Genomic DNA, 57,671 nt, shown 5'->3' with positions numbered 1-57,671 from the left:
TCAATACCGCTTCCGTTATCTGTTACGCTCACATGGATACTCCCCTGGCGGTAATAGCTGGCTACTACTACACGGCCGGTATCCGGTGGGCAAAACTTGAGTGCATTGCTGAGGAGGTTCAGCACGACCTGGGTTATACGGTCCTTGTCGGCCTCAACCAGGGGGAGGTTGGCCTGCAGTTGGGTTTGTACGGTGGCTCCTGCCTCTCTGGCTACCTGATTAAGGGAGCTTATGGCTTCATGGATGAGGCTGTTGAGGTCCAGAGGTTCGAGGCTTAGCTTTTGCCTGCCGGAGTCAAACCTTTCGAGGTCGAGCACCTGGTTTATGAGCCGCTCCATTCGCTGGGTTTCCTTGATTATGGTGCTGATAAACTCATCTTTCTCCCGGTCTCCGAGGTCGGGGGTATCGTGTAGTATTTCTGAAAAAGCTCTGATGGAGGTGATGGGGGTGCGCATCTCGTGGGTGACGGTGCTGATGAACTCGTCTTTGAGGTGATCGAGCTCTTTGAGGCGGTGGTTAGCTGCCTGGAGCTTTTCGGTGGCTATTTTAAGTTCTTTTGATTTGTGAATGAGCTCTTTATTAACGGCCATCAGTTGCTGGCTTTCTTTGAGGATGTTATAGACCTCATCCATGGTGATCTCTTCTTCTTTGACGACACTGGCGACCATGATACGGCTGGCAGCGGCGCCTATGGCTCCTGCGAGCAGTTTTTCGGCATAGTTTACAAGGCGATGATCGGCCATAGTGCCGGCTTCCATGTTGATGGTATGGCGTTTACTGAATGTGGCCAGGGCTTTATCTGTCTGTCCTTTTCCGAGGAAGCTATGGAGGAGGCTACGGAGGTCATGGGTGTATGCGGTGCCTTTCCATACGACGCTGCTCTCGGTGTTGGCGCTGTATTTGAAGATATCAACAAACAGCTCTGCCTGGTTGCGCTCTTTACTGCTCTGGGTGCTGTATACGGAAAGGTATATGTAGGCGCCGATGTTGAGGAGCATGCTCCAGAAGAGGCAGTGGCTGATGGGGTCGAGGTATTGGAGGCCAAAAAGGGCGTAGGGTTTGAGGCTGTGGATACCGAACAGGCCGTCGCTCATGATGCTTTGGGGGAGTAAACGGGCGCGCACTATGGTGGGTATAATGAGGGTATAGAACCAAATGCCGAAGCCAAGGAGGATACCGGTAAGGGCGCCGAGCTTGGTACCTGCTTTCCAATAGATGCCGCCGATGATGGCGGGCATGAACTGCATGACGGCGGCAAAGGAGATGAGGCCGATGGAGACAAGGGGGAAATAGTCTGCCACGCCTCTGTAGTAGGCATAGGCGCATAGGAGTACGATGATGATATTTACCCGCCGGCTCCAGACGGTAATGAAGCTGAGGTGCTCTCTAAAGTAGTTTTTGAGGTAGGGCATGCCTACGAGGATGGGCATGATGAGGTTATTGGTGAGCATGATGCTGAGGGCAATGGTGGAGACGATGATCATGCTGGTGGCAGCGGCAAAGCCGCCAAGGAAGGTCATGAGGGCGAGGCTGCCCTGGTTCATTTCCATGGGTATGGCGAGGACGTACATATCGGCGTCTACATTGCGGCCTTGGAACAGGAGGCTGCCTCCAAAGGCTATGGGAAGCACGAAGAGGTTGATAATAAGCAGGTAGAGGGGAAAGAGCCACATGGCTTTCTGAAGGTGGCGCTCATTCTGGTTTTCCAAGACGGAGACCTGGAACTGCCTGGGGAGGAATAGGATGGCGACCATGCTGAGGAGGGTCATGTAGAGCCAGCTGGTATTGTTCTGGTCGAGGGTGAAAAGCCGGGAGAGGCGTGGCTGACTGGCGGCTTGTGTGAATATATCCTGCACGCCATCGAATGCGACATAGGAGACAAAGACACCGATAATGAGAAAGGCGATGAGCTTAAAAACGGATTCGAATGCTATGGCGGCTACCATGCCTTCGCGCTTGTAGGTGGCATCTACGTGCCGGGTGCCGAAGAATATGATGAAGAGGGCGAGTATGAGGGCTATGAAAAAGGCGGTATCTGCATAAAAGGGTATCTGGCTGGCGCCGGCAGACTGGAGGCTACCCCGGGTAAGCATTGTGTAACTGCTGGAAATGGCCTTAAGCTGCAGGGAAATATAGGGTATGATGCCGAGTACGCACACTGCGGTAACGATACCTCCGAGGGTGACATTTTTTCCATACCTGGAGGAGATGAGGTCTGCAATGGTGGTAATGCGGTTAACGCGGCAGATGCGTATGATCTTACGCATGACGAGCCACCAGAGGGGTGCCATTAGTGTGGGGCCGAGGTAGATGGTGATAAACTCTAAGCCACTGCTGGCGGCACGGCCTACGGAGCCGTAGAAGGTCCACGCTGTACAATATACGGCGAGTGAGAGGGAGTATATGTAGGGATTATTGACGAGGCTGTGCCCGCTTTTGGCACGGCGCTCTGCCAGCCAGGCTATTGCAAAGAGGAGGGCCAGGTAGAAAAAGGCAAAGAAGATAATGAGGCTTTTCCCCATAGCTTACTTTTTAGCTTTGTTCAGGCTGTGTATAATTCTCGCCATCAAAAACACAAATCCCAGCCAGGCTACCAGCAGGTAGAGGTAGAGGACGGGTATGCCAAGCACGAGCCTGGGGCTGTTAAATATAGCGATGACGGGAAAATTGAACAGCACCAGAAAGAGCAGGAATACAGCAGGCAATTTATAGCGGTACGCGGGTCTTTGCACTGGGTCAGGGTTATTGGTTGTGAGTTTAAATAAGTTACTGAATTAGGTGGTATTTCACTAATGTAAATTATGCACTCTTTTGCCCGGGGGTGTGCTTTTGGAGGGTAAGGAACCCGGTACGGAAGAGCATAATGACGAAGCCGATGGACAGGAGGCCGATGGCAAGGCTGCCGAGGGGGCTGACTCCGAGGAAGGGCTCGATGTATAATCTGCCTACAAAGGTGATGAGGCCGTAAAGGATAAGAAAAAGGATGGTGGCGGTTCTGTTTACTTTCATTTTTTATGGGTTTATGGGAAAGTGAAAGCGGGGGGATCTACCCCCGCTTTGGACTGAATAAAGAAACCTACTTGCTAGTGTGCAACTGCTTCTCCGGCCCCGCGAGGGTAACGGATATTTTCTACCATATCCTGTACATGCTGAGGCGGTTCGGGCTTCATGCGTGAGACGATGATGGCGACCACGAAGTTTATAAGCATACCGAGTGTACCAATGCCTTCTGGGGAAATACCGAAGAGCCAGTTATCGGGGGTATTGAGCTCGGGGGCCATAAATTTAAAGTATACGATGTATATGGCGGTAAAGGTGATGCCTGATATCATGCCGGCTATGGCGCCTTGTTTGTTCATTCGCTTACTGAATATTCCCATGATGATGATGGGGAAGAATGATGAAGCGGCGAGGCCAAAGGCAAATGCGACTACCTGCGCGACAAAACCGGGCGGGTTGATGCCAAAGTAACCGGCAATAAGTACGGCTACGGCGGCGGATAACCTGGCGGCGGTAAGCTCCCCTTTTTCGGTAATTTCGGGGTTGATTGCCTTCTTGATCATGTCGTGGGCAATGGAGGTGGATATAACGAGGAGGAGGCCGGCGGCAGTGGATAGTGCGGCGGCAAGGCCTCCTGCAGCGACGAGGGCGATGACCCAGTTGGGCAGCTCGGCAATCTCAGGATTGGCAAGCACCATGATGTCGCGGTCTACAAACAGTTCATTGGCATTGCTCTGATCGGCATTGGTGACTACGCGCTGTCCGCTTTGGCCGGTCTGGCCTGAAGCAAACTCGGGCTTGCCACCGGTGACGGCGTTCCCTGCTCTGTACTGCACGCGTCCGTCGCCGTTCTTATCGACCCAGGCGAGAAGGCTGGTATTTTCCCAGTTTCTGAACCACTGTGGTAGCTCGGAGTAGGCTGTGCCGTTAACGGTATTGATGAGGTTAGTACGGGCAAAGGCGGCTACAGCGGGAGCAGTGGTGTATAATATGGCTATAAAAACGAGGGCATAACCGGCAGAGATACGGGCGTCTTTAACCTTAGGCACGGTGAAGAAGCGAACGATAACGTGGGGGAGCCCGGCGGTGCCGACCATGAGGGCGGCGGTGATGAAGAATACGTCTATGGTGCTTTTGGTGCCACTGGTGTAGGCGGCAAAGCCAAGTTCTTCATGCAGTGAGTCGAGCCTGTCCAGCAGGTAGGTACCATCTTCAAGGGTACCGCCAAAACCAAGCTGGGGCAGTACATTATCGGTCATGAGTATGGAGATGAATATGGCGGGGACCATGAAGGCGAAAATGAGTACGCAGTACTGGGCTACCTGGGTGTAGGTGATGCCTTTCATACCACCGAGCACGGCATAGAAGAATACGATGATCATGCCGATGATAACGCCGGTGTTGACGTCTGTCTCGAGGAAGCGGCTGAATACTACGCCTACGCCGCGCATCTGCCCGGCTACATAGGTAAAGGATACGAATATGGCGCAAACGACGGCTACTTGCCGGGCGGTCTGGCTGTAGTATCTTTCTCCTACAAAATCGGGCACGGTAAACTTACCAAACTTGCGGAGGTAGGGGGCTAGCAGTAGGGCAAGGAGCACGTATCCTCCTGTCCAGCCCATGAGGTATACGGCGCCGTCATATCCCATGAAGGAGATAAGGCCTGCCATGGAGATGAAGGAGGCGGCTGACATCCAGTCTGCGGCGGTGGCCATGCCATTGGCGAGGGGGGGCACGCCTCCGCCTGCAATGTAAAACTCTTTGGTGGAACCGGCACGTGACCAGATGGCTATGCCGATGTACAGGGCGAATGATAGCCCTACCAGAATATATGTCCAGGTTTGAACGTCCATAGTTTTCTTTAATTGGTGGGTTTATGATTTACTTTTCGTCCACATCGAACTCTTTATCAAGGGAGTTCATGAGTTTGACATATACAAAGATGAGCACGACGAATACGTATATGGAGCCTTGCTGTGCAAACCAGAAACCTAGTTTGAAGCCACCGAGGCGGATCTGATTGAGGGCGTCGGCAAAGAGGATGCCTGCGCCGTATGAAACGATAAACCAGATGGAGAGAAGAATGAGCAGGTATTGCAGATTCTTGCTCCAGTAGGCTTTCATCTTGTCTTTATTCATTGCTTTAGATTTTTTGGGTACATGATGGATCAAAGGAATATGTGTGTCTGGAGGATGACCTGGGCGAGGCTACTGTCTTTTTGGCCATTGACGAAATAGGGCCTGTTGGCGTACTCTATGGTGACCTTGGCGTTATGCCCGCTGATAAAGTAGTTGAGTCCTGCGCTGTACTGGAAGGAGGATTCTTCAAGGGCCTCAAAGTCCTTATAGGTAAGGGTGGCGTAGGGCATGAACTGACCGCCTATATCATTTTTAGGGAAAGCATAACCGGCCTGAGTATACCAGATACTGCCGGTGCCTATGGTGGGTTGGGCGTTGTTTCCGTTTATGGCAAGTATGCCGACATTACGCAGGTAGTTATCGCCAAAGTCATAGTTATAATACACGCTATATATTGATATGCCACCGCCTGAGGCTGTGGGCTCTTCATAAAATACATCTACGCCGAACAGGCTATGGTCCTGCTGCTCTATGGTGAGGCCTTCCTGTATGGCGGAGGCTTCGGGATGGTGGTAGAAGCCGGCCCCGATATTGAATATGGACTTGGTGCCGAGGTATGACCCGACCATATAGGGTAGCTTGTTGGACTCCTGGTCTCGAAACTGGTACATGAAGTAGCCTGCCGTGGCCCAGTTGTCGGTGGGTATGTTGACGGCAAAGTTTTGGTTAAGGGAGGTTAGGCTACCTGCCGCAAACGGTTTATTGAGTGCTATCCGGTAGTCAAACTGCCCGAGCTTTCCTTTGGCATAAAAGCCGAACTGGCGAGCAAACTGATCGGTAAGCTCAATAGTGGGCCAGTTGAATATGGGGGCATCGAGGGTCATGAAGTTTAGGGTGGATGCATTGGTAAGGCGGGATACGCCGTGCCAATAGTGGAGGCCGGTGCCGACATATAGCTTATCGGGTATGACCATATACTCGTTCCACACATCATGGAAAAAGAGCTGAGGCTTTTTATTGGTGCCATCGACACCTCCTGCCACAAAGGATTGGTTGTTAACACCAAAGTGGGTGAGGATAAGGAAGCGCGGGGAGATTTGTGCATAGGCGAGTATACGCGCCCGGCGGAGGGCCAGGTCTGTAGTCCAGTCGTCCTGTTCGTCGTCGGGATCGGTAATTGTTCCGGGGTTGTTCTCAGTAGCAGTGGCCCAGAACTGATTCCATATAATGAAGCGGACATACTTGGAGCCGCTCTCATTAAGGTTTACTGTCAGGGGTGCGTAGGACTCATCCACTTCCAGGGCGGGCTCATCCTGTGCCAAGCTAACCTGTGTACAGGTAAGCAGGCACGCCAGGGCAATAGGCGGGTACCATTTTTTCATCGGCTTTTGGGTTATGTTGTTGACAATGGCAAAAGGAGGCAGCTTTCGTTTTGCGTAAATGAAGATTGGAAAAGGAGGAGCCATTAGGCGAATAGGCAGTATATATTTGCTAATTACAGATAGCTGGTAAAAGCTCTCTATACGGCATGGCTATTAGGCCAATCCGTGTACTGCAGGATATCATGATTGGAGCCGGGGGCCTCTATGTATAAATCCAGAAGATAGGTTGAACTGCGTGCCTACGGCACTCAAAATTACTTTGGCTTTATTAAGCTACAAAGGCGACGTCCGGAGGGGACTAATGTTGTGTGGGATGAGGGTATGAATATACTTGACGGGATATATCGCCTCATAGGGTCGGAATGGCTGAAGAGGCCTAAAAACAAGGGTATGTGCTCTACATAGTGGCTACCTGGTTTAGAGGTTCCCTCCTCTTCTTTGCCTGACGGAACAAGGCGCGATGAATGGCGCCTCTAGAGCATAGCCGTCAAGTAAAGGGGTTAAAAATAGCACATTATTAATTGCTCATCAGTCAGCTACCTGAGGGGAACGGCTCAAAAAAGCTACAGCATTCTTAAACCAGGGCCGGTACTGGCATTAGGATTGGCCGTAACCGGCTGCTTTAAATAGCATTCTGCCTCCCGGATGCGGGCCCAGCGAAAGTCGGACCTCCCGGATGCGGGCCCAGCGAAAGTCGGACCTCCCTGATTAGAAATACGCATTCGCGTTTTCTAATCGGTCCCCTTGCCTAATAGGAGGGGGATTATTCGTGCCTAACGCTGCAGGGTGCCATATTTTTAAAAGCAAATTATTCATAATTAGGAAAATAGAGCCTTAGCTTGGCAGCTTGGCCCAGAGGGTGGGGAATGGGTTTGCTATGGGCTTAGTCTTTGAAGCGTTCCCACTTTATGAGCATGTACTTATCGCCAAGTTCGGTAATGATCATGCCAGCTCCCTTGAGCTTACTACTGGCGGACATAAAGTCAACCAGTTCACTGTGGTTAAGGATCTTGTAGGTGGGCCGGTACTCGTAGTTTTCAGGGGCTTTGATCTTATATTTACGTACCCAGTTCATGACGCTAACGTGGCTGACACCTAGCAGCCGCTCAATCTCTCTGAAGCTAACTCCCTCAATGTAAAGCTGTAGGGCCTTGGTGACGTAGTACTGGTCTATGCCTTTGCCCAGTTTATTTACGGTGTAGTAATAGCTGCACTTTTTGCACTTATACCGCTGTCTGTCTCGCACAATGCCGCTTTTTACAGATTGCTGGCTCTCGCATTTGGGACAAATTGGGTACTTCACGGGTTATACGGGACGGTATGTATACTAATTTAGCTAATGTATATCTATTTAGCAATAAAGATCAGTAGATTATTCTGATTATACGAGTGAGGGCCAATTATTGAGTAATGGAGTGATTGAATAATAGAATTATTGAATAACAGAGTCACAGAGTAAGGGGGGAGTTATGAGTGGTGAGTTTGGGAGTGGTAGATGGATGGGGATGGGGAATGGCAGAGTAGGTAATGGGTGAATTTTGAATGAGTGAATAATTGAATAATAGAGTCACAGAGTAATTGAGTAGTGAGTGGTTAGTTATGAGTCTTAAGTTTTTAGTTGGGGGAAGGATTGAGTAATAGAATTATTGAGTAACAGAGTAAGAGGGGAGTTATGAGTGATGAGTTCGGAGTGGTAAATGGGTGGTGATATTACATGGGGACGCATAGAGGATATTTTTTGGGGGAAGAAAGGGCATAAAACAGGGTGTAATAGAATAGTGCAAATATGAGGGGCATAGGTTATCGACAGTTTGACTATACTTTGACTATGGGATGACTATAGGTTTACTATGGGATGGCTAAAAAGGGATTTAAAAGAATATTTCAATTTCTGCATAAAAAACAGAAGAGGGGATAAAGGGTAAATAGTCTGATATATTACGTGATTTACAGGTAAAAGCTTCTGAGCCATACTTTTGGGTATTGAAAAAATGTAATACTCAACAGTATATTATATGCCTATCATAGAAAATAACCCGTGGATAAAGGGAGCCCGGGGCATGGCGATGAAATCTATCGTATACCGCCAGCGCGGGGGTAAAACAATTGTGTCGGGAAGGCCGGCAAAGTCATCGAAACCACCCACAGAAAAACAGCTACGGCACCGGGAACGGTTCGCGAAGGCGAGTGACTACGCTAAAATGGCAATGGTACACCCTATACTGAGTGCGGTATATGCTGCAGAAGCGGATGCCATGAACTCGGCGTATACTATGGCTCTGAAGGATTATATGAAGGGCCCGGAGATCAGTGGGCTTTGGCTAAAGGACTTCCATGGAAGGGCTGGTGATAAGGTGGGGGTGTATGCGGAAGATAATATAGGCATCACTTCGCTGAAGGTAAGTATGGTGAATGAGGCGGGTGAGCTGCTGGAAACGGGTGAGGCGAAGGAGGTAGTGAAAAATGGCTACTATGAGTATACACTGAGGGCGGACTTGCCAACGGAAACACGCATAAGGATTGAGGTGGAGGCGGGTGACCTGGCGGGGAATGTGGAGAGAAGGTTAATGAGTGAATTTTGAATGAATGATTGAGTAATTGAGTAATAGAATAATTGAATAATAGAGTCACAGAGTAATTGAGTGATGGACTTGCAACAAAAAAGTGGACAATCTATTAAGCACATATAGGTAAGTTTGTATTTCCGTATTCTTCAGGTGTTTTATACTCTAGTGCGGCATGTAGCCTCTTTCGGTTATACCACACCTCAATAAACTCAAAAACAGCTCTTTTAGCCTGCATGATATTGTTAAAATGGGTGTGATATACCATTTCCGATTTCAGAGTTCTAAAGAAGCTTTCAGCTACCGCATTGTCCCAGCAGTTGGCCTTTCTGCTCATACTCTGGATAACACTTCTTTTTCTGAGTTCGTAAGTAAATGCCTCGGAGGCGTACTGTATCCCCCGGTCTGAATGAAAGATCAGTTCTTTTTCTATCGGCCTGTTCTTAATTGCCATTTGCCAGGCTTTCATCACCGTCTCAGATACACTTAATGTCGTACTCAAAGACCATCCAATGACTTTACGGTCATATAAATCAATGATAGTCGTCAAATAAAGCCATTTGGTGCCCGCCCAGATATAGGTTATATCTGACACCCACTTCTCTGCCGGCCTTGCAGCGGTAAAATCCCGATTTAAATGATTGTCCGGAATACTGTAGTGATGATCTGAATCTGTTGTATAACCTCTGTATTTTTTGCTCCTGATACATTTCAACCTTTCAGCTCGCATCAGCCTGGCGACAAAAGGACGGGAGGCTTTTCTGCCGTTTCTCTGTAATTCTGCACAGATCTTCGGACTTCCATACCTTCCTTTTACCTCGGTATAAATCTGACGTATTTCCTGTTGTAATCCCTTCCTGGCTTTAGCCCGATTCGACGGTTTACGATTGCACCAGGCATAATAACCGCTGCGGCTGACCTGGAATACGTTACACATTTTCTCAACAGCATATTCAGCCTTAAATGCCTTTATGAATCGGTAAACCTGCTGTCTCCCTTGGAGAAAATGCTTATGGCCTTTTTTAAGATATCACGTTCCAACTGAGCGTCCCGTAGCTCTTTCTTTAACCGAACTATCTCCTTCTCATCTTCACTTAAAGTAGGGTTGCCCTGGCCGGAAAAACTAGATTCTCCATGTTGTTTGAACTCACGGCACCAGCGCCTGACCAGTTCGGAACGAATCCCTAATTCTTCGGCTACTTCTTTGGCTGTTTTGTCTGCATCGCACAACTCTACAGCCATTTGCTTAAACTCCTTATCAAAGTGTCTGCGTAATCTCTTCATTATTCTGTAAAGGTAAGCCTTATGTGCTTAACTCACTGTCCAATCTAAGGTAGCAGATCCAGTGGTGAGTGTGGTGAGTTTTGAGTTGGGGATAGTGTAATACTCCCCAAAATTGGGACCATCAGTTAAGATGATAATTTTTAGTTACCTTTAACTGATAGTAATGAAAAGAAGTAGGAGAAAATTTTCACCTGCCTTTAAGGCAAAAGTGGCTATAGAAGCCCTTAAAGAGCAACAGACGTTGTCTGAGTTAGCTCAGCGTTTTGAAGTTCATCCCAATCAGATCTCGTTGTGGAAACGTGAGTTTCAGCAAAATGCTGATAAAGCTTTTGGGGAGAAAAGCTCAAAAGAGGAGCCACAGATTAATGTGGACCAGCTCTATCAGCAGATCGGACAATTACAGGTTGAGAATGACTTTCTAAAAAAAAGGCGGGGGGCCGCCCCCTTGAAGAAAACCGGCCTTTAAAACAGCGATTGGCTCTGGTTGATCCAAGTCATCAGCTTAGTATACGCAAACAGAGTGAGGTTTTAAATATCCCTCGCAGCAGCTTTTACTATAAGCCTGTGGGCGAGTCTATAGAGAACCTGGACTTGATGGAAACCATGGATCGATTGTTTACCGAAGATCCTACCTTGGGTGTTATCGGTATGCAGGATGAGCTACGTGAGCAGGGTTTATTTTATAATGTCAAGCGTATCCGTCGGCTGTTGCGCAAAATGGGCGTAGAACCGATCTATCCGAAGCGTAATTTAAGTAAGCTGGGGCAGGCAAAGTATGTCTATCCATATTTGCTGAGAAATCTGACTGTGAACAGAAGGAACCAGGTTTGGGCTATTGACATAACCTATATTCCCATGGCAAAGGGGTTTATGTACCTGACGGGGATAATCGATGTATATAGCCGCTATATAGTAGGTTGGCAATTATCCAACAGCTTGGACAAAGAAACCCAGACGACCCTTTTGACAGCCTGTATAGAAAAATATGGTAAGCCAGAAATCATTAACTCAGACCAAGGTAGCCAATACACCTGTTCACACTGGGTAGAAACCTTGAAAGAGGGGCGTATAAGAGTAAGTATGGATGGAAAGGGCAGAGCCACGGACAATACCTTTATTGAGCGGTTTTTCAGGACATTAAAGCACAAACATGTATACTTATACCCAGCAGACGATGGGCTAACCCTATACAAGGGGATTAATAAGTTTATCGAAAAGTACAATAACAAAAGAAGGCATCAAGGTATTGGCAGAATAAAACCTGTCGAGTTGTTCAAACTAGCTGCCTAATTCAACTAAGACTAACCAACTGATGGTCTAATAAATGGGGAGTGTTACCTAGAGGCGCGGTAGATGGGAGCTTGCTGACGATTAATTTTGGTACCGGCTTATAATAAAGAAAGAGGCATTTCCCACCTTATGGAAAACGCCTCTAATTTAAAATTCAAACTGGGTTTATTGCTTTATAAACCTAACCTGGAATAATTCATTCTTTACTTTACCCGTAAGAATATATATGCCTGCAGGCAGATGACTCACATCAATGCTTTTATTCACACTAATTACAGCATAATTTTTTCCTGAAGTATCGAATACACGTAATTCACTTATTTGGTTTTTAGCATCTATAAATAACCTTTGTGAAGTAGGGTTAGGGAAAACCATTACAAGCTGGGCAACCGGGTTATTACCTATTCCTGTTACTTCAGGTTCCTTTCCGTAAATATATACCTGACGCCCAAACTCAGGTGACTCTGCAACAAAAAATAATCTGCCATCAGTAGCTACTAAGCCTTCCGGCCAGGAGCTGTCTTCACCCGGATAAATATCAGCTACCTCTATGGTGTTTTCAGAAGTCCCGTCGGTTACCCATAGCTCCTGGCCGTTAATACCTCTTGCCACAAAGTATATTTTATCTCCGTCTACTACAAACTGATGGGGCAATGACCCTTCTCCCATTGGCATAATATCTTTTACCATATAGGTGTTTTCAGGTGTACCATCTGTACACCATAGCTCAGAGCCATTTTCTTTGTTAGTGGCAGGAAAATAAAGCTTACCATTTAATAAAGCATAATCGGTTTCAGACTCATTTAGTATAAAAGAATGATGTTCTCCTTCGTTAATATCCGCTACCAATTTAGTGCCAACTGGTGTGCCATCAGAAACATAGAGCTCTCTACCCAACTCTTTAGTATAAGCCGAAAAATACAGCTTATCTCCTGCAGGCATAAAATTGGAAGGACTGGAAGAGTATCCATTTACAATATCTGACAACTGAGCAGTGCCCTCTACCGTCCCATCAGTCACCCATAACTCCATATCCTTATCAACATCGGAAGCAGCACTAAAGAACAGTGAATCACCAACTATTGCATACTCCCCTATATCCTTGTAGCCCTTAAGAAAAGTAGTACCTTCACTGGTACCATCGCTAGTCCCTATATAATATTCAAACTTAGTAAATGACTTAAAATATAAGCGATTATCTCCTGCTATAAGCTCACGCGCATAAACATTTATACCATATTCATCTGTACCAAACTCCTTAATAGTATCAAATTTGGCACCATCATACTTTATTAAGCTATAGAGGTGGTTTTTATCCAACACCAGATATAGTTCCTCATTCATGGCCTGATACCCCTTAAATTCAAAATGCCCTGTCCCCTCATAAAAATCCTGCACAACAGTTGTTCCTGCAGGTGTGCCATCGGTTCTCCATAATTCAGGCTTGTAGCCTTCAGAAGTTGCGGTAAAATAAGCCACACCACCTATTACGGCATATTGATTACTTGAATTGCCGAACGGATCTGATGAGGAGGCTCCAGGGTTGATATCTTTAACTAAAGAAATTTGATCCTCACCTGCCATGTATAACTCACGCCCTTCACCAGATGAATGCAAGCTATAAATGGCATTATCTCCCAGGTTATTCCCCTTCGCATATATTAACCCTTTTGTATCTTCGATATTCTTAAAAAGCTCGATTTCCAGGAAACTGGAATCAGTCCTGTGTACTGTGAAAATTTGATCCTCACCCTTAGCAGATGAATAAATACGCCCCTTGTAATAAGCATGTGAAAGCATGTTAGCAAAATGAGGGACTAATGTGTATTGTTCATTAGCCATATCGCAATACCACAAATTTGCTTCCGAAGACGGCCATACTCTGTGTACGAGAAACTTTTGACCTTCCAGGTATTCTATATCATAAATATGCTCGATGGTATATTTATTTGGCATTACGACAGGATCATTTAGCTCTTTATATTGCTTAATAGAAAGATCTGCCAAGTCGATACTTTTTAATACCGTTGATCCTGTACTATTATTAGCCGTAAAAAACAATTTACTACCATCGGTAGCCAAATTAGATGGCACATACGGTTGAGAGTGAGTCGTCTGATAAATCTGCAATGTGCCATCCGCACTACCATCCGATTCCCATATCTCCAGCGTCCTGGTGTCAGCCTCAAATAATGACACATATATTTTATTATTTACCACTATAGAACTGGCATAATCCACATTCCTGCCTTCGGCTATAAGTCCTTTGACTGGCACAAGGTTACCTGTAGCCTGATCTACTTTAGCCAGCCCTATAGAAGTTCCGGCAGTAAAAAGCGAAGGTGAATTAGTAATAAAAAATAGTTCGTTTTTTAAAGAGGAATACGGAGAAAGCTTATGTCCTCTTAAAAAGCCGGTTCCTAATAGCGAATTTGCTATTTCCTTAGTGCCCGTTGTCGTTCCATCGCTCACCCAAAGCGAGGCTAGGTCTGACAAGGAAGGATTTATTGCAAAATAGAATTTGTCATCTGTGGCAAACTGTTCGTAATCGAACTCATAATTATATTGGGAATAAAAATCTTCTTCACTTGCGTAAGGTATGGATCCTTTGACGAGTACCCCTTCATCTGAGCCTGACGTTTTAAAAACATTAACATGGTCTTTCCGATAGTCTACAAAATATATATACCCTCCGGCTGAGGATAACCCATGAGCATTTAACCCGGGGATTGAAGTTACTCTATAAGTTTCTTCAGGATTACCAGTAGTAACCCAAACTTGCTGACCATATTGGTCATCATCAGCTAAAAAATATAGCTTTCCATCCAGCTCCACTGAATTCTCAAACTGCCGGAGCGCATCAATATTTAAAATCCGACTATTCCCGGGCCTTATATCCTTTAACAGGCTAGTGTTCTCCTTGGTCCCATCACTAACATATAGCTCCATTCCCTCATACCTCGTATAGGCACTAAAAAACAATAAGTCGTTAAAAACCTTAAAGTTTCTTGCATGTAATGGAGGTGGAATATTTGGTTCTCCATACATCTCAGTAATTCTCTCCTGGGAAAATACTGATTGAATGGTAAGAAGAATAAAGAGGATAGGTAGGAAAACCCTACCTGATGATATTTTGGCCATCATTTAACGTTAACAGGTTAGAAGCATTAATATGGTGAACCCAACTTGAAATTTAGCACTAAAAGAAACGTAAACCTTACCATGTCTCTAATGGAAAAACTAAAATGCATCATATTATCAGAAATCACTTCGGCCATACATACACCCCAGACACTTTCGTTATCTTTCACGACCGCCCTAGGAAGGATTTATGCTTACCTGCGTAACCAACTAAGAACCCGCCGCTAAGGGCATTTTTTTGATGGCCTGAAGATCACGTATATGCCCACGGAAGTCGCGCAAACTGATAGCTGTTTATAGCCCCTCCATAAAACCCTGCTGAAGCCAGAGAACTGTTAGGAAGAAGAGGCTAAGCTTGGCCAGAGCCGTAAGGAAGGGAGGTTGCTGGTCCCCTGTAGAAAGCATTGCAGGATTCCTGAGGTGGCAAATAAAAGATAGAATGATTCGATTGACATTAATTATTCTCATAATCACGTTGGGTTGTAGTGAGAAAATCAGCCAATTATCATTTGAAAGAGAAAACCGCTTGACATTTGTCACAGAGGGCTATGCTAAATATACAATGGGGGTAATTTACCAGAAGAGTGAATTAAGTATAAGTAAAAACAAGACATTTGCATTGGATGAATATCAATGTTATACCCAAAAAGAGTGTCAGGATGAAAATAATAACTCCAAGCCATTGACTTCTAAAGGAATTTGGAAAATCCATCAGGACACACTCATTCTTGTATTCAGTAAGTCAGGGACTATCCAGCTCAGGGACATGAAGTTTTTAATAGGCAGGCGAAGTATTAGTTATGTGCCTCATACTATTGAAGCTCTAACCCCCTACAAGCTAGCGAAGTGGGAAAAAAGGTAGTCATAAAGAATACCACCCAGAGGTTCCTGTTTCGAATCTGACCGGGAATCTTTTACAGTACAGCTTAATCGATTTACCAAGGAATGTATGCCAATCGCAAAAAGCCTTCAATAACAGAAAATTCATCAGAAATTAAGATTCAAAATGGACATTTAACCAACCTATTTAATGGCATCAAGAACACTCTTAATCTGTGTGGTTTTATTTACTTTCTATAGTTGTTTGTTCTTTGAAGAAGAGCCAGACCTCCAAAAAATTGAAGACAATTACTGGATAATGAAAAATCCGGAAACTCCTGAATTAGGATACTCCGTTGTTAAAAAGAAAAATAAAGGATCAAATTATAGTACTTATATAGCCTCTAACTGCAGCGAGGTTATTTTAATTGATAACACGATCCTTATACGATACTGGAAAAATGAGGATGCTACCATTGAAGGTTACCTAAAAACAGACACCAGAACGGGACATATCAAGAAAATTTCGGCGTCGAATTTCATCGATAAAACAACTGAATGTTCGTATTGCAGAAGGCTGATTCCCTAGCAAAACAGAGAAAAAATGATTTCACCTATCAAGTCAGCGGTAATCCTGTTGCTATCGTCAGTTTTCTTTGATTGTGAAAGGCAACCGTGTGAAAAAGGCATCATTCTATTGGAGGGGCTATATTCTACATTTGTCCTGAGAAAACATGAAGGCTCTACGTTGGCTTAGACCTCAATGGTAATTTGTCGATTTCGACAGATGAAAATAAGGAATTGTGGAGCAAAAGGTAAAACTGAACTATAATATGGTCTAATTATTTGATTACAACCCAAAAAATGATGCGATTGCTTTCCAGATACAATTTACATTCGTGGGTTACGATAGTCCTTATTTTTCTCCTCTGCGCCTGTCAGGAAAAGAAGGAAGAATACTACCCGAACGGCAGTATTAAATACCAATACGAGGTGAGGGAGGGGTTAAAGCATGGTATATTTACAGCATATTACGAATCCGGAGAAGTTAAAGCTATTCGGAAATACAGCAATGATATAATTGTAGGGGACTTAATTGGATTCTACAAAAATGGTGACACCAGTCAGATACATCATTATTATAAAGGGGTTTTGGTAGACACCTCCCGATTTTTTGAAACCACCAATACATTACAGGAAATACAGGTGTACGATTCTACCGGCATTCTGATAGACTATGTGAAGTATAATCATGGCATTAAGGACAGATCCGGAAGAAGTAAATCCATACTGTTTCTCACCAAAAACGAAAAAATCAATAAGGCCAATGACAGTCTGATCAATATTCGACTAGGTAATAGAGATTACGATCAGATAAGCTACCACCTGGGGTACTATAAAGATAGTACTTTTCAAATAACAGATAATTTACCAAAAAGCAATCCGTACACTGCTTATGTAGATATCAAGGACTCAGTTCCAGGCGAGTACACCATCACAGGAATCGCTATGGAGCAGGACAGTGGAGTCTATATTGACTTTACGCCATTTTCCAGAGATATTACTATAGAGTGATTAGGCTCAGTACAAATATTAAGATGATCGAAAACCGGTTAAATGCTCTAATTTGGACGGGAGAGGAATTTCCCGCTTATGTATGCATTGCCGGAAAGCTAAGTAGGATTCCCTTTCCAGCCGCGAATTGGCTCTTGAGGAAAAATGCAACTTCATCTCTTCAAATAGGGCTTTCCTGGGTACGTGGGCGTACCATCGCGGCCATCTTTCCCTACGAAGCGGGGTGCTCCACTCAACTTCAGCGGGGGAAAGGAGTTTTGGGGGCGGGGTGCAAATAGGCTATCAGTTTATTAGGATTAGCCGCGTGGGGGGTATAGCCGGAAAGCTAAGAGTAGGATTCCCTTTCCAGCCGCGAATTGGCTCTTGAGGAAAAATGCAACTACATGTCTTCGATAGGGCTTTCTTGGGTACGTGGGCGTACCATCGCGGCCATCTTTCCCTACGAAGTGGGGGCGCTCCATTCAAGTTCAGCGGGGGAAAGGAGTTTTGGGGGCGGGGTGCAAATACGCTTGAAGGAGCTCTTACCAAGCCCCCTACCCTCATTCCGGCTTTCTACAAACAAAGATCATCCTGTCTGACTCGCGTGCTTCGTAGTGGTTGAGATCGTAGTCGCCGAAGCAGTCTTCTAAGAGGAGTCCGGCATGCTTGAAGTACTCGAGGAACTCCATGCGGCGAATGGCCTTCACGCGCTCCTGAAAGTGGTAGGTGGTGCCACCGTCCTCAAAGCGGATGTCCTTTACAATGTAGTTTTCCTCATCCAGTTGCTTGGTGATGTGGAACTCAATGCCATTGAGCACTTTTACGTCCTCGGGTTTGAGATTGTGCACAACGACATAGGGATTAAGAAAGTCTATCAGAAGTCTGCCTCCGGGGCGGAGGGCTGCCGTAGCGGCATCTATGGCCTGCTGGTTTTCCTTTTCAGTCTGGAAGTAGCCAAAGCTGGTGAAGAGGTTGAGTACATAATCGAAGGCTTCCTGCCGGAAAACTTGGCGCATATCGTGCACGTGAAAGTGCAGGCGTTCATTAGCCTGCTTATTGGCGGCCTCTATATTCTGGGGTGAGAGGTCTACGCCGGTTACCTTGAGGCCTTTTTTATTGAGGTAAATACTGTGGCGCCCTTTACCGCAGGCAAGGTCCATAACCTCATCCTGTGCCGTAAAGCCGAAATAGTCATAAAGATGGTCTATGAAGGCCTCGGCTTCCTCATGGTCACGGTGCTGGTAAAGTATGTGGTAATAGGGTGAGTCGAACCACTCTCCAAACCATTCTCTGGGCTCACCGGCTTTGCTTGCTTCCTGTTTGTTATTCGCCATCTTCTAATGTCTCTATGGATTCGCGGATACCGGGGGTGGCATAGGTTTGCAGGGCACCGGTGCTGTCGCTGTAAATAAAATAGGCCTCGAGGTTCTGCTCACTTTCCGCAAGGTCTCTTGCCTCTTTCAGGCCCATGACCATAAAGGCGGTGGCATAGGCGTCGGCGGTCATGCATGAGGGGGAAAATACGGAAGCACTGAGCAGGCTGTGGGTAACGGGCAAGCCGGTAACGGGGCTAATGGTGTGGCTGTAGCGCTTTCCGTCTTTCTCGTAATACTGGCGGTAGTTGCCACTGGTGGCCATGGCCTGGTCACGCAGCCTGACGATACCGGTAAGGCCGCGGGTTTCTTCCTCTCCGGTAGGATTATCGATACCGATGACCCATGGCTCTCCGCGATCGTTAACGCCGCGGCAGGCCAGCTCCCCTCCTATTTCCACGAAAATATTGTTCAGCCCCTTACCGGTAAGGTAGCTGGCTACGAGGTCTACGCCGTAGCCTTTGGCAATGGCACTGAAATCGAGCCTCATGCCTTTTTTGAGCTTGCAGACGGACACGCTATCGAAAAATATGCTGTCATAGCCTACGAGTCCAAGCAGGGAATCGACATTCACCTTTTCAGGCTCACGTTTTTTACCCGGCCCGAAGCCCCAGGCATCTACGAGGGGGCCTACTGTGGGGTCGAAAGCCCCTCGGGTACGTTGGAATACTGTTTTGCTTTCTGCCAGTACGGGGTAAAAGTATTGTGACTCGTACTTATGCAGGTTGTCTTCGTTGAACTCGGTGATCTCGCTGTTATCGATATAGGTGGAAAGGCTCTGGTTGAGTCCGCTGAGTATGGAGTCGGCACCGGCCTGTAGGTGTTGCGGGGATATATCTACCTCGTCTTCAGGAATGTATTTGATATTATAAGGTACGACGCCAAAGGTGGTGCCGGAAAGGGTCACCGCGCTTTCAAGGTCTTTGGCAGGATCGTTTTGTTTCCTGAAGAACCACACGGCGGCAATGGCAGCAGCGAGTATCAGGGAGTATATGATGTTTTTCTTACGAAGAGAGGCCATAGGCTATTGAAATATGCTGTCGCAATTTACAGTGACAAAATGGACTATTCAGAAGATTTGTTAGTTTTTAGGTATCATAATGTGGCATGAATGCAAATTCATGCCGGTAAATGGCCGGGGCTGTAAAAAAGTATGCATCTTTGTGCGGTGTAAAATACAGCGCTAATGTGCAGCACGGCACACACTAACCGTAAGAAGCGAGGCTTGCATGCGTGAAGATTATCTGAGAAGCGACGACGAACATTTTTCTCCGGCAGAAAGGGAATTTGAAAAGGCTCTGCGCCCCCTTACCTTCAGTGACTTTGCGGGTCAGGAAAAGGTGGTGGAAAACATCAAGGTGTTTGTGAAGGCGGCTAAATTGCGCGGGGAACCGCTTGACCACGTATTGCTGCACGGCCCTCCGGGCCTGGGTAAAACGACGCTTTCGCATATTATAGCGAATGAGCTGGGCTCGCAGATCCGCATCACAAGCGGGCCTGTACTGGATAAACCGAGCGACCTGGCGGGGCTGCTAACAAACCTGGAGGAGGGTGATGTGCTCTTTATTGATGAGATACACCGCCTGAACCCGGTGGTGGAGGAGTACCTGTACTCAGCAATGGAGGATTACCGCATCGACATTATGCTGGACAGCGGGCCCAGTGCGCGCTCGGTGCAGATAGGCCTGAATCCATTTACGCTAGTGGGCGCGACCACCCGGGCGGGACTGCTTACCTCTCCCTTACGGGCTCGCTTTGGAATAAATGCGCGCCTGGAATACTATGATGCCAAGCTGCTGGCTACGATACTGCACAGAAACGCAGCGATACTAAATACTCCCATAGATGATGAAGCGGCAATAGAGATCGCGCGCCGCAGCCGCGGTACGCCGCGTATCGCTAATAACCTGCTGCGCCGTACACGTGACTTTGCGCAGATTAAAGGCAAGGGTACGATTACTAAGGCGATCTCTGAGATGGCCCTGGAAGCGCTGGACGTGGATAAGCATGGCCTGGATGAAATGGACAACCGCATTTTGCAGACGATCATAAGCAAGTTTAACGGCGGACCAGTGGGGCTAAGCACTATAGCGACGGCCTGCGGGGAGGAGGCGGAAACAATTGAGGAGGTGTACGAACCATTTTTGATAAAAGAGGGCTATATAAAACGTACGGCAAGGGGCCGTGAGGCTACGCAGCTTGCGTATAAGCACGTGGGGGTGGTACCTCCGGGCAGGCTTGGAAGCTTGTTTGATGAATAGCCATTCTTTATGAAGGTATCGGCAGCGGAACGACATACACGCCTGTTTAAAGAGAAAGCCCGTGCGCATGGGTTTGACTTCTGTGGTATAGCGCGGGCGGGCTACCTGGAGGAGGAGGCCGCGCGACTGGAAGCATGGCTGAAGAAGGACATGCATGGCAAAATGGGCTACCTGGCGAACCATTTTGATAAGCGCCTGGATCCGACAAAGCTGGTGGAAGGCGCACGCTCGGTCGTGACCTTTGTGTATAATTATTTTCCTGAAAAAGACCTTACGGAAGAGACGGGCTACAAGGTGGCGAAGTATGCCTATGGAAAGGACTATCACCATGTGATCAAGGGAAAGCTGCGCCAACTGGCAGATGAGCTGCGGCAGGAGATCGGGGAGTTTGACGGACGGGTGTTTGTAGACAGTGCGCCGGTGATGGAACGCGCATGGGCCGAGAAGAGTGGTATGGGCTGGATAGGCAAGAACAGCCTGCTGCTAAACCGGCAGATGGGCAGTTTCTTTTTCCTGGCGGAGTTTATCACCGATCTGGAGTTTGTGTATGATAACCCTGTGGGGGACTACTGCGGTACGTGTACGCGCTGTATGGATGCCTGCCCGACGGACGCGATACCGGAGCCTTATGTAGTGGATGGCAGCCGGTGTATAAGTTACTTTACGATAGAGCTGAAAGCACAGGAGGATATACCGGGGGGTATGAAGGGGCGGTTTGAAGACTGGATATTCGGCTGCGACATATGCCAGGATGTATGCCCGTGGAACCGCTTCTCGAAACCACACGGTGAGCCCTCCTTTGCTCCTCATGAGGGGCTGGAGGACATGAATAAGCCGGCATGGGAGGAGATAACGCGGGAGGTGTTTAATGAACTATTCCGTGGGTCTGCGGTGAAGCGGGCAAAGCTGGAAGGGCTGCAACGGAACATCCGGTTTGTGAAGGGGGAGGAAAAAGAAAACCCGGCCAACTAAATGACCGGGCTTATTATCAGTTAACGCCGACAAAGCAGCGTTGAAGAGTTTTGGCATAAACGTGCCCGAATTTATTATAGCACCAGTCTTTCAGGTCTTTAATTTCGGTGGGCACCAGGGAGGCTATCGCCTTTCGTAGTTCTTTTTCAAAAAGCTTACTATCAAAACTTACCTTCGATAGTATGGTCTTCACATACTCCAGCATAGTGTCTTGGTTAAAAAAACTAATTTAATAGTATCACTACAAAAATTAATAGTAGTGCAGGATTCTATACGTTTAAGATAAAAAATTGTTTCCTAAAAAAAAATTTTCATATCATCTTACACGTTGAACGTGCAGAGGATAACGCAAGGGTAAAATACCATGAGCAGAACGCATTTACAGACCGTATTATTTCTCTTTCCACTGATTTTATTTTTGGCAGGATATGCTCAGGCTCAGGAGGTTTCTATAAAGCTAGGACCGGACAAGGTGGCATTGAACGAGGCCTTTACTATTACTGCCGAAGTGAGCAATGGCCGCATCCGTGACGTGCAGGGCTTTCCTGATATTCCGGGCTTTGCGAAGGCGGGGCAATCTTCCTCCACGTCTACCAATATCATTAACGGGCGTGTATCTTCCACCTCTTCCATCACGCAGCAATATGTACCTCAAAAGCAGGGTAGCTTCACGCTAAGCCCCTTTACGATGACGGTGAATGGGGAGGAAGTAAGGTCACAGGGCAAAAATATTACGGTAGGTCCTGAAAAAGAGCGGCAGGCTTATGATCCTTTTCGCGACCCCTTTGAGGACTTTTTCGGGAACCGCCGCAGCAATGAGCCACAGGAATTTATCGACCTGAAGGAGGACGCCTTCCTGGCGGTGACGACTGACAAGAACGAGGTGTATGTGGGGGAAGGGGTAAATGTGTCGCTGGCATTCTATATATCCGAGGACAACCGGGCACCGCTGAACTTTACGGAGCTGAGCGAACAGATCACTAAAATCCAGAAAAAGCTGAGCCCCTCGAACGCCTGGGAGGAGAATTTTAAGATAGAAGAGCTTACCCCTGAGCTGGTTATTATCGACAATAAAAAATACTCAAAGTACAAATTGTACCAGGCGAGCTTCTTTCCTTTTAATGAAGAAGACCTGGTTTTCCCCTCCGTGCCGCTGAAGATGATCAAGTATAAGGTGGCTAAACAGCGCAGCTTTTTTGGCCGCAACCGGAAGGAGGAGTATAAGACTTTCCACACAAAACGTAAGATAGTGGAGGTAAAGCCCCTTCCCCCTCACCCGCTAAAGGAAACGGTGGCTGTAGGGGAGTATAAGCTTAAAGAGGCGCTGAGTAACGGCAGGGTGGAAACGGGCGAGAGCTTTAGCTATGAATTCCGTATAGTGGGCAAGGGCAATATCCAGTCACTAAATGAACCGGAGGTGCCGGCTGGCCGCAACATAGAATTTTACCCTCCTGATGTAGCCCAGACGGTGCGCCGTAATAATGCTATGGTATATGGCAGTAAGGGCTTTAACTACTACGGTATCCCTGAGGAGCCAGGCTCTTATAACCTGGGGGATTACTTTAACTGGGTATACTTTGACCCGAGCCGGGGGCAGTATGATACGCTAACGAGTAGCAAGGTGATAGAGGTGACGGGCGAAAGCCTGAGCGACCGCTACATCAGCAGCAGTGACATGGGTAGTTTCTATAACCGCATATCATTGGAGAATAACACCTTGCAGGCCAAAGGGGGAGGCGGTCTCTTTAGGCTTTTGGCCAACGTCTTAATTTTGGCTAGTTTAGTGCTTTCAGCCGTATTTATATTTAAAAAATAGACATGGGAAGCAGCTACGGGCAGATATTCCGGATTACGACATTCGGCGAATCCCACGGTAAAGCTATAGGTGTTATCATAGACGGATGCCCCGCAGGCCTCGAAATTGATGAGGCCTTTATCCAAAGTGAGCTGGTAAGGCGCAAGCCGGGCCAGTCGCGCATAACGACACACCGCCGCGAGGACGATGAGTTTAAGATACTAAGCGGGGTGTTTGAAGGCCGGGCCACCGGTACTCCCATTGCGATGGTGATACACAATGCCGACCAGCGCAGCAAGGACTACTCTCATATAGCGGATAAATACCGCCCCAGCCATGCGGACTTTACGTACCAGGAAAAGTATGGCCTGCGTGACTACCGCGGAGGCGGCAGAAGCTCGGCCCGCGAAACTGCGGCCCGTGTGGCGGCAGGGGCAGTAGCGAAGCTCTTTCTAAAGCAAAAGGGGATAGATGTGCAGGCCTGGGTGAGCCAGGTTGGGCCCCTGAAGCTGGAAAAGGACTACCAAGCGCTGGATCTGAGCCAGACGGAAAGTAACATGGTGCGCTGCCCGGATGCTGACATGGCAGAGAAAATGATCGGGCTTATCGATGAGACGAGGAAAAACCGTGACACGATTGGCGGAGTGGTTTCTGCCGTGATCACGGGGGTGCCGGTGGGCCTAGGTGAGCCTGTTTTTGATAAGCTTCACGCGGAACTGGGCAAAGCGATGCTGGGCATTAATGCGGTGAAGGGCTTTGAATATGGCAGTGGCTTCGACGGCGTGGAGATGTACGGCTCGCAGCACAATGACATTATCCGCAAGGAGGGTGAGCAGGTGAAGACTGACACTAACCATAGCGGGGGCATACAGGGGGGCATTAGCAACGGTGAAGACATTTACTTCCGTGTGGCCTTTAAACCTGTGGCGACTATTATGCAGGACCAGGACAGCATAAATGAAGGGGGTGAAGCTGTGAAAGTGAGCGGTAAGGGCCGCCATGACCCGTGTGTAGTGCCCCGCGCGGTGCCTATTGTGGATGCGATGGCTGCGCTGGTCATTGCTGACTTCTACCTGAGAAATAAATCCGTAAAGCTATAACCGCCTTTCATGAAGCGTATACCTCTCCATATTCAAATAATTGCCGGCCTGGTACTGGGTTTGCTGGTAGGGCTTGCCTTTGTTAAGTTTCAGTGGCCTGCTGATTTTGTCAATGACTGGATAGCTCCTATCGGGGAGATATTCATCCGCGGCCTGAAGATGATCGCGGTGCCTCTGGTGCTTGCTTCGCTCATAGTCGGTGTGGCTAACCTGGGTGATGTGTCTAAACTGAGCCGCATCGGGGGCAAAACAATATTCACGTACATTACGACCACGGTACTGGCTGTTACGATCGGCCTGGTACTGGTGAACCTGTTTGAGCCAGGCAAAGCCCTGCCGGAAGAGACGCGGGACGAGCTGATGGAACTATACGGTGATACGGCCGGGGAAAAAACGGAGCAGGTAGCAGAGGTACAGGAGCGCAGCCCGCTGGCTCCTATAGTGGACATGGTGCCGGATAACGTATTTCTGGCCACCACGGACAACGGGCTGATGCTGCAGGTAGTGTTCTTTGCCCTGATAGTGGGTATTGCGCTGCTTAAGATCCCGAAGGACAAGGGTGAGCCTGTAGTGAAGTTCTTTGATGGCTTCAATGACATTATCATAAAGATCGTAGGCTTCATTATGTTGCTGGCTCCTTATGGGGTATTTGCCCTTATGGTGGACCTTATCGTGCAGATAGCCGGTGACGACCCTGACAAGGCGGTGAGTATCCTGCTGGCGCTGGGTCAGTATTCACTGGTAGTGGTGGGCGGCCTGGCAATAATGGCGTTTGGGGTGTACCCCGCCATTCTGAAGCTATTTACCAAATACGGCTACAGGCACTTTTTCAATGCGATACGCCCTGCTCAGCTACTGGCTTTCAGTACGAGCAGCAGCTCGGCCACACTGCCTGTGACCATGAAGCAGGTGGAAGAGGAACTGGGTGTAAGCGAAGAGGTGAGCAGCTTTGTGTTGCCACTGGGTGCCACGATCAATATGGACGGTACCAGCCTGTACCAGGGGGTGGCTGCGGTATTTATAGCCCAGGCGCTTGGCCTTGGGCTGGATCTGGGCGATCAGCTCATGATCGTACTTACGGCGGTGCTTGCCTCGATCGGCTCGGCTGGTGTACCGGGTGCGGGCATCATTATGCTCATCATCGTACTGGAGTCTATTGGTGTGCCGGCGGCGGGGATCACGCTGATCCTGGCACCGGACCGTATACTGGACATGTGCCGTACGCTGGTGAATGTAACAGGTGACTGTACGGTTACTGCAGTGGTGGCCAGTACGGAAGGGGAACTTCCTGACAAGATGATCCGTAAAAGTGTAGCAGAAAAGGTACCGGGGGTTTAACTTTGCCCTTTGGAACTTAAAATTCTCCTACCCGTTTTTTAAAAAAGGTAAAAGACAGACAGGCAATGAACACAGAAACCAATACCGTAGGCAATCGTCAGGTACATATATATATGGAAGCCAGCCCGAACCCTAACTCACTGAAGTTTGTGGCTAACTCTATGCTGGTGCCCGAAGCTGCCAGCTTTGACTACCCTTCCCTCAAAGAAGCGGGCAACTCTCCCCTTGCCCAGGCCTTATTTGAGAGCTTTACCTTTGTAGAGCGTGTCTTTATCATGAGCAATTTTGTGACTGTCACAAAAAATGATGAAAAAGACTGGCAGGAAATACAAACTGAGGTAAGAACGTTCGTTAAGGAATACCTGGAGCAGGGAAAACCTGCCGTGGACCTTACGCAGGCAGCAGCCGAGGAAAAGGAGAAAGAGGCCTCTTCGGGTGAAGAAACAGAAACTGAGGCGAAGATCAAGCAGGTACTGGATGAGTACATCCGCCCTGCTGTGGAGCAGGACGGTGGCGCCATTGCCTTTCACTCGTTTGAGAACGGTGTGGTAAAGGTGCTTCTGCAGGGTAGCTGCAGCGGATGCCCTTCTTCCACTATTACACTTAAAGCAGGCATCGAGAACCTGCTGAAGCGGGCGGTACCGGAAGTGGAGACAGTAGAGGCGGAAGGCGTCTAATGACGAGCCCCATGATATTCAGCCCCGCAATCACTCTTTGTGGGGCTTTTTATTTGTAAACCTTTTGGCTAAAATGTAGGCCAATAGAAAGATTAGCCATAACGACAATGAAGCGAATAGTTCAATACGCATTTATTTCAACCCTGTTATCATTCGTGTTTATCAGTTGCGGCCAGGAAGGTGGCTCAGGAGATGGGCTGCGCAGCAGTTCTAACCTGCCAAAGGCTCAGGGACAGGACAGGGAAATATATGTGGTGATAGACAGTGCTCTGTATGCCGGTGAGGTAGGTGAGATCGTACGCGATATCTATGCGGCTCCGGTACCCGGCCTGCTAAAGGACGAGCCTTGGTTTACGCTGAGGCAAATAAACCCTCTGGGGATTACAGAAACGCTGAAACGCCAGCAGAACCTCATCTTTGTAACGGCCCTGGATCAAACCAGCAGGCAGAATATGGAGATGCAGAATTTCTTTAGCCCCCAAAGCCTGGAGGCGGTTCGTGAAAACCCGGACCGGTTTATGATGCGGTCCGAAGATGAGTTTGCCCGTGGCCAAGAGATTATTTACCTCTTTGGTGCAACCAAGAGCCAGCTTATAGCCAACCTGGAGAAAAACCAGAAGGACCTGCGCCAGTATATGGTAAATAAGACACTGAAGAGTATCCAGGCTGATATCCGCAATAATCGTGATAATGGCATCACGAAAGAACTTCGCGAGGACAGGGGCTACACGCTGCAGGTACCGAAAGGCTACTACATAGCGCGGGAGTTTGAGAACCTGGTATGGCTTCGACAGCCTGATCAAAAGATAGATAAAAGCGTGTTTGTATACAGTATTCCCTATACGGATGAGCAGAGCTTTGACAGGGAGCGCATTATGTCTCTGCGAGACAGCGTAACTAAGGAATACCTGTACGATATAGACAAGCGGGACCTGTACTTTGAAGTAGAACCCCTGGTGCCTTTGTATACTGATGAGTTCTCTTTTAACGGACGATACGCAGTGGAAAGTCGCGGCATGTGGAAGATGAGTGACCAGTCGGTGGGTGGGCCTTTCGTAAGTTACATGTTTGTGGATGAGAATACGAATACGCTATATTACATAGACGGATTCCTGATTGCCCCGGGGCAGGATAAGGTGGAAGACCTCTTCGAACTGGAAGCCATCATGTCTACTTTTGAGGTAGTGGAAAGCAATGAGCCCGCCTCACCGGCGGCCTGAAACTCTGCTACTCACACGGATAAGGTGAGAAAATTGCTTAAAATTGTAGCCGGAGCATTGCTTCGGCTTTTATTTTATACCTAGTAGTACAGATTATGGCCCTTAAGATAAGGAGAGAAGACGCGCTTAACTATCACCAACAGGATAAGCCCGGTAAAATAGAGGTAGTGCCCACGAAGGCGCTAGGTAGCCAGCTTGACCTTGCCCTTGCTTACTCACCCGGTGTGGCTGAGCCTTGTAAAGACATAGCAGAAAATAAAGACGATGTGTATAAATACACCGCCAAGGGAAACCTGGTAGGTGTAATCTCTAATGGTACCGCTGTCCTTGGCCTGGGAAACATAGGCCCGGATGCTTCCAAACCTGTGATGGAAGGAAAGGGCGTGCTGTTCAAGAAATTTGCCGGTATCGATGTGTTCGATATTGAAATAGACTGCGAGGACCAGGAGGAGCTGGTGCGCATTGTACGCTCGCTGGAGCCTACCTTCGGTGGGATTAATCTGGAGGACATCAAAGCCCCGGAAAGCTTCTATGTGGAAGAGGAACTTAAGAAGCAGATGGGCATCCCTGTGATGCACGATGACCAGCACGGCACGGCCATCATCTCATCGGCGGCCCTGCTGAACGCGCTGGAGCTGAACGGGAAAAAAATAGAAGATGTGACCTGCGTGGTAAGCGGCGCGGGTGCCTCAGCCATAGCCTGTACGAAGCTTTACCTGAGTCTGGGTATGCGCAGAGAAAATATCGTGATGTGCGACAGTAAGGGGGTTATACGTAAAGACCGCGAAAAACTGGACGCTGTAAAGGCACAGTTTGCTACTGACAGGGACCTGAATACGCTGCAGGAAGCGCTGGAAGGGGCGGATATCTTCCTGGGGCTCTCGACAGGCAACATCCTGGGCAGTGAAGATATGAAGCGCATGGCTGATGAGCCTATCGTATTCGCCCTGGCTAATCCTGATCCGGAGATCCCTTACGATGAGGCTATGGCGAGCCGTGATGATATCATTATGGCTACAGGCCGCTCTGACCACCCCAACCAGGTAAATAACGTGCTGGGCTTCCCTTATATATTTCGCGGAGCGCTGGACGTACGTGCGAGCGCGATCAATGAAGATATGAAGCTGGCGGCCGTGTATGCCCTGGCCACACTGGCCAAGGAGCCGGTGCCGGAACTGGTAAATAAGGCTTATGATGCCAATACGCTCTCTTTCGGGCGTGATTACCTGATCCCGAAACCTCTGGACCCCCGCCTGATCACGAGCATCTCTCCTGCTGTGGCTAAAGCTGCCATTGAATCAGGCGTGGCGCGTATCGAGATCAGCGACTGGGAAGGATATGAGCTGGAGCTTCAGCGCCGTATCGGTATAGACCAGAAGCTTATGTCGCGGGTGATCAGCCGGGCCAAAAAGAATCCGCGCCGGGTGGTATTTGCGGAGGCAGATAATCAAAAGATACTGAAGGCTGCCCTTATTGTACTTGAAGAAAAAATAGGCCAGCCAATTTTACTGGGTAATAAAGAGCGCATCACCACTATAATCGAGGAAAATCAACTCGATAACCTGAAGGACTGCCCTATCATAGACCCCAGACAGGAAGAGGAGAAAACCGCTGAATACGGCCAGGTGCTTTATGAAAAAAGAAAGCGCAAAGGGGTGACTCCTTATGAAGCTACCAAACTAATGCGAGACCGTAACTACTTTGGCGCTATGATGGTGGAAATGGGCGAGGCGGATGCGCTTATCAGCGGTCTGACCAAAGACTACCCTAAGACGATTACCCCTGCCCTGCAGGTAATTGGGGTACGCCCGGGTGCGGACCGTGTGGCTGGTATGTATATCCTATCTAACAACCGGGGCACGTGGTTCTTTAGCGATACGACTCTGAATGTAACACCTACTGCGGACCAGCTTGTGGACATCATAGGCAGCACGGCAGAGGGTGTCCGGTTCTTCGGCCTGGAGCCACGTGTAGCAGTACTCTCTTATTCTAACTTTGGAAGCAGTAAGGGGGAGGTGCCGGCAAAGACGGCTGAAGCTGTCAGAAAAGCACACGAAAAGTGGCCTGATCTGGTGGTGGAAGGGGACATTCAGGCAAACATTGCCCTGAATCCGCAGCTCCAGCAGGAGAACTACCCCTTTAGCGCCCTGGCTAAGGAGGGTGCTAACACGCTCATATTCCCTGACCTGGCTTCCGGTAATATTGCCTACAAGCTACTGATGGAAATGGGTGGTGCGGAAGGCATAGGCCCTGTATTGCTGGGCATGAACAAGCCTGTCCATATCCTGCAGTTAGGCAGCTCTATCAGAGAGATCGTCAACATGGTGGCGATAGCCGTGGTAGATGCTCAAACACAAGATACCAGATACAAATGATCGCATATGTAGAAGGAAAACTCGTACACAAAGAATTCGCCCATGTCGTAATAGACACGGGCGGACTCGGGTACGAGGTAAAAATCAGCCTTAATACTTATAATTCCCTGCCTCCGGGTGAAAGCTGCAAGCTTTTTACCCACCTCCATATCAAAGAAGACGCTCACACGCTCTTCGGCTTTACCGCTCCGGATGAAAAAAAGCTATTCCTGGACCTGCTTGGCATCTCAGGCGTAGGCCCAAATACTGCCCTCACAGTACTTAGCGCCATGTCACCGGATGAGGTACGCAAGGCTATTGTGAACGAAGAGGTAAAAACGATACAGCGGGTAAAGGGTATCGGTGCAAAAACGGCTCAGCGTATTATCCTGGAACTGAAGGACAAGCTTAGAAAGGACGGGGTCGAAGCCACGGGGGGAGATAATATTGGACGTGTTTCAAACAATTTAGTAAGGGAAGAAGCGTTGACCGCTTTAATCACTCTAGGGTTTGCTAAACCCGCAGCAGAAAAAACTATCGACGGGATATTAAAAAAGGCTTCAGGTACGCCCACCGTCGAAGAACTTATTAAATTAGCTCTGAAATCTGCGTAAACCGATCCTAAACTTTGAACCTGCTACCTACTAAAATGTTTTCCAAATCTCTCGTTGCCGGGGTGGCATTGGCCATGTGTGGGCTAAATCCTGTGGAGAATCTGGCGTCGGACCGGTTTGAGCCCGGCACGACTGTGGATAGTTTTATTGCCCGCCAAACCAGTACCAGGCAGGATACTTCCCGTGCTTCACAGCAAGACAGCAGCAGATTTGACAGGCCTTATGAGCCGAGCAGGCGCCCCATCTACCAGGAAACGGACCGGTTTGGCGATCCGCTATCTGAAGGGCCGAGCAACTCCCCCCTCCTACTAGGCACGCCTACCCAAATGGATGTAGAGGTAGAATTTGATACCGCAGTGCGCTACAATGTTTACGAGCGCATAGGTGACCTGAACTACCGCCCGCCTTCTGAGATGACCTTTGAGGAATTCAATGCCTACATGGAACGGCAGGCGATCCAAAACTACTGGCGCACAAAATCTATAGGGCTGGACGGGGAAAGTGCGGTAAGTGGCAGGCAGCTTATACCGCCTATCTACATCAGCCCGGTATTCGACCGGATATTTGGCGGAAGCTACGTAGACCTGCAGCCTAACGGCTTTGTGACACTGGACTTCGGTGGTCAGTGGCAGCGAATAGATAACCCGGCCATCCCTATCAGGCAGCAGCGTAACGGGGGGTTTATCTTCGACCAGAACATCAACATGAATGTGGTGGGTAAAGTAGGCGAGAAACTTCAGCTTCTGGCCAACTTTGATAACAACAACACCTTCGACTTTGAAAACGACTTTAAAGTTGAATACACTGGTTTTGAGGAAGAGATCATACAGAAAATAGAGATAGGTAACGTGAGTATGCCGGTGAGCAATAGCCTTATCACTGGTTCACAGAGTCTATTTGGGGTAAAAACTCAGCTACAATTCGGCAGGCTCTTTATCACGGGTATCGCCTCGCGCCAGCAGGGTCAAAGCGACGCGGTAGAAATAGAAAACGGTGTGCAGGCAAGGCCTTTTGAACTAAGGGCTTCCGAATATGATGAGAACAGGCACTTTTTCCTGGGCCACTTTTTCCGTGAGAATTATGAGCAGTGGCTGCAGGGGGTGACCCAGCCTTTATCCAATGTACTGATACAGCGGGTAGAGGTATACGTAATCAACCGAAGCAATAATACGGAAGGTGTACGTGATGTGGTCGCTTATATGGACCTGGCTGAGCCTGAAAGGGTATACCAGGAAGAACTGGAGATAAACCCGCCTCCTTTTGAGGCAAATGGCAACGGAGCCAACCGACTATGGGGCATTTTGCGGGGTGACCCCTCGCTACGGCAGATTGAGAACTTCGAACAGAATATCAACGCTGCCATACCGCCGGGGGCAGAGTTTGTGAACAGCAGGGACTATGTGATCACGGCCAACGCCCGAAAGCTTACCGACAGAGAATTTTACTTTAATCCGCAACTAGGCTACATATCTCTTTCACGCCGCCTGCAAAATGATGAGATGCTGGCTGTAGCCTACGAATATGTTTACAACGGACAGGCTTTTAAAGTAGGGGAGCTGTCAGAAGACATTAACCAACTGGAGGTAAATGACCTGATCCACCTAAAACTCCTCAGGCCCAATAAGATCAATACGGATGTACCTACCTGGGACCTGATGATGAAAAACATCTATAACCTGAATGCCGCACAGGTATCACAGGACGGCTTCCAGCTAAGGATCATCTACCGCGACGACCGTACCGGCCTGGACAACCCGAGCCTTCATGAGGGAGCAAACCTAAAGGATGTACCTTTGGTACAAGCGCTGAAGCTGGACCGCCTTAACCCAACCAACGAATTTCAGCCTGACGGCAACTTTGACTTCATCCCCAACATTACGATACAGCCAGAGACGGGTACGATCATTTTCCCGGTGCTGGAGCCCTTTGGACAGGACCTGGAGGAACTCTTCCTGCCATCTGAGCAAAACCTGGTAGACAAATACGTATACGATACGCTATATAACACGACGCAAGCTGATGCCCGTTTGCTTACTACTAAAGATAAGTATTTCCTGAAAGGCTCTTTTCAAGCCGGTACCTCGGGTGAGATCGTACTACCGGGTATCAACATTGCTGAGGGTAGTGTGAAGGTATTTGCGGGTAACACACCGCTGACGGAAAATGTAGACTTTGAAGTAGATTATAGCCTTGGGCGGGTACGTATCCTGAATGAAGGGGTACTGGCCTCTGGCAAGCAGATTCGCGTTACTTACGAAAAAGCAGACCTCTTTAACTTCCAGGCGCGGTGGCTATTGGGTACACGGGCGGATTACCGGATCAATGAGAAGTTTAATATAGGTGCCACGTTGCTCCACCTGAATGAACGGCCACTGATAAGCCGTGTCAATATTGGGGATGAACCTACGCAAAACACGAAATGGGGACTGGATGTGAACTACCAGGAGGAATCGCGCTTCCTTACCAAAATGGTGGACGCCCTGCCTCTGATCGAGACCAAGGCACCCAGTACGGTTACTTTCAGCGGGGAGTTTGCCCAATTGATCCCGGGTACCTCAAACGAAGTACAGGGTACAGGTACCTCGTATATTGATGACTTCGAGTCTTCTGCCACTCCATTTAACCTGGGTAGCAGTCCTCAAAGCTGGGTGCTGTCTGCCACGCCCAGCACTGCACGCTTCACGCCGCTTAAGAGTAGTATTGAGCCTTTTCAGTTTCAGCAGCCAGGTGAACTTGGTGAAAACGACCGACGTGCTCTGATGTCATGGTATATCGTGGATAACGTATTCTACCGCACCAGTGGAAGTGTGAAGCCTGACAATATCACGGATGAGGACATGGACAATAACTATGTCCGCCAGGTATTACCACAGGAAATTTTCCCTAACCGGGATTTGCAGCAGATCCAGACTAACGAAACCATATTTGACATTGCCTATTTCCCTAATGAGAGGGGGCCTTATAACTATAATCCGGACCTGGATCAGAACGGCCTCTTAAATAACCCGGAAGATAACTACGGGGCAATTACGCGGGCAATAACCAGCGATGTGGACTTTGATAAAACGAATATTGAATACATCGAATTCTGGTTGATGGATCCTTTCCTGGAGGGTCCGGACGGTGTGGTAAGAGACGGAGTCTTTAATACGAATAATAGTACAGGGGGAACGCTGGTATTCAACCTGGGTAATGTATCAGAGGACATACTTGACGATGACCGCCACGCCTTTGAGAATGGCCTGCCAGCCGACGGAAGCGATGAGAATGTGATCACGACTCCGTGGGGCCGGGTCACTACCGAGCAGTTCCTTACTAACGCCTTTGCCAATGAGCCATCGGCCCGCCCCTTTCAGGATGTGGGTCTTGACGGACTGTCAAATGAACAGGAGGCGAACTTTCCTAACTTCCAGGATTTTATTCAGCAAACGGCCAACCTGAATACTGAAGCCCGGGCTGCACTGCTGGCGGACCCTTCCGGCGATGACTTCCGTTACTACCTGGGAGATGATTTTGACCAAGCAGATGCCAAAATAGTGGAACGCTATAAGTACTTCCGCGGCGTGGAAAATAACAGCCCGGTCCTGATTGACAATAACCTGCCCTATACCCCCTCTAACAGTAATGTTCCGGATAATGAGGATGTGAATAATGATAACACTCTGAATGACCTGGAAGAATATTACGAATACCGTGTGCCTCTTGAGAAAGGAGGCCTTGAAGTAGGCGAAAATTATGTAACTGATGCAGTGATTGGCGAAAACGGGGCTACCTGGTACCAATTCCGGATTCCAGTGCGACAGCCTGACGCAAAAGTGGGAGACATTAGCGGGTACAAGTCCATCCGCTACGTACGTATGTACCTTACTCAGTTCGAGCAGCCTGTGGTGCTTCGTATGGCTCAGTACCGCCTGGTGGGCAGCCAGTGGCGTACTTATGTGGATAATCTTGAGGAAGATGGTGCTTCGATCCCACGTGAAGAAGAAGATACTCGTTTTACGGTATCAGTGGTAAGCCGCGAAGAGAACGGTAATGATGGTGGCGGCAACGACATTCCTTATGTAACACCTCCCGGCTTTGTGATTGACCGGGACAATACCTCCACAGTTAACCGCCGCCTTAACGAGCAGGCCCTGCAGTATTGTGTAGAAGACTTGCAGGACCGTGATGCCCGGGCGGTGTACAAAAATGTGGTGCTGGACCTGATAAATTACGGCAAACTGAAAATGGTGCTCCATGCCCAGGAACTGAACGGTAATGTGCCTGACAGTGCTCTTACTGCCTTTATCAGGCTGGGTACGGACTTTACAGAAAACTATTATGAGGTAGAGGTGCCTCTGGTAATAACCGAACCGGGGACCACAGACCCGGATCTTATATGGCCTGCGGCTAACGAAATAGACATTGAATTTGACCAGCTTTATGCGGTGAAGTCAGCCCGTAACCGGGAAAATGTGCCTATTTCAGCTGAATATACGGCACGGGTAGGCAAATACAATGTAAGCGTCCGCGGACGGCCCGACCTAAGCAGCGTACAAACCCTGATGCTTGGGGTACGAAACCCTGCCTCCATCGATAAACGCGCGTACAGCGCTTGTATCTGGGCGAATGAGCTACGCGTAACGGACTTTGACACTAATAAGGGCTGGGCGGCCAATGCCCGCCTGAACCTGCAGCTAGCAGACTTTGCTAATGTGACGGCGAGCTCCCGGTATACTTCGATAGGGTTTGGTAATGTAAACAGCCGTATCAGTGACCGTACCCGTGAGGAAATATTCCAGTATGATATCTCGGCTAACGTGAACCTGGATAAGTTCGTTTCCGAAAGGACTGGCATAAAAGTGCCCATGTTTGTTAGCTATGAAGAGACTACGATCACGCCACAGTTCGATCCGCTTGATCCGGACATCCCGCTGGAGGCCTCACTACAGAGCTTCGACACCCAGGAGCAGCGGGAGAATTACCGGGACATAGTGATAGATAAAACGGTAAGACGAAGCCTGAACTTCAGCAACGTAAGAAAGATCAAGACTAACCCTGACGCAGTTAGCAGGTTGTGGGACATCGAGAACTTCTCACTAAGCTATGCCTATAGCGATGTAAACCGAAGTAACTACCAGATAGCTGACTATGAAAGCCGTAATTATTCTGGTTCATTGGCGTGGAACTACTCTCCGGAGGCCACTTATGTGGAGCCTTTTAAGGAGAGTAAGCTATTTAAATCTCCCTACCTGGGCCTGATCAGGGACTTCAACTTTGTGCCTTACCCGAGTACACTGGGTTTCAGGGCAGACCTGAACAGGATGTTCGTGAAAACTCAGTTGCGCAACGAGAACCTGAATACGAATACGATTGTCCCCCAGTTTGAGAAGCTATTTACCTTTAACCGTATTTACAACCTACGGTGGAATCTGACAAGGGGACTTGCCATCGACTATAATGCGAGGGCTAACACTCTTATAGATGAACCTGCAGGAGCTATTACTCAGGAGGCCCGGGATTCGATACTTACGAACCTGAAAGATTTTGGTCGAATGAAGCAGTTTGATCAGAATGTGGCCCTTAATTACCGCTTACCTCTGGATAAGCTGCCATTTACGGACTGGCTAAACGCCGATACACGCTACTCGGTAGGCTACACATGGCTCGCCGGTGCGTACGATCAGCAGGACTCGCTAGGTAATGTTATCAGCAACAAACGCGAGCGCGGCATAACCGGTAAAGCAGACCTGGTAAAACTTTATAATAAGGTGACCTTTTTAAAGGACGCCAACGAGTCGCAGCGACCGCAGCGAAACAGGCCGGGCATGCGTCCGCAGCAACCTAATCAGCCGCAACAACCTGAAGACAGCACGGCCAGAGAGAATAAATTCCTTAAGAGTGTACTCCGTGCGCTTATGTCCGTCAGGTCTATCAATGCCAACTATACCATGAGAGAAGGAACGCTCATTCCGGGATTTATGCCAGAGCCTTTCCTGCTGGGTATGGATACGGCGTGGAACTCTCCCGGCATTCCCTTCCTGCTCGGAAGCCAGAGCCTGGAGATCAAAAATGATATTATTGCTAATGACTGGCTTGCGCCAAGCTCTAGCTTAACGAACCCTATTCAGCAGACCCAGACGATAAACCTGGACCTGCGGGCTAATGTAGAGCCCCTTCCCGATCTGCGCATACAGGTGGATGCTAAAAAGAGCAAAACCAATAATTATAAGGAGACCTTCCGTAGGGAGACTGACTTTGCAGATGAGTACGTTGTGATTAATCCCGTACGTACGGGTATGTACAACATCTCATTCCTCACCATCAATACGGCCTTTGATAAGATGGACGAGAATAATGTCAGTGAGGCCTTTACGCAATTTGAGGAAAACAGGGAGGTAATCCGCCAGCGACTTAATGCCCGCAACCCTGTAGGGGAATACAATACCAACAGCCAGGACGTGCTCATACCTGCCTTTCTGGCGGCGTATAGCGGTAAGGATGCGACGGAGGTGGACCTCTCCCCCTTTCCTAAAATGCCTCTGCCAAACTGGCGGGTGGACTATGCAGGCTTATCTAAGCTTTCAATATTCCGTAAGAAGTTTTCATCTATTAACATAAGTCACGCCTATACCTCAGGCTATACGGTAGGAGCTTTTACGAACTCCGCCGCTTATAATGAGGGGCTTTCACTGGACAATGCCCTGGAGGAGTATCCGATCGCCACAGAGACGAACGAGAACGGGGAACTGCTTCCGCAGTACGTAATTCAGGGGGTGGCTATCACGGAGCGTTTCTCACCGCTGTTAGGGGTAAGTGTACGGACGAAGAGCAGGCTGACTGCACGAGTAGAGTACAAGCGGGAACGGAACCTGGCACTAAACCTTACTAACAATCAGGTAACTGAGCTGAGCAGTAAGGACGTGGCTCTTGATCTTGGGTTTACCAAAAATAACCTGCGCCTGCCCTTCCGCTCAAACGGCCGGGTAGTAGAACTTAAAAATGACATTACGTTCAGGCTTAGCTTTACCATCCGCGACACGCAGACTATTCAGCGCCGCCTGGACGAAGGCAATACCATAACCGGTGGTAATCTGAACTTCCAGCTAAGGCCAAATATTCAGTACAATGTAAATCAGCGTCTGAGCCTGCAGTTCTACTTTGACAGAACGATCAATGAACCACGCGTTTCAAACCAGCCGCCAAGGTCAACCACCCGCTTCGGTACCCAGTTACGGTTCAGCCTTGCTCAATAAAATGTCTGTACATTTCTGGTATTTCTGAAAAGGCGTGTATTTTTGAAAAAAATTATTGCGAAATGAATATACCCTCCTCATTAAAGTACACTAAAGACCACGAATGGATTCGCATTGAAGGCAACGAGGCCTATATTGGCGTAACTGACTTTGCCCAAAGCGAACTGGGAGATATCGTGTATGTAGAAATTGAAACCGAAGGTGAGGAAATTGAGTCCGGTGAAGTTTTCGGTACAGTAGAAGCTGTGAAAACAGTAAGTGACTTGTTCATGCCTCTTACCGGTAAAGTGCTCGAAGTGAATGAAGAACTCGAGTCAGCTCCTGAAACGGTTAATGAAGATCCTTACGAAAAAGGCTGGATGATCAAGATCAGCATCGCTGATGAAAGCCAACTGGACGACCTTCTGTCTGCCGAACAATACCAAGAGCTTATCGGCGAGTAAGCCGACTCTGCTCCATGTTTTTCCGTTTTAATTTTTTTGGCATAATCTGGGCAGTCATTATCCTGTTCCTGACCCTCACTCCGGGGGCTGATATGCCCTATACGGATATATGGAGCCTGTTTCGGTTCGACAGGTTTGCCCACCTTTTTGTGTTCGCCATCCTTGTTTTATTATTAACAGTTGGATTCCGAAAGCAATATTCCTTTCACCTTCTTCGTAATAATAATGTGAGAATTGCGCTGGGCGTGTCGGTTCTATACGGAATTACGCTTGAACTCCTGCAGGGAGCAATACCTGGCCGAAGTCTTGAGCTGATTGATTTTGTAGCCAATACCCTGGGGAGTCTCGGGGGCACAGGAATTTATTTCCTGATATATAAGTTATGATAATAACCAAATCATAATTGATTTTTTCCTTATATTTGAGATTCTTGCAAAAGATTACTGTCTTAGCTGATAATTAAAAAATAGTATATGGAGCCTAAAAAGAAACCGGAAGCAGACCTTGGACGTAAGACGGGTTTGTTCTTTGCTGTAGGTCTCTGCATCTCTCTGTCGCTTACTATTCTTGCTTTCGAGTGGAAGAATTATGACAGAACAGGGCCAGGTGGACTCGGCGAAGTAGAGGATAACTTTGAAGATATTATGGAGGTGCCGCCTACCGAGCAGCCCCCGCCACCCCCGCCAAAGATTGAGCAGCCTGTAATCCAAGAGGTGCCCGATGAGGAGGAGATCGAGGAAGATATCGAGCTTGATCTTGACGTGGAGATTACCGAGGAAACCGTTATCGAAGATATCGTTATCGAGGAAGCCCCCGAAGAAGAGGTAGCTGATGAGATCTTCACCATTGTGGAAGACAAACCTACCCCTCCGGGTGGTATGGAAGGATGGGCCAAATACCTTCAGAAAAACCTGAAGTACCCCACCCAGGCCAAGCGTATGGGTACTGAAGGTCGTGTTTACGTACAGTTCGTAGTAGGTAAGGACGGTTCTATCTCAGAAGTAAAAGCTATTAAAGGTATCGGATCAGGTTGTGACGAGGAAGCCGAGCGTGTTATTAAAAATGCGCCTAACTGGAACCCTGGTAAGCAGCGTGGCCGTGCCGTAAAAGTACGAATGGTTATCCCTATCGTATTTAAGCTTAGCAGATAATTAATTTGCTAACGCACTAAAAAGGGCTGTCCGCTTAAAGCAGACAGCCCTTTTTATTTTATGCTATCAGTGCATTAAAGTACGTTCAGTACCTGTTCCTTTATCTTTTCCAGTTCCTCCTTCATATTCACCACATAGCGCTGAATATCCGAGTCATTTGCCTTAGACCCGATCGTGTTTATCTCCCGCCCTATCTCCTGGGATATAAAGCCCAGCTTCTTACCAAGTACGCCGCCCTGACTTAGCACCTTACGGAAATACTCAAGGTGATTTTGCAGGCGGACTTTCTCCTCATTTATATCCAGCTTTTCGATATAATAGATGAGTTCCTGCTCAAAACGGTTTTCATCAACCTTATCCTGGCCTACAAACTCCTCGAGGTTCCCTTTGATCCTGGACTTAATATTTTCTACACGCGCAGGGTCACGCTGCTTTACCTGCTCCAGCAGGCTCTCGATCTCCACTGCAGATTGCACCAGCATTTTATATAGTGCCTCACCTTCCTGAGCACGGAATTGGTTGCATTTCTGCACCGCCTGCCTTAGCACCTCCTCTACCTGGGGCCAGTCTTCTGTTTGGCCCTCCTGATCCTTTTCCACCATCATTACCTCAGGCGAGTTGAGCGCTACGCGAAAAATATCATCATTGCTTCCACCACCTACTTCTCGGGCCAATGCGGTAAGCGTTTTGTAGTAGGCATGAAACAATTCCTTATTGACAGAAAATTTGGTGTTAGCCTGATCTTTGCGCTGGTAGTCCAGGTTTACCATGACCTTACCACGCTCCATTTCAGTAGTAAGAAGGTTCTTTACCTCCAGTTCTTTCTCCGCGAAAACCCGGGGCAACTTGATCACCGGATCTAAAAACTTCGAATTGAGGGACTTCACCTCCGCAGTAATCAGAAGCTTTTCATTTTCAAACTGGACCAGGCCGAAACCTGTCATTGATCTAATCATAAAGGATAATTAAAACGCTTATGTGCAGCAACAGTTGATAAATCCACACTGTGCAAAAACAACTTACAATAATTCACTGAAATAAAAAGCAAAATAAGCGTGGTTTTCACCGGCGTTCAAGTTGAATTATTATATTTTTACGTCATGAAATTCGGCGTCATTATTTTTCCCGGATCCAATTGTGATCAGGATATCGTTTACGCCCTCCGTGAGGGCCTTGGCCAGGAAGTGGTCACATTGTGGCATAAAGATACCGACCTTCAGGGTGTGGACTTTGTGGTGGTACCCGGTGGATTCTCCTACGGTGACTACCTACGCTCGGGAGCTATCGCTCGGTTTTCACCCATAATGAATGAAGTGATTCGTCATGCTGATAAAGGTGGCTATGTGCTCGGCATTTGCAATGGCTTTCAGATACTGACTGAGTCGCACTTGCTTCCGGGAGCCTTGCTCCGTAACCGTGAGCAGAAATTTATCTGCAAAAATGCACATATTGTTCCTCAGAGCACTTCATCTGTTTTCACTAATAACCTTGAGCAAAGGAGCTACAAGATACCTGTGGCCCATGCAGAGGGTAGATTCTTCGCCTCTGAAGCATCCCTTGAGGAAATAAAGTCCAATGACCAGGTCCTTTTCAGGTATGCTGATGAGCAGGGTAATGTGACTGAGGCGGCTAATATTAACGGGAGCCTGGATAATATTGCAGGCATCATGAATAAGCAAGGCAATGTATTCGGCATGATGCCTCACCCGGAGCGGGCTTGTGATAGTGCACTGGGCAACCTGGACGGCAAACTCCTGCTGGAAAACCTCCTGCAGAAAGTACACGCATAACTCAGCAATACTTACAGCCATAAGGGCCATACATAAAAAAGCCTGCCGTTGAACAGATCAGCGGCAGGCTTTTTAGTTTATTAGAATTGGTAATCAATTAAAAATCATAGCCAAAGGACAGGATGAAGTTAGGATCTCCCACACTATAGTTCTCCATCGGCCAGGCCATATCAAACTTAGCATAGAACCCGAGCACCACCGTTCTTACTCCCCACCCGTAGCTGGAAAGCCAGGGGTTTCTGAAGTTCTGGAACTCCGCATCAAAACCGGCCGTAACTATCTTCTCTGTATTTACACTGTTTTCTTCCTGGAAAGGACTCGACCCTGTCCATGCTGACCCCACGTCATAGAACCCGACAAAGGACAGGTTGCGGAGGAAGCTGTTATTGATAGGCCCTCTGTAAAGATAACGTGCAATAGGAAGCCTCAGCTCGGCATTGAAGAGCAGGACATCGGTACCGTACATTTCACTGTAGCTGAAACCTCTCAGGGTAGTCACGTACTGAGCAAACAGGATATTGGTGTTGTCCTGATCATTTTCGAGAGAGAGCGGGTTTCGCGGTTCGTCCTCGTTTTTTGTCCGCTCATTATTGCCGATAGTTACCCAGTTATCCACCCCGCCAAGGAGGAAGTTAGGCCGGTTATCCTGAAAAAACTTACCGTAAAATAATTTAGTGGCCAGAACCAACTCTCTATGAATAGGCTGATAATGCCTTAGGTCTACGGTGATGTTGCTAAAGGTAAGGGCATCATTCTCCACATTATTCATGTAACGGTAACGGACTTTGCCCCGTGTGCCTCCAATAATAGACATGCCATCGCTTACCGTATTGTCAAAGACAAATTCTGCAGCACCTCCCAGGTAATAATCCACCACCCGGCTCACTTCTGACCCGGCACCGGAACCACTGGTAATAAGCCGGGAGTCCAGATTTTCATAAACTGTAGAGGCTATAATAGGCGAGACAGATACCCTGGCGGTAGCTGACAAAGGATACCTTACTCCCAGTTCAGCCTTATTAAGAGAATACTTTTGATATTCCCCCAGATCATCTTCAAGTAGAATGGAGTACCGGTTTAGCTTCACCTGGTAATCCAGTCGGTCCTTAAGGTATTCATACTCCACGAAAACATTACCGCTTTTCATACTCGGAGTCATGAATAATCCGCCGTAGAAACGATGATTCTCCAGCAGGTCATTCATTTGAGTTTCCAAGCGCATGCCTAGCCCCAGCAAAGGATCAATAGCCATATTTGTGACCACATTTTCCGCACTGAATTGAGTTTTATAGTCAAATGGGCCAGCCAGTTCCTGCACCTTACGCTTACGCCGGTACCTGGCAAGGAAAGAATCGTTATTGCTGCGTGTAGTTGTTTCCCTTAGCACACTGGCTGGGTCTTCCTGCATTTCTTCGAAGCGGTAGTTATCAGGATCAACCACACTTTCCGGTGTACTGCTGAATGTATAGTTCTCTGTATTGATAAGTGTTTCTTCACCCTTACCCGAAATAGGTTCTGAGGCTGTCGTACCCCGGTTACGGTTGCCCCTGTTTCTGCCTGGCACCATAAACCTCACGGTATCGTTTTTTTCCGAAACCTCTTCCTCTTCTATTACAGGGCTATCCGGCTCAGACACCTCTTCTTCTGCAGGTTCTGCTTCTTCATTTTCTGGCTTCTCTGTCTCCGGCTCAGGACTGTCCAATTGGTTTTGCTCCTTTTCCAGCATCCTCAGAGCAACCATCCGCGCCAATATTGCATCCTGTCGCTTGGTCTGAATGGTGAAAATAGAATTGTTAAAATTTATATCAGGATTGACAAACAGGTTGTGCCCGCCATCATACAACATGACGAAGGCAATATTTTCATTTTCAAAGTCCAGATCATAGTGGGTAATGCTCTGGGCGTAATTAGTTACCTGCGTGGTTACACTATCCGGTAGGTCAAGCCTGAACAGGTTAGCTATACCCTTCTGATCGCTTAAAAAAAATATTCTGTTTCGACTCTCCGGAACCGGCATATAGTCATTACTGATGGTGTTAGTAAGCCGGGACAATTTCCTCCCCCCCTTGTCAAGGTCGTACTGAAAAATATTGAAGGTTTCATTCACCTTGCTGAATGGTGTTTTCAGATCAAGTGTATCAGACGTCCGGTTAGAGCTAAATACAATAGCTACTGAATTTGGCACAAATCGCGGATGCAGATCATCAAAAAGATCATCTGTAATGCGCCTCATGGAGTTTCGGGTAATGCTTAACAGGTACAGGTCATTCTGCCCCTCAATGTCTGCACTAAGCACAGCGAGGCGGCCATTATCGGAAATATCCAGGCCACGAATATTACTGAACCTGCTCAGATCCTTTCGGATGCGACTACGGCTTTCCACATCGTATAGTATTATATAAGGCTGTCCGTTCACCGTAGTACTAATGCCTAGCATACGATCGCCCCCCCAGGCAAGCTTAGGCAGGTAATTTTCGGTTTTTTCATTCAGCACCATAGTACCCCCTGAATATATCTTACGCTCCCGGCCACTTTCCAGATCACGCAGATAAACATCGTATTTACCGTCTTTGCTCTTGCTGTACGCCAGATACTTACTGCTATCACTGTAGGCGACACTCTCAAATTGATGGCCCCTTCTGTCCTTCTCTACTATCTGAGATTTATCAGGTAGCACATAGCCGTCGTCGGTGGCAGTGGAATTTGTCATGTAATACATCTTCCAGTTTACCACAAACTGCTTGAAGGGCACCCCCAGTGTGTTTGTAAAGCTCCTTTCCTCATTCCGTATGATCCGGGTCAGGTTGAGAATATTGGCAATGTTGCTTGGGCCATACTGCCTGGCGATATAATTCCAGATGGACTGTCCTGCCAGGGCGGCTTCCTTGCCGGTAAACTTATTCAGTTTTTCAAGCTCGTTACGTCGTAGCAAATCGCGTATTCTATCATCCATCTGCATATCCCAGCCATATGCTATGTACCTGGCAGCACCGTCCATATACCAATCAGGGAGAGATAGCAGATAAGCATTCTGAAACATTTCAGTAAGACTTCCTCCGAACATCATATCGTCAAGAAGCATGCGGGCCACATTATAAGACAGCTCGCCTTTAAAAGCATAGGCAGAACCCGGGTAGGCGACTTCTACATTGGATTTTACAAACTGGGTCTGCCCTCCTACCCGAAGATTTTCCTCCTTAAGCCCCACATTGCTTTGCTTCAGATCAGTAGGAGAGTTGTAAATGAAAATCTTTAGTTTGGAATAGGGTGCATACCCCAACATGTCGGTAATGCGGCTATACTCGTCATCCAAATAGGTAGCGGCCATTTTTGCCAGCTCCTGCCCCTCCTGATAAAAGTAAACGTCAAATTTATCGGTACTGTAATACCTCCAATCGAAGTTTTTGTGCTGTATGCGGTTCTTTCCAAAAATTACCGGGTCATTCTGGGCAGACAAATGGCCGGATATCAGAACCAATAGAAAAAGGGAGGTAAATAGTTTATAGAATCTTAACATCCAGAATGTAATTTCTCAATGAAAATATAACGAATAAAAGCGAGTAATATTTACTTCGGGAGATAACTCTGTACCGCTACAAAGGAAATCTGCCATTTGCTCACCGAAATGAGGCGCCAGAGACACCCCTTTGGTTCCAAGGCCATTAAAAACGGCTACCGCCTTATATTCCGGATGAACCCCTGCAAAAGGCTTCCGGTCCTTGGTAGCCGGACGTATACCCGCAATGTGGTTTTCAACCGTAACAGGGTGAGAGTATAACTGCTTCAAACGGTCCAGAAGCTCTTCCCGTGCCTCATCAGTAGGTTCCGTATCCAATATCCTCCAATTGTAAGTAGCTCCTACTCTGAAGGTGCCACCCCCTTTTGGAAGCATAAACACTCCGCGATTGTAGATTACCTCTGCATCGGATGGTGCTGAAACGGTAAGTACCTCCCCTTTGACAGGCCTGAAAGGTAGCCAACCAAAATAACGACTATCCACAGCGCCATTGCCCTGACAGAAAATCACTTTTTTGGCTTTAATATCTTTATAAGATATGCCTTCATCTGTCAACTCCATGGACTCTTCAGTAAATGCCTCATTACGATAGCTGCCGGCTGCAGTCAGTTTCTGCCTCCATGCATCCAGCATGAGAGGAATGTCCAGGTATCCGCTGTTTTTTAGCAGCAGGCCTCCATAGTGATCATTCAGATCATCAGGAAACATAGCTTCCACAGCTACTTTTTCCACATAAGAATCAAAATCCCCTTCAGCACTTTTTCCTACCCAGTCATTTTGCTCCTCCATGCTGATGAAGGGCCTGTAAATAGGTAGCTCATTCAGAAAATCCACCTTAAGGTCGGCTTCCATTTTACGATAAAAAGGCACCAGCCTATGAAATAAAGTGTCAGCCAGCCAGGTTTTCTTCATTACTCTTCCGGTAACAGGATTATATATACCAGCCGCTACCCTCGAAGATGAATGAGGTGTTTGTTTGTCAATGACCATCACGCGATACCCTCTGTCCGTCAGTATGTAGGACAAAATAGTGCCTGCAATCCCTTGACCAACAATTAAAAAATCGATCATTTTAGCCTCTGATTTTTATAATTGGCTCCTTTATGCGCTAATTTGTGAAAAGTAAAAGCAAAACTGCATGATCAGCATCCAAAAATTTGCCTTCAATCCATTCATGGAGAATACGTATGTTCTGTTTGACGAGACAAAGCACGCCGTGGTTGTGGATCCGGGCTGCTATGAAGCTCATGAAAGAAAAGCGCTGGATACTTTTATCTCAGAGAACGAACTGACAGTAGACCTTTTATTAAATACCCACTGCCATATAGACCATGTGTTGGGCAACAGCCATGTAAAAAGCACTTACAAGGTTCCCTTGCTGATTCATGAAAAAGACCTTGAAGTATTAAATGCGGCCAAAGTACTTGCACCAAATTATGGCATGGCTGACTACCAACCTGCAGAGCCAGACCGTTACATGGAGGAGGGTGAAACTATTACCTTCGGAAACAGCGAATTAAAAGTCGTGTTTGTACCCGGCCATGCCCCCGGCCACGTAGCCTTCATTAATGAAGAACAGAATATCTGTATCGGAGGAGATGTGCTGTTTAAAAGCTCTATAGGTCGCACTGATCTGCCCGGAGGAGATTTTAATACCCTTATTAGTAGCATTCAGGAAAAACTTTTTACCTTCTCTGATGATATGATAGTGTACCCGGGGCATGGTCCTGAAACCACTATCGGTGAGGAAAAGCGGACCAACCCTTTCTGCGCCATCAAAAACTAGACGGTTGAGTATAAAAAAGCATATTCCCAACATCCTTACCTGCGCTAACCTTTTTTCAGGCTGTGTGGGCATAGTACAGGTTCTGAACGGTCAGCCAGAATGGGCTGCCTACATGGTTTGGCTGGCCGCAGTGTTTGATTTCCTGGATGGTTTTGTGGCAAGAATGCTGAAAGTTCAAAGCCCTATTGGGAAAGAGCTTGACTCACTCGCAGACAACGTAACCTTTGGCGTACTACCGGCTACCCTGGTATTTTACCTATTAAGTCAAAATGCCGTGCCATTTGAGCACCTTCCCTACGCAGGCTTTATGCTATCTGTCTTTGCCGCTCTGCGTCTGGCAAAATTCAATACGGATACACGCCAGTCAGACAGTTTCATAGGTGTACCCACGCCGGCTATGGCCTTGTTCGTAACTTCCTTACCCCTCGTATTAGCAGATACCGGCTATGACTGGATTACGAGCAACTGGTTTTTACTGGCCGTAACGGTGGTGTTTTCCTTGCTTATGGTAGCCGAACTAAACCTGCTTGCTCTAAAATTTAAAGACTTCACTTTTAAAAATAACCGGCTTCGCTTTATACTTATCGGCCTATCGGGTGCCATGCTTTTTATATTAGGCATTACTGCGGTACCTCTCATAATTATTTTATATGTAACTTTGTCCCTGATAGCCACAAAATAGGTTCTTATGAAATTCACCGCCGAGATAGACATCATGCCCCTTAAAGAGATACTAGATCCTCAGGGAAAAGCCGTTAAATTAGGACTGCATAACCTGGGTATAGATGACGTATCCGATGTCAGGATTGGTAAACACATCACCATCAACATTGAAGCCGCTGACAAAAAGTCCGCTGAAAAACAGGTAGAAACCGCCTGTAAAAAGCTGCTCGCTAACCTGATAATGGAGGAATACAGCTACACTATTTCTGAGGTGGAGTAAGGTTTTGGGACAGGCTACAACGAAAGGCTAAATTTTTCTGCCTAATTTTTCGTTGTAAAAATCGGTTACCAACTCCAATTTTATGATAAGCAAGGCACGGGCCCTGTTTCTGTTAACTATGTTATGCATATACACTCCGGACATACTTGCCCAGAGTAGCATGCGCTATGCAGACCTATCCACCGGTAACTGGTACAAAATTGCCATCCCAGCAAGCGGTGCTTACAAGCTGGATCAAAGCTTCCTTACCTCTCTCGGAATAGATACTGAAAATCTCGATCCCCGTAATCTGCGTGCTTTTGGCTATGGCGGTGGTATGCTACCACAACCAAACGACGCCACGCGGCCCGAGGGATTACCGGAGATTCCACTAGGAGGGGAGGGGATTTTTGATGGCTCCATGTCTCCCGCAGACTTTTACATCTTATTTGCACGCGGCCCTGACAAGAGTGTCTATGATGCAGCCTCTGGTGAATGGATATACGAAAAAAACCTGTACGCTGATAGCACTTACATTTTCCTGACAGTAGGCGATATACATGGCCTGCGCGTGCAGGAAGGCATCTCAATATCCGGCACCCATACGATCATTGATCAGTATGAGGACTTTCAGGTTCATGAGCGCGACGAAATAAATCAACTTAACTCCGGAAGGCATTGGTTTGGTAACCGCATGTCAACGTTAGGAAACTCAACCCAGCTTCCCCCATTTGAGGTAAGTGGCATTATACCTGGTAGCGAAATCATTCTCAAGACCCGCGTGGCTAATTTTGCCACTTCTCCGGCTGCCTTTACTCTTACAATAGACGGACGTGAGATTACACGCCTAAATGCGGGTAGAGTAACCTCCGATACATATGGTACGAAGGTAACCACCTCTTCTGCCACTGCCTACCTGACTGCAGGAAACAGTGAATCACTGAGGCCTGCGTTTACCTACGAGGCAGGTTCAGACCCGGCTGCCATTGGTGCAGTGGACTATCTTAGTATTACGTGTCAGCGAAAACTGACCATGGAGGGAAATCAACTGATCTGGCTAAGTCCTTCCTCTCAAAGCCACTCATCAGTTACGTACCAAATTGAAAATGTGCCTGCCCGAATCAGAATATGGAATATCAGCCGGGACGACTCTATTATCCAAATTCCTGTTTCTGTCCGGAACACTGTTGGCTCTTTCTCTCAAAATGTGCCATTTGATGGCCCCTCACAATACATTGCTTTTGACGAGACCTCATTAAACACACCGGTAGCCATAAGAGCCGTAGCAAACCAGGGGTTGAGATCACTCTCTGCGCCTGACTTACTTATTGTTACCCACCCCACCCTTAGAACAGAAGCCGAAAGACTTGCCTCTTTTCGCAGATCGCATGATGGCCTTAATGTCACTGTGGTCACTACTCCCCAGATTTATAATGAATTCAGTAGCGGAAGACAGGACATCACAGCAATAAGGGATTTTGTAAAACACCTCTACGACACACAACCTGGAAAACTGGCTTACCTATTATTATTTGGTCACGCTTCCTATGATTATAAAAACAGGGTAACTGACAACCTGAATCTGGTGCCTACGTACCAAAGCCGTAATTCTCACCACTCTGTGCTCACCTACTCCAGCGATGATTATTTTGGGTTTCTGGAAGATACCGAAGGAGAATGGGAGGAAAGCAGCGTAGCGAATGACCATACTCTTGAGTTGGGGATTGGTCGTATTCCTGCCAAGGATGCAGAGGAAGCTTCGGATTTGGTAGATAAACTTATACACTACGCCACTGCCCCATCCTCTCTTGGCCCATGGCGTAACCGGCTTCTTTTCGTGGCAGATGATGGAGATGGCAACACCCATCAACGGGATGCAAACCGGCTGACGGAACTACTGGATACAACCAGTAAAAATTACAATATCAAAAAACTTTACCTGGACAGTTATCGCCAGCTGGTACGCGCAGACCGCGAGACTTCACCCGCTGCCAGAAAGGCCTTGAATGATGCTGTCAAGAACGGACAATTCATTGTAAATTATAGTGGCCACGGAGGACCTGCAGGCTGGACCCGTGAGACCATCCTTGATCAGAATATGATTACTGCATGGGATAACCTGGATAAGCTACCCATATTCGTAACAGCTACGTGTGAGTTTGGCCTGCATGATGATCCTGCCAGAATTTCCGGCGGGGAAAGATTATTACTTAATCCTGATGGGGGGGCTATCGGCCTCGTTACTACCACCCGGCCAGTATACTCCTATACGAATTACCTTCTTAACCGTGAATTTTATCGTCACGTATTCAATAAAGACGATGAGGGACCTCAACGGCTGGGAGATATCTTCAAGGAGACAAAGAACAGCTCCATAAACGGAGTGAATAACCGTAACTTCACTCTGCTGGGAGACCCTAGTATGATGCCTGCTTTCCCCAAAAGCAATGTGATAGTGGATGAAATTAAAAGCGATAACCCCGAAACCGGAGCTGACACCTTACAAGCCATGGGAAGGATCAGGGTTAAAGGCAGAGTGGTCAGTGAGTCCGGTAACACAGACACTAATTTTGACGGCCATGTCGAGGTTACTCTTTTTGATAAGCCCCAGGAAAAGAAAACCTATGGTACAGAAAATACCTCTGCATTTTTATATAAAGAGCAGGACAATGTACTCTTCAGAGGAACTGCCACACTGGTGAACGGTGAATTTACCATTGAAATACCCGCTCCACGGAATTTAGATTATACCTATGGCAATGGAAAAATAAGCTTTTATGCCCTACATGGCAATGGTATAAATGATGCCCGGGGAGTAAAAAGCGACGTGGTGGTCGGTGGTACAGACTGTAGAGCAACAGTAGAGCAAACCCCTCCGGAAATTAAACTTTATCTGAATGATACAACATTCAGTCCAGGTGGCGTTATATCTCCGGCGGTCACTTTGCTTGCCCGGCTTTCTGATGAAAGCGGCATAAATGTAAGCCGCAGTGCAATAGGTCAGGACATTAAACTGATCATTGATGAAGAGGACGCGATAGTATTAAATGATTTCTACATAGCGGATGTAGACGATTTCACATCCGGCACCATTGCCTACCCGCTAAGCTATCTGGCTCCTGGTGAACACACTATGAGGCTGGAGGCCTGGGATAATTTGAACAACAAAGGGGGGTCCTCCCTGGTATTCAAAGTCTCCGAAGGCGAGGAATTAATGATTTACGAAGCAGGTAACTATCCCAATCCCATCAGTTCGCAGACTGTATTTTCATTTAGGCACAACAAGCCAGGCTCTGATCTGACAGTGACTATAGAAATTATGGACATCCATGGCAGGACCATAGGTACCCTGATCAATGACTTTCCGGCAAGTTCATCTCAAATCGAAACCGAGGCCTGGGAAGCAATAGATATGTCAGGCAATACACTTATGCCTGGCCTGTATATCTACCGAATGACGGTGGAGGATGACCAGGGTTTTAAAAAAGCTGTTGTAAAAAGGCTTGTTTGCTCGAAATAATTTATCTTGAGCCTGATTTTGAAAAATTCAACCTCATGACCGGAAACCTGAAAACTTTCTGTGTGCTACTCTTCCTGGCTTTAGTGCCGGTAGCCAGTGCATTTTCTCAAGTAGGTATCATTGGCCAGGACACGACCAGACGTGTCATTACCACAGCAGTACCATTCATTATGATCGCCCCTGATGCCCGTGCGGGTGGTATGGGGGATGTAGGTGCTGCCACCAGTGCTGATGCAGCTTCCATACACTGGAACCCTGCCAAACTGATTTTTAACCAGCAAGACTATGGCTTTTCCCTAAGCTACACTCCCTGGCTTGGCCGCATTGTTAATGACATGTGGATATTTTATGCTTCTGGTTATTACAAACTGGATGATGTTCAAGCAATTGGATTATCAATGACATACTTCGACCTTGGCGACCTTCAGTTCCGTGATGATACCGGAGTTCCTCTTGGTGATTTTAGTCCACGCGAATTCGCTCTTACTGCTACCTACTCACGTCAGCTGACAGAAAGCCTTTCACTGGGTGTATCAGGTAAATACATTCATAGCAACCTCACAGGAAACATTGTTTCTTCCGGCGGTATTAATGACTCCCGTGCAGGAACAAGTGTAGCTGCTGATATTGGTGTATACTATAATTCTGAAATCGCAGGATCTGCCACTAACAATGAGATTAGCTGGGCCGCGGTCATTTCAAATATCGGTCAGAAAATGACTTATAGTGATGAAGACAACAGGCAGTTTATCCCTACGAACCTACGCCTTGGCGGTGCATACAAAATGTACCTTGATCCGTATAACTCAATAACTTTTGCGCTGGACGCTAACAAACTGATGGTTCCTACTCCTCCTGTGAGAGATGAGAATGGTAACATCATCCGCGGAGAAGACCCGGATCGTAGCCTGTTGAGTGGTATGTTTGGAAGCTTTGGTGATGCTCCTGATGGAGGTAGCGAAGAGCTTAAAGAAGTAATGCTTAGTGCTGGAGCAGAATATTGGTACAACGATATCTTTGCATTCCGCGCCGGTTACTTCTATGAGCATGAAGATAAAGGCAATCGTAAATATTTTACCGTAGGTACAGGATTCAGGTACCAGGTATTCGGTATAGATTTTGCCTACCTGATCCCTCAGGTTCAGGATCACCCATTAGCAGAAACTCTCCGCTTTACCCTCGTATTCAACTTCGAAAATAACATCGTCAGCCAACCTATATCTGAATAACTTTTTATGCTAGACAGAACCCAGGCACCCCCGTTTGCCCAGGCCGAAAATATTGATCTGACCAAAGCAGAAACCATAAAACTGGATAATGGAGTACCTGTCCATATTATCAGGGCAGGCACCCAACCGGCAGTTAAGCTGGAAATAGTGATCCCTGCCGGTAAATGGTATGAGCCTAAGAACGGTTTAGCCTGGTTTACAACTAAAATGCTGAAAGAGGGTACCCAGCACAAATCATCCGAGGTAATTTCCTCTTTGTTCGATTATTACGGCGTAGAGACTGAATTTGAAACCAGTCTTGATCGCAGTGAAGTGAGCATGAAGGTAATGAATAAGCACTTGCCTAATATTCTTGCTATTATTCATGAAATGCTGTACGCCCCCAGTTTTCCTGATAATGAGCTGGAGACATTAAGAAATATCAAGATCCAGGAAAGCCGGGTAGAGAATAATCAAAACCATACTTTCGCTTCAAGAAAATTCAGGGAGTTGGTATATGGTGCCGACCACCCTTATGGTAAGTTCTTTACCGAAGAGGCCATGCGCGATATCTCTAAAGAGGATATAAAAGCGTATCACCAATCACATATAAAAGACACAGAGGAGTTTGTTATTGCCGGAAGAGTTGAGGATGAGCATCTAAAGCTTATTAATAACATCTTTGGTCAGAAAAAACTTGATAAGCCTCAGAACGAAAGTAACTACAATCCCTCTCCAGGTGATAAGAGCCTTTATGTAGAAAAGGAACATAGTCTTCAAACAAGCTTGAGGATTGGCAGAGAAACGATTCTTAAAAGCCACGAAGACTTTATCGACCTCAAAATCGCGACGACTATTCTGGGTGGATATTTTGGGTCCCGCCTGATGAAGAATATTCGCGAAGAGAAGGGCTATACCTATGGCATAAGCAGTACCCTGCTTCCATTAGAAAAGAGTACTATTCTTCTCATCGGTTCTGATGTAATAAAAGAGTACAGGAACGAAGCCGTAGAAGAGATCTTTAATGAAATCCGGAACCTAAGGACTAAACCAGTCTCTGAGTCTGAGATGGATACGGTTCAAAATTATATGATAGGTGCATTTCTGGGTAGTATTGATACTCCTTCTGATCTGGCTGATAAATTCAAGAACACCTATTACCTTGGACTTGATTACGGGTATTATCAACGATTTATGAATCGGGTCAGAAACATTACGCCGGAAAGGATAATGGAGATCACTGAAAAGTACCTGCATGAAGACACATTACACCATGTCCTTGTAGGATAATTAGTTGCAAAATTCTTATATGTAAGGTAACCTTTTAGGGTTACCTTTTATTTTTTGTTCTATCCCTTATCATTGTAGTTGCGATTTTGTCGCTATTTTTTTCATCTAGACTCTACTAGAAAGCGATGTATATAAAGGGAGTACTTGTTGCTGGGTTGATTATCTGTGGGATGATCACGTGCACTCTGGCAGAAGACAACAAGGTTTTAATACGCGAAGCCGGGGAGCCACTCTATGAGCTTCACCTAAAAATTGACTCCATCAACCAATTCCTTTCCGGTAACCCTTCCTTTTATTACGCATATCCGGATAGCACTATCGATCTAGCCAGTAAAGTAGTTACTTTCAGTGATAGTATTATGTATGTCAGGGGTACAGCCATGGCTGCGGCTAACCTGGGCAAGCTGTACTACCTTAAGGGAGACTATAGCAGGAGCCTTGAGCATTTCTTTACTTCCTTTGAAAAATACGACCTGATGGGAGAGGAGGAGGACTTAGGAAAGACCCTTGCCTGGATTAGCTGGTTAAATCTCATGGTAGACAGGTTAGACAAGGCTGAAGATTACCAGCGAGTAGCTACAGCCTTATTAACAGGTACAGACACTACCCAACCTTCACACTTAGCCATTGATCGCTTCTTAAGGGGCTCAATCTTAAAAGAAAAAGGTGATAATCTCACAGCGGACTCCCTGATAACGCTTTCCCTTAAAGGCTTTCCGCAAACCTCATATCTTCGAGATGAAGCACTGGTCCAAAAGCAAAACTTATTGATGCTACAGGGCAAGAATGAGAAAGCAAAAGATATGGCTAGCTCCGGAGCTGCCTGGTTTACTAAAGGAAGCACCAAGCTAACCATCAATTATGCCAGCCTTCTTAATGATGAAGGAAATTCCATAGAAGCATCCAGAGTCCTGAAAAATGCTTTATCTGAGGCAGAAAGAAGTAACCTTAGTGTTGAGGTCAAAACCATCCTAAAACTTCTCTCTGAAACACTTAGCAAGGCTGGCTTCGATGACGAAGCATACACCTATATGGATAGGTATTACAGCATGGACCAGAAAGTTAAAAAGCGTAATGATATGACGCTCTTCCAGGAACTGGATAATACATATGGCAATATCGCCCTTGAAAAGCAGGTACAACTACTTAAGAGAAAACAGATTATTCTGGAACAAGAGGCAGAAATAAACGAGTTGAAATTGAAAAACAGTCGTCTCATGTCTGTCTTCCTGAGTGTAATCGTAGCCTTATGTATTTTCATTTTATACCAATCTTTCCGTCGCTACAAGCTTAAGAGCAGAATAAACAAGGAACTTCACGCTCAAAACAAGAAGATCCGCGAACAGAAGGATAAGATTCAGCAGCAACGGGATGAAATAGCTATTCAAAAGGATGTCATTGAACAGCAAAATGAAGAATTACTAGCAACTAATCATTTTCTGGAAGAGAAGGTACTGGAGCGGACTAACAAATTACGTAAAGCTTATAAAGACCTGAAGGACTTTAATACTGAGCTGGATACATTTATTTACAAAGCCTACCATGATATCAGAGGCCCTCTTATATCAATGAAAGGGCTGTGTCAAATTAGCCTGTCGCATGTTAAGGACGAAACGGCTCTCGAGTATCTTACACAAATGAATGTGGTAACACACCGCATGAATGACTTAATGAACTCAATGCTTAGAATAACTGAAGTAAAAGATAAAGCTATTTGCAAGGAGAATATAGAAACAGAAAAGATTATAAACGAGATTATCGGACCATACACTCAAAATGGCCATTCCATCAACTTTAGTTATGACATTCAGACGGAAAGACTGATAACCGACAAAGAGTTACTCCAAACTATATTAGAGAATATAGTAAAGAACGCGGTTCAATATTCATATGTCCCGGGAGAACAACCCTCAAAAATCTCCATATCTGCAGAAAGGCAAAACGGACACTTTATAGTTAACATCATTGACGATGGAATAGGAATCCCTGAGGAGGTAGCCTCACGTATATTTGATATGTTTTACAGAGGCACCACAAACTCTGAGGGCTTTGGTCTAGGTCTCTATACAGCGCGTGTGGCAGCTCGAAGGTTAAAAGGGGAACTAAAGTATAAGAAGACACGCCAGGGTCATACACAGTTCTCTGTATCACTCCCTGCAAATTAATGCACATCCATTTCAGCTTAGCTCCATAAGCTCTCTCCTTTCCCGGGTAATACCTTATCGTTACAGAGGCCGCAACTCTATGGATCATCTACTGGTCTATTAATTGACTTAACACATCAATGCCCTCCACAGGGTAAACCAAAGATCGGAGAAACATGCATTTTTATATCCCTTGTTGTAATTCATTCATCAGCCCAGAGGCTGGATTAGGGTTAAGCCATAGTAAGTGATTCCCATAGCTCTTCCTTAGCTAAGATCTTTCTCCCTGAAGCCGTAGTATTTATATAGCACAGGGTTTTCTGTTAGTGGGAGTAGTGTCATCAAGAAAAGGCAGAGATATAGCTTTCACTGCTTTGCATCAGTACCTCCAGGGCGGCTTAAGTAACTAACTAAAGGAAGGAGACATAAGGGCGGGCATTACCTGCCTTAAGGCCTGCGGGCAGAAGGGAACAATGGCCGGACTCCGTAGGGTATAAAACAAAAAAAATCCCGAACCTTAAGGAACGGGATTCTATAATAAAATCAGGCGACGACCTACTCTCCCACATTTTACTGCAGTACCATCGGCGCAACCGGGCTTAACTGCTCTGTTCGGAATGGGAAGAGGTGGACACCGGTGCTATAATCACCTTATAATCTTTAATATTTTAGACATGATTCTGTGAAAGAAAGCTCGCCGAATTCTCAAATATTTGTCAGCGCAAGAAAGTGTACGGGTAATTAGTACTGCTCAGCTATGACATCTCTGCCTTTACACCTGCAGCCTATCTACGTTGTCATCTACAACGTCCCTTTAAAGAAGCCTCATCTCGAGGAGGGTTTCGCGCTTAGATGCTTTCAGCGCTTATCCCTGCCAGACGTAGCTACCCAGCAATGCACCTGGCGGTACAACTGGTACACCAGCGGTCTGTCCAACCCGGTCCTCTCGTACTAAGGTCAGACCCTCTCAAGCTTCTAACGCCCGCAACAGATAGGGACCGAACTGTCTCACGACGTTCTGAACCCAGCTCGCGTGCCACTTTAATGGGCGAACAGCCCAACCCTTGGGACCTTCTCCAGCCCCAGGATGTGACGAGCCGACATCGAGGTGCCAAACCTCCCCGTCGATGTGAGCTCTTGGGGGAGATCAGCCTGTTATCCCCAGAGTACCTTTTATCCTTTGAGCGATGGCCCTTCCATGCGGAACCACCGGATCACTATATCCGTCTTTCGACCCTGATCGACTTGTGAGTCTCACAGTCAAGCACCCTTATGCTATTACACTCTGCGCACGGTTACCAAACGTGCTGAGGGTACCTTTGAAAGCCTCCGTTACTTTTTAGGAGGCGACCACCCCAGTCAAACTACCCACCACACACTGTCCCTGCGAACAGGTTAGGCATCAAGTAAATAAAGGGCGGTATTTCAAGGACGACTCCACAATGCCTGGCGACACTGCTTCAAAGTCTCCCGCCTATCCTACACATCATTTACCCAATGTCAATGTGAAGCTATAGTAAAGGTTCATGGGGTCTTTCCGTCCCGTTGCGGGTACGCGGCATCTTCACCGCGACTACAATTTCACCGAGCTCATGGCTGAGACAGTATCCAGATCGTTGCACCATTCGTGCAGGTCGGAACTTACCCGACAAGGAATTTCGCTACCTTAGGACCGTTATAGTTACGGCCGCCGTTTACCGGGGCTTCAGTTCAACGCTTCGCTTACGCTAACGTCCCCCCTTAACCTTCCGGCACCGGGCAGGTGTCAGGCTATATACTGCATCTTTCGATTTCGCATAGCCCTGTGTTTTTGTTAAACAGTCGCCTGGATCTTTTCACTGCGGC

Annotated in this window: 42 protein-coding genes and 2 rRNA genes (2 of these 44 only partly in view); 27 read left to right on the top strand and 17 right to left on the bottom strand. The window is 47.3% G+C overall.

From position 1 onward, the window contains the following. From AB9P05_RS11490 to AB9P05_RS11460, 7 genes are all read right to left on the bottom strand, one after another. Positions 1-2,522, bottom strand: the 5' portion of a protein-coding gene (locus tag AB9P05_RS11490; protein WP_371908966.1) for an ATP-binding protein. Its footprint begins 217 nt before the window's first position; the window shows 2,522 of its 2,739 coding nt (coding positions 1-2,522); the start codon lies at positions 2,520-2,522; its stop codon lies off the left edge, out of view. 3 nt (positions 2,523-2,525) lie between these two features. Next, on the bottom strand, positions 2,526-2,732 hold the full coding sequence (locus AB9P05_RS11485; protein ID WP_371908965.1) for a hypothetical protein: 207 nt from the start codon (positions 2,730-2,732) through the stop codon (positions 2,526-2,528). A gap of 67 nt (positions 2,733-2,799) precedes the next feature. Next, the gene (locus tag AB9P05_RS11480) at positions 2,800-3,009 is read right to left on the bottom strand and encodes a hypothetical protein (protein WP_371908964.1); all 210 of its coding nucleotides are present in this window, start codon (positions 3,007-3,009) and stop codon (positions 2,800-2,802) included. Between the two features lie 74 nt (positions 3,010-3,083). After that, positions 3,084-4,856 (bottom strand): sodium:solute symporter family protein, encoded by a 1,773-nt coding sequence (locus tag AB9P05_RS11475; protein ID WP_371908963.1) that lies wholly within the window; start codon positions 4,854-4,856, stop codon positions 3,084-3,086. A gap of 28 nt (positions 4,857-4,884) precedes the next feature. Next, on the bottom strand, positions 4,885-5,142 hold the full coding sequence (locus AB9P05_RS11470; RefSeq protein ID WP_371908962.1) for a DUF4212 domain-containing protein: 258 nt from the start codon (positions 5,140-5,142) through the stop codon (positions 4,885-4,887). A 29-nt stretch (positions 5,143-5,171) separates the two neighbouring features. Beyond that, a complete protein-coding gene (locus tag AB9P05_RS11465) occupies positions 5,172-6,464 on the bottom strand; it encodes a porin (RefSeq protein ID WP_371908961.1) in 1,293 nt (430 codons plus the stop codon). Positions 6,465-7,347: 883 nt separating this feature from the next. Beyond that, positions 7,348-7,710 carry a hypothetical protein gene (locus AB9P05_RS11460; protein WP_371908960.1) on the bottom strand — a complete coding sequence of 121 codons (363 nt, stop codon included), beginning with the start codon at positions 7,708-7,710 and terminating at the stop codon, positions 7,348-7,350. Positions 7,711-8,479: 769 nt separating this feature from the next. Between AB9P05_RS11460 and AB9P05_RS11455 the strand changes: the two genes are divergently transcribed. Continuing rightward, positions 8,480-9,046 carry a hypothetical protein gene (locus AB9P05_RS11455; protein ID WP_371908959.1) on the top strand — a complete coding sequence of 189 codons (567 nt, stop codon included), beginning with the start codon at positions 8,480-8,482 and terminating at the stop codon, positions 9,044-9,046. A 94-nt stretch (positions 9,047-9,140) separates the two neighbouring features. On the opposite strand, the gene AB9P05_RS11450 is transcribed toward AB9P05_RS11455, so the two are convergent. After that, a protein-coding gene (locus tag AB9P05_RS11450; RefSeq protein ID WP_371908711.1) for an IS3 family transposase occupies positions 9,141-10,312 on the bottom strand; the annotation gives its coding sequence in 2 pieces (ribosomal slippage) (positions 9,141-10,057 and positions 10,057-10,312; 1,173 coding nt in all). 163 nt (positions 10,313-10,475) lie between these two features. On the opposite strand from AB9P05_RS11450, the gene AB9P05_RS11445 reads away from it, so the two are divergent. Next, a complete protein-coding gene (locus tag AB9P05_RS11445; RefSeq protein WP_371908958.1) occupies positions 10,476-10,778 on the top strand; it encodes a transposase in 303 nt (100 codons plus the stop codon). Between the two features lie 8 nt (positions 10,779-10,786). Further along, complete coding sequence (locus AB9P05_RS11440) at positions 10,787-11,602, top strand: IS3 family transposase (RefSeq protein WP_371908957.1); 816 nt, start codon at positions 10,787-10,789, stop codon at positions 11,600-11,602. Positions 11,603-11,767: 165 nt separating this feature from the next. Here the strand turns inward: AB9P05_RS11440 and AB9P05_RS11435 are convergent, their stop codons facing one another. Then, positions 11,768-14,746 carry a T9SS type A sorting domain-containing protein gene (locus AB9P05_RS11435; protein WP_371908956.1) on the bottom strand — a complete coding sequence of 993 codons (2,979 nt, stop codon included), beginning with the start codon at positions 14,744-14,746 and terminating at the stop codon, positions 11,768-11,770. Between the two features lie 352 nt (positions 14,747-15,098). On the opposite strand from AB9P05_RS11435, the gene AB9P05_RS11430 reads away from it, so the two are divergent. From AB9P05_RS11430 to AB9P05_RS11420, 3 genes are all read left to right on the top strand, one after another. Then, positions 15,099-15,605: a hypothetical protein gene (locus tag AB9P05_RS11430; protein ID WP_371908955.1), complete on the top strand. Its 507-nt coding sequence runs from the start codon at positions 15,099-15,101 to the stop codon at positions 15,603-15,605. 168 nt (positions 15,606-15,773) lie between these two features. Beyond that, positions 15,774-16,151: a hypothetical protein gene (locus AB9P05_RS11425; RefSeq protein ID WP_371908954.1), complete on the top strand. Its 378-nt coding sequence runs from the start codon at positions 15,774-15,776 to the stop codon at positions 16,149-16,151. Between the two features lie 275 nt (positions 16,152-16,426). Then, a complete protein-coding gene (locus AB9P05_RS11420) occupies positions 16,427-17,137 on the top strand; it encodes a toxin-antitoxin system YwqK family antitoxin (RefSeq protein ID WP_371908953.1) in 711 nt (236 codons plus the stop codon). A gap of 539 nt (positions 17,138-17,676) precedes the next feature. Here the strand turns inward: AB9P05_RS11420 and AB9P05_RS11415 are convergent. After that, the gene (locus AB9P05_RS11415) at positions 17,677-18,450 is read right to left on the bottom strand and encodes a cyclopropane-fatty-acyl-phospholipid synthase family protein (RefSeq protein ID WP_371908952.1); all 774 of its coding nucleotides are present in this window, start codon (positions 18,448-18,450) and stop codon (positions 17,677-17,679) included. Next, complete coding sequence (locus AB9P05_RS11410; RefSeq protein ID WP_371908951.1) at positions 18,440-19,510, bottom strand: FAD:protein FMN transferase; 1,071 nt, start codon at positions 19,508-19,510, stop codon at positions 18,440-18,442. Before AB9P05_RS11410 ends, AB9P05_RS11415 begins: the two co-directional genes overlap by 11 nt. 208 nt (positions 19,511-19,718) lie before the next feature. Here AB9P05_RS11410 and ruvB point away from each other — a divergent pair, with 208 nt between their 5' ends. Next, positions 19,719-20,750: a Holliday junction branch migration DNA helicase RuvB gene (gene ruvB / locus AB9P05_RS11405; protein WP_371908950.1), complete on the top strand. Its 1,032-nt coding sequence runs from the start codon at positions 19,719-19,721 to the stop codon at positions 20,748-20,750. Between the two features lie 9 nt (positions 20,751-20,759). After that, on the top strand, positions 20,760-21,722 hold the full coding sequence (gene queG / locus AB9P05_RS11400) for a tRNA epoxyqueuosine(34) reductase QueG (protein ID WP_371908949.1): 963 nt from the start codon (positions 20,760-20,762) through the stop codon (positions 21,720-21,722). Positions 21,723-21,738: 16 nt separating this feature from the next. Here the strand turns inward: queG and AB9P05_RS11395 are convergent, their stop codons facing one another. Then, complete coding sequence (locus AB9P05_RS11395; RefSeq protein WP_371908948.1) at positions 21,739-21,927, bottom strand: hypothetical protein; 189 nt, start codon at positions 21,925-21,927, stop codon at positions 21,739-21,741. A gap of 159 nt (positions 21,928-22,086) precedes the next feature. On the opposite strand from AB9P05_RS11395, the gene AB9P05_RS11390 reads away from it, so the two are divergent. From AB9P05_RS11390 to AB9P05_RS11340, 11 genes are all read left to right on the top strand, one after another. After that, positions 22,087-23,538, top strand: coding sequence for a BatD family protein (locus AB9P05_RS11390; protein ID WP_371908947.1), 1,452 nt, complete (start codon positions 22,087-22,089; stop codon positions 23,536-23,538). Positions 23,539-23,540: 2 nt separating this feature from the next. Further along, positions 23,541-24,617: a chorismate synthase gene (gene aroC, locus AB9P05_RS11385; RefSeq protein WP_371908946.1), complete on the top strand. Its 1,077-nt coding sequence runs from the start codon at positions 23,541-23,543 to the stop codon at positions 24,615-24,617. A gap of 9 nt (positions 24,618-24,626) precedes the next feature. Continuing rightward, on the top strand, positions 24,627-25,955 hold the full coding sequence (locus AB9P05_RS11380) for a dicarboxylate/amino acid:cation symporter (RefSeq protein WP_371908945.1): 1,329 nt from the start codon (positions 24,627-24,629) through the stop codon (positions 25,953-25,955). A gap of 65 nt (positions 25,956-26,020) precedes the next feature. Next, entirely contained in the window at positions 26,021-26,632 is a 612-nt protein-coding gene (locus AB9P05_RS11375; protein ID WP_371908944.1) for a NifU family protein, read from the top strand. 107 nt (positions 26,633-26,739) lie between these two features. After that, positions 26,740-27,852 carry a DUF4837 family protein gene (locus tag AB9P05_RS11370; RefSeq protein ID WP_371908943.1) on the top strand — a complete coding sequence of 371 codons (1,113 nt, stop codon included), beginning with the start codon at positions 26,740-26,742 and terminating at the stop codon, positions 27,850-27,852. Positions 27,853-27,947: 95 nt separating this feature from the next. After that, positions 27,948-30,227 carry an NADP-dependent malic enzyme gene (locus AB9P05_RS11365; protein WP_371908942.1) on the top strand — a complete coding sequence of 760 codons (2,280 nt, stop codon included), beginning with the start codon at positions 27,948-27,950 and terminating at the stop codon, positions 30,225-30,227. Beyond that, complete coding sequence (ruvA, locus tag AB9P05_RS11360; RefSeq protein WP_371908941.1) at positions 30,224-30,820, top strand: Holliday junction branch migration protein RuvA; 597 nt, start codon at positions 30,224-30,226, stop codon at positions 30,818-30,820. Before AB9P05_RS11365 ends, ruvA begins: the two co-directional genes overlap by 4 nt. Before the next feature lie 35 nt (positions 30,821-30,855). After that, on the top strand, positions 30,856-38,055 hold the full coding sequence (gene sprA / locus AB9P05_RS11355) for a cell surface protein SprA (RefSeq protein WP_371908940.1): 7,200 nt from the start codon (positions 30,856-30,858) through the stop codon (positions 38,053-38,055). Positions 38,056-38,117: 62 nt separating this feature from the next. Further along, a complete protein-coding gene (gene gcvH, locus AB9P05_RS11350) occupies positions 38,118-38,498 on the top strand; it encodes a glycine cleavage system protein GcvH (RefSeq protein WP_371908939.1) in 381 nt (126 codons plus the stop codon). Positions 38,499-38,512: 14 nt separating this feature from the next. Beyond that, positions 38,513-38,884, top strand: coding sequence for a VanZ family protein (locus tag AB9P05_RS11345; protein WP_371908938.1), 372 nt, complete (start codon positions 38,513-38,515; stop codon positions 38,882-38,884). An 87-nt stretch (positions 38,885-38,971) separates the two neighbouring features. Then, the gene (locus AB9P05_RS11340; RefSeq protein WP_371908937.1) at positions 38,972-39,649 is read left to right on the top strand and encodes an energy transducer TonB; all 678 of its coding nucleotides are present in this window, start codon (positions 38,972-38,974) and stop codon (positions 39,647-39,649) included. A 74-nt stretch (positions 39,650-39,723) separates the two neighbouring features. On the opposite strand, the gene AB9P05_RS11335 is transcribed toward AB9P05_RS11340, so the two are convergent. Next, positions 39,724-40,605 (bottom strand): YicC/YloC family endoribonuclease, encoded by an 882-nt coding sequence (locus tag AB9P05_RS11335; RefSeq protein ID WP_371908936.1) that lies wholly within the window; start codon positions 40,603-40,605, stop codon positions 39,724-39,726. Positions 40,606-40,749: 144 nt separating this feature from the next. Here AB9P05_RS11335 and purQ point away from each other — a divergent pair, with 144 nt between their 5' ends. Beyond that, complete coding sequence (gene purQ, locus AB9P05_RS11330) at positions 40,750-41,439, top strand: phosphoribosylformylglycinamidine synthase subunit PurQ (protein WP_371908935.1); 690 nt, start codon at positions 40,750-40,752, stop codon at positions 41,437-41,439. A gap of 97 nt (positions 41,440-41,536) precedes the next feature. Here the strand turns inward: purQ and AB9P05_RS11325 are convergent, their stop codons facing one another. Both AB9P05_RS11325 and AB9P05_RS11320 read right to left on the bottom strand, forming a co-directional pair. Further along, the gene (locus AB9P05_RS11325; protein ID WP_371908934.1) at positions 41,537-44,956 is read right to left on the bottom strand and encodes a translocation protein TolB; all 3,420 of its coding nucleotides are present in this window, start codon (positions 44,954-44,956) and stop codon (positions 41,537-41,539) included. A 15-nt stretch (positions 44,957-44,971) separates the two neighbouring features. Then, positions 44,972-46,027 (bottom strand): NAD(P)/FAD-dependent oxidoreductase, encoded by a 1,056-nt coding sequence (locus AB9P05_RS11320; RefSeq protein ID WP_371908933.1) that lies wholly within the window; start codon positions 46,025-46,027, stop codon positions 44,972-44,974. A 67-nt stretch (positions 46,028-46,094) separates the two neighbouring features. Between AB9P05_RS11320 and AB9P05_RS11315 the strand changes: the two genes are divergently transcribed. The 7 genes from AB9P05_RS11315 to AB9P05_RS11285 all read left to right on the top strand — a co-directional run bounded on the left by AB9P05_RS11315 (position 46,095) and on the right by AB9P05_RS11285 (position 55,847). Continuing rightward, positions 46,095-46,742, top strand: coding sequence for an MBL fold metallo-hydrolase (locus AB9P05_RS11315; protein ID WP_371908932.1), 648 nt, complete (start codon positions 46,095-46,097; stop codon positions 46,740-46,742). 4 nt (positions 46,743-46,746) lie between these two features. Then, positions 46,747-47,424 (top strand): CDP-diacylglycerol--serine O-phosphatidyltransferase, encoded by a 678-nt coding sequence (gene pssA, locus AB9P05_RS11310; RefSeq protein ID WP_371908931.1) that lies wholly within the window; start codon positions 46,747-46,749, stop codon positions 47,422-47,424. A 6-nt stretch (positions 47,425-47,430) separates the two neighbouring features. Continuing rightward, positions 47,431-47,685 carry a phosphoribosylformylglycinamidine synthase subunit PurS gene (gene purS, locus AB9P05_RS11305; RefSeq protein ID WP_371908930.1) on the top strand — a complete coding sequence of 85 codons (255 nt, stop codon included), beginning with the start codon at positions 47,431-47,433 and terminating at the stop codon, positions 47,683-47,685. A gap of 82 nt (positions 47,686-47,767) precedes the next feature. After that, positions 47,768-51,184, top strand: coding sequence for a type IX secretion system sortase PorU (porU, locus tag AB9P05_RS11300; RefSeq protein ID WP_371908929.1), 3,417 nt, complete (start codon positions 47,768-47,770; stop codon positions 51,182-51,184). Beyond that, positions 51,172-52,413 (top strand): type IX secretion system outer membrane channel protein PorV, encoded by a 1,242-nt coding sequence (gene porV, locus AB9P05_RS11295; RefSeq protein WP_371908928.1) that lies wholly within the window; start codon positions 51,172-51,174, stop codon positions 52,411-52,413. Before porU ends, porV begins: the two co-directional genes overlap by 13 nt. 6 nt (positions 52,414-52,419) lie before the next feature. Continuing rightward, positions 52,420-53,682 (top strand): M16 family metallopeptidase, encoded by a 1,263-nt coding sequence (locus tag AB9P05_RS11290; RefSeq protein ID WP_371908927.1) that lies wholly within the window; start codon positions 52,420-52,422, stop codon positions 53,680-53,682. Positions 53,683-53,852: 170 nt separating this feature from the next. Beyond that, positions 53,853-55,847, top strand: coding sequence for an ATP-binding protein (locus AB9P05_RS11285; RefSeq protein WP_371908926.1), 1,995 nt, complete (start codon positions 53,853-53,855; stop codon positions 55,845-55,847). A 521-nt stretch (positions 55,848-56,368) separates the two neighbouring features. Here the strand turns inward: AB9P05_RS11285 and rrf are convergent. Then, a 5S ribosomal RNA gene (rrf, locus tag AB9P05_RS11280) occupies positions 56,369-56,480 on the bottom strand. Between the two features lie 67 nt (positions 56,481-56,547). Continuing rightward, positions 56,548-57,671, bottom strand: a 23S ribosomal RNA gene (locus tag AB9P05_RS11275); it runs 1,761 nt beyond the window's last position.

Source organism: Roseivirga sp. BDSF3-8 (assembly GCF_041449215.1).
GTDB lineage: Bacteria > Bacteroidota > Bacteroidia > Cytophagales > Cyclobacteriaceae > JBGNFV01.
The sequence above is the reverse complement of the archived record's forward strand: the minus strand, read 5'-3'. Positions and strand labels throughout refer to the sequence as shown.

Coding starts and splice junctions, on each gene's coding strand:
- AB9P05_RS11340 (WP_371908937.1), top strand. CDS start 38,972: ATGGAGCCTAAAAAGAAACCGGAAGCAGACCTTGGACGTAAGACGGGT.
- ruvA (WP_371908941.1), top strand. CDS start 30,224: ATGATCGCATATGTAGAAGGAAAACTCGTACACAAAGAATTCGCCCAT.
- AB9P05_RS11365 (WP_371908942.1), top strand. CDS start 27,948: ATGGCCCTTAAGATAAGGAGAGAAGACGCGCTTAACTATCACCAACAG.
- AB9P05_RS11315 (WP_371908932.1), top strand. CDS start 46,095: ATGATCAGCATCCAAAAATTTGCCTTCAATCCATTCATGGAGAATACG.
- porU (WP_371908929.1), top strand. CDS start 47,768: ATGATAAGCAAGGCACGGGCCCTGTTTCTGTTAACTATGTTATGCATA.
- AB9P05_RS11380 (WP_371908945.1), top strand. CDS start 24,627: ATGAAGCGTATACCTCTCCATATTCAAATAATTGCCGGCCTGGTACTG.
- AB9P05_RS11475 (WP_371908963.1), bottom strand. CDS start 4,856: ATGGACGTTCAAACCTGGACATATATTCTGGTAGGGCTATCATTCGCC.
- AB9P05_RS11375 (WP_371908944.1), top strand. CDS start 26,021: ATGAACACAGAAACCAATACCGTAGGCAATCGTCAGGTACATATATAT.
- AB9P05_RS11470 (WP_371908962.1), bottom strand. CDS start 5,142: ATGAATAAAGACAAGATGAAAGCCTACTGGAGCAAGAATCTGCAATAC.
- sprA (WP_371908940.1), top strand. CDS start 30,856: ATGTTTTCCAAATCTCTCGTTGCCGGGGTGGCATTGGCCATGTGTGGG.
- AB9P05_RS11415 (WP_371908952.1), bottom strand. CDS start 18,450: ATGGCGAATAACAAACAGGAAGCAAGCAAAGCCGGTGAGCCCAGAGAA.
- queG (WP_371908949.1), top strand. CDS start 20,760: ATGAAGGTATCGGCAGCGGAACGACATACACGCCTGTTTAAAGAGAAA.
- AB9P05_RS11320 (WP_371908933.1), bottom strand. CDS start 46,027: ATGATCGATTTTTTAATTGTTGGTCAAGGGATTGCAGGCACTATTTTG.
- AB9P05_RS11345 (WP_371908938.1), top strand. CDS start 38,513: ATGTTTTTCCGTTTTAATTTTTTTGGCATAATCTGGGCAGTCATTATC.
- AB9P05_RS11480 (WP_371908964.1), bottom strand. CDS start 3,009: ATGAAAGTAAACAGAACCGCCACCATCCTTTTTCTTATCCTTTACGGC.
- AB9P05_RS11420 (WP_371908953.1), top strand. CDS start 16,427: ATGATGCGATTGCTTTCCAGATACAATTTACATTCGTGGGTTACGATA.
- AB9P05_RS11435 (WP_371908956.1), bottom strand. CDS start 14,746: ATGATGGCCAAAATATCATCAGGTAGGGTTTTCCTACCTATCCTCTTT.
- AB9P05_RS11390 (WP_371908947.1), top strand. CDS start 22,087: ATGAGCAGAACGCATTTACAGACCGTATTATTTCTCTTTCCACTGATT.
- purQ (WP_371908935.1), top strand. CDS start 40,750: ATGAAATTCGGCGTCATTATTTTTCCCGGATCCAATTGTGATCAGGAT.
- purS (WP_371908930.1), top strand. CDS start 47,431: ATGAAATTCACCGCCGAGATAGACATCATGCCCCTTAAAGAGATACTA.
- AB9P05_RS11465 (WP_371908961.1), bottom strand. CDS start 6,464: ATGAAAAAATGGTACCCGCCTATTGCCCTGGCGTGCCTGCTTACCTGT.
- AB9P05_RS11335 (WP_371908936.1), bottom strand. CDS start 40,605: ATGATTAGATCAATGACAGGTTTCGGCCTGGTCCAGTTTGAAAATGAA.
- AB9P05_RS11285 (WP_371908926.1), top strand. CDS start 53,853: ATGATCACGTGCACTCTGGCAGAAGACAACAAGGTTTTAATACGCGAA.
- AB9P05_RS11410 (WP_371908951.1), bottom strand. CDS start 19,510: ATGGCCTCTCTTCGTAAGAAAAACATCATATACTCCCTGATACTCGCT.
- AB9P05_RS11370 (WP_371908943.1), top strand. CDS start 26,740: ATGAAGCGAATAGTTCAATACGCATTTATTTCAACCCTGTTATCATTC.
- AB9P05_RS11395 (WP_371908948.1), bottom strand. CDS start 21,927: ATGCTGGAGTATGTGAAGACCATACTATCGAAGGTAAGTTTTGATAGT.
- AB9P05_RS11290 (WP_371908927.1), top strand. CDS start 52,420: ATGCTAGACAGAACCCAGGCACCCCCGTTTGCCCAGGCCGAAAATATT.
- AB9P05_RS11455 (WP_371908959.1), top strand. CDS start 8,480: ATGCCTATCATAGAAAATAACCCGTGGATAAAGGGAGCCCGGGGCATG.
- gcvH (WP_371908939.1), top strand. CDS start 38,118: ATGAATATACCCTCCTCATTAAAGTACACTAAAGACCACGAATGGATT.
- ruvB (WP_371908950.1), top strand. CDS start 19,719: ATGCGTGAAGATTATCTGAGAAGCGACGACGAACATTTTTCTCCGGCA.
- aroC (WP_371908946.1), top strand. CDS start 23,541: ATGGGAAGCAGCTACGGGCAGATATTCCGGATTACGACATTCGGCGAA.
- AB9P05_RS11325 (WP_371908934.1), bottom strand. CDS start 44,956: ATGTTAAGATTCTATAAACTATTTACCTCCCTTTTTCTATTGGTTCTG.
- AB9P05_RS11445 (WP_371908958.1), top strand. CDS start 10,476: ATGAAAAGAAGTAGGAGAAAATTTTCACCTGCCTTTAAGGCAAAAGTG.
- AB9P05_RS11425 (WP_371908954.1), top strand. CDS start 15,774: ATGGCATCAAGAACACTCTTAATCTGTGTGGTTTTATTTACTTTCTAT.